General features: G+C 71.5%; 51 protein-coding genes and 2 pseudogenes (2 of these 53 running past the window's edge). 18 read left to right on the plus strand and 35 right to left on the minus strand.

Annotated elements, in window-relative coordinates; all coding sequences use genetic code 11:
* Positions 1-306: 306 nt before the first annotated feature.
* A pseudogene (locus ACIRA5_RS45190) lies at positions 307-976 on the plus strand (ABC transporter substrate-binding protein); the annotation flags it as partial.
* 71 nt (positions 977-1,047) lie between these two features.
* Here the strand turns inward: ACIRA5_RS45190 and ACIRA5_RS45195 are convergent.
* The gene (locus ACIRA5_RS45195) at positions 1,048-2,304 is read right to left on the minus strand and encodes a DUF5685 family protein (protein WP_403701921.1); all 1,257 of its coding nucleotides are present in this window, start codon (positions 2,302-2,304) and stop codon (positions 1,048-1,050) included.
* A 290-nt stretch (positions 2,305-2,594) separates the two neighbouring features.
* Between ACIRA5_RS45195 and ACIRA5_RS45200 the strand changes: the two genes are divergently transcribed.
* Positions 2,595-3,035, plus strand: a complete 441-nt coding sequence (locus ACIRA5_RS45200; protein WP_352051383.1) for a cell division protein SepF — start codon at positions 2,595-2,597, stop codon at positions 3,033-3,035.
* A 39-nt stretch (positions 3,036-3,074) separates the two neighbouring features.
* Here the strand turns inward: ACIRA5_RS45200 and ACIRA5_RS45205 are convergent, their stop codons facing one another.
* Together ACIRA5_RS45205 and ACIRA5_RS45210 are read right to left on the minus strand one after the other, a co-directional pair.
* A complete protein-coding gene (locus tag ACIRA5_RS45205; protein ID WP_403701924.1) occupies positions 3,075-4,265 on the minus strand; it encodes an acyl-CoA dehydrogenase family protein in 1,191 nt (396 codons plus the stop codon).
* Positions 4,266-4,585: 320 nt separating this feature from the next.
* Positions 4,586-6,193, minus strand: a complete 1,608-nt coding sequence (locus ACIRA5_RS45210) for an MFS transporter (RefSeq protein ID WP_403701927.1) — start codon at positions 6,191-6,193, stop codon at positions 4,586-4,588.
* Positions 6,194-6,452: 259 nt separating this feature from the next.
* Between ACIRA5_RS45210 and ACIRA5_RS45215 the strand changes: the two genes are divergently transcribed.
* Complete coding sequence (locus ACIRA5_RS45215) at positions 6,453-7,622, plus strand: glycosyltransferase family 39 protein (protein WP_403701930.1); 1,170 nt, start codon at positions 6,453-6,455, stop codon at positions 7,620-7,622.
* Between the two features lie 239 nt (positions 7,623-7,861).
* Complete coding sequence (locus ACIRA5_RS45220; RefSeq protein WP_403701933.1) at positions 7,862-8,902, plus strand: phosphatase PAP2 family protein; 1,041 nt, start codon at positions 7,862-7,864, stop codon at positions 8,900-8,902.
* 215 nt (positions 8,903-9,117) lie between these two features.
* Here the strand turns inward: ACIRA5_RS45220 and ACIRA5_RS45225 are convergent, their stop codons facing one another.
* Positions 9,118-9,333 carry an I78 family peptidase inhibitor gene (locus tag ACIRA5_RS45225; RefSeq protein ID WP_352051378.1) on the minus strand — a complete coding sequence of 72 codons (216 nt, stop codon included), beginning with the start codon at positions 9,331-9,333 and terminating at the stop codon, positions 9,118-9,120.
* Positions 9,334-9,748: 415 nt separating this feature from the next.
* Between ACIRA5_RS45225 and ctaD the strand changes: the two genes are divergently transcribed.
* On the plus strand, positions 9,749-11,443 hold the full coding sequence (gene ctaD, locus ACIRA5_RS45230; protein ID WP_403701936.1) for a cytochrome c oxidase subunit I: 1,695 nt from the start codon (positions 9,749-9,751) through the stop codon (positions 11,441-11,443).
* Here the strand turns inward: ctaD and ACIRA5_RS45235 are convergent.
* The 4 genes from ACIRA5_RS45235 to ACIRA5_RS45250 form a co-directional block, all read right to left on the minus strand.
* Positions 11,391-12,362 (minus strand): helix-turn-helix transcriptional regulator, encoded by a 972-nt coding sequence (locus ACIRA5_RS45235; protein ID WP_403701939.1) that lies wholly within the window; start codon positions 12,360-12,362, stop codon positions 11,391-11,393. The two genes, ctaD and ACIRA5_RS45235, sit on opposite strands and share 53 nt — an antisense overlap.
* Positions 12,363-12,429: 67 nt before the next feature.
* Complete coding sequence (locus ACIRA5_RS45240; RefSeq protein ID WP_403702046.1) at positions 12,430-13,296, minus strand: hypothetical protein; 867 nt, start codon at positions 13,294-13,296, stop codon at positions 12,430-12,432.
* A gap of 137 nt (positions 13,297-13,433) precedes the next feature.
* The gene (locus ACIRA5_RS45245; protein ID WP_403702048.1) at positions 13,434-14,696 is read right to left on the minus strand and encodes an ABC transporter substrate-binding protein; all 1,263 of its coding nucleotides are present in this window, start codon (positions 14,694-14,696) and stop codon (positions 13,434-13,436) included.
* A 48-nt stretch (positions 14,697-14,744) separates the two neighbouring features.
* Entirely contained in the window at positions 14,745-15,287 is a 543-nt protein-coding gene (locus ACIRA5_RS45250; protein ID WP_352051375.1) for a hypothetical protein, read from the minus strand.
* Positions 15,288-15,418: 131 nt separating this feature from the next.
* On the opposite strand from ACIRA5_RS45250, the gene ACIRA5_RS45255 reads away from it, so the two are divergent.
* From ACIRA5_RS45255 to ACIRA5_RS45265, 3 genes are read left to right on the plus strand one after another with little or no spacing between them, the layout of a single operon-like run.
* Positions 15,419-15,913, plus strand: a complete 495-nt coding sequence (locus ACIRA5_RS45255; protein WP_403701942.1) for a hypothetical protein — start codon at positions 15,419-15,421, stop codon at positions 15,911-15,913.
* Entirely contained in the window at positions 15,913-18,642 is a 2,730-nt protein-coding gene (locus tag ACIRA5_RS45260; RefSeq protein ID WP_403701945.1) for an ATP-binding cassette domain-containing protein, read from the plus strand. Before ACIRA5_RS45255 ends, ACIRA5_RS45260 begins: the two co-directional genes overlap by 1 nt.
* Entirely contained in the window at positions 18,639-19,295 is a 657-nt protein-coding gene (locus ACIRA5_RS45265; RefSeq protein ID WP_403701948.1) for an ATP-binding cassette domain-containing protein, read from the plus strand. The genes ACIRA5_RS45260 and ACIRA5_RS45265 overlap by 4 nt, the downstream gene beginning before the upstream one ends.
* On the opposite strand, the gene ACIRA5_RS45270 is transcribed toward ACIRA5_RS45265, so the two are convergent.
* Both ACIRA5_RS45270 and ACIRA5_RS45275 read right to left on the minus strand, forming a co-directional pair.
* A complete protein-coding gene (locus tag ACIRA5_RS45270) occupies positions 19,292-19,753 on the minus strand; it encodes a transglycosylase family protein (RefSeq protein ID WP_403701950.1) in 462 nt (153 codons plus the stop codon). The genes ACIRA5_RS45265 and ACIRA5_RS45270 overlap by 4 nt on opposite strands.
* 100 nt (positions 19,754-19,853) lie before the next feature.
* Complete coding sequence (locus ACIRA5_RS45275) at positions 19,854-20,582, minus strand: transglycosylase family protein (RefSeq protein WP_403701953.1); 729 nt, start codon at positions 20,580-20,582, stop codon at positions 19,854-19,856.
* A gap of 539 nt (positions 20,583-21,121) precedes the next feature.
* On the opposite strand from ACIRA5_RS45275, the gene ACIRA5_RS45280 reads away from it, so the two are divergent.
* Positions 21,122-21,895, plus strand: coding sequence for a hypothetical protein (locus ACIRA5_RS45280; RefSeq protein ID WP_099940613.1), 774 nt, complete (start codon positions 21,122-21,124; stop codon positions 21,893-21,895).
* Positions 21,896-22,061: 166 nt separating this feature from the next.
* Positions 22,062-22,469, plus strand: coding sequence for a hypothetical protein (locus ACIRA5_RS45285; RefSeq protein WP_403701957.1), 408 nt, complete (start codon positions 22,062-22,064; stop codon positions 22,467-22,469).
* 63 nt (positions 22,470-22,532) lie between these two features.
* Here ACIRA5_RS45285 and der read toward each other — a convergent pair whose 3' ends face one another.
* From der to ACIRA5_RS45315, 6 genes are all read right to left on the minus strand, one after another.
* A complete protein-coding gene (gene der, locus ACIRA5_RS45290) occupies positions 22,533-24,017 on the minus strand; it encodes a ribosome biogenesis GTPase Der (RefSeq protein WP_403701960.1) in 1,485 nt (494 codons plus the stop codon).
* Positions 24,018-24,095: 78 nt separating this feature from the next.
* On the minus strand, positions 24,096-24,809 hold the full coding sequence (locus ACIRA5_RS45295; protein ID WP_403701963.1) for a lysophospholipid acyltransferase family protein: 714 nt from the start codon (positions 24,807-24,809) through the stop codon (positions 24,096-24,098).
* Positions 24,767-25,462 (minus strand): (d)CMP kinase, encoded by a 696-nt coding sequence (gene cmk, locus ACIRA5_RS45300; protein WP_403701966.1) that lies wholly within the window; start codon positions 25,460-25,462, stop codon positions 24,767-24,769. Before cmk ends, ACIRA5_RS45295 begins: the two co-directional genes overlap by 43 nt.
* Before the next feature lie 339 nt (positions 25,463-25,801).
* The gene (locus ACIRA5_RS45305; protein ID WP_403701969.1) at positions 25,802-26,887 is read right to left on the minus strand and encodes a prephenate dehydrogenase; all 1,086 of its coding nucleotides are present in this window, start codon (positions 26,885-26,887) and stop codon (positions 25,802-25,804) included.
* Complete coding sequence (aroH, locus tag ACIRA5_RS45310) at positions 26,884-27,246, minus strand: chorismate mutase (protein WP_403701972.1); 363 nt, start codon at positions 27,244-27,246, stop codon at positions 26,884-26,886. Before aroH ends, ACIRA5_RS45305 begins: the two co-directional genes overlap by 4 nt.
* Before the next feature lie 155 nt (positions 27,247-27,401).
* Entirely contained in the window at positions 27,402-27,836 is a 435-nt protein-coding gene (locus tag ACIRA5_RS45315) for a YidB family protein (RefSeq protein WP_403701975.1), read from the minus strand.
* Positions 27,837-28,060: 224 nt separating this feature from the next.
* Here ACIRA5_RS45315 and ACIRA5_RS45320 point away from each other — a divergent pair, with 224 nt between their 5' ends.
* From ACIRA5_RS45320 to ACIRA5_RS45335, 4 genes and pseudogenes are all read left to right on the plus strand, one after another.
* Positions 28,061-28,729 carry a hypothetical protein gene (locus ACIRA5_RS45320; RefSeq protein ID WP_403702051.1) on the plus strand — a complete coding sequence of 223 codons (669 nt, stop codon included), beginning with the start codon at positions 28,061-28,063 and terminating at the stop codon, positions 28,727-28,729.
* A 50-nt stretch (positions 28,730-28,779) separates the two neighbouring features.
* The gene (locus ACIRA5_RS45325; RefSeq protein ID WP_403701979.1) at positions 28,780-29,364 is read left to right on the plus strand and encodes a DUF6529 family protein; all 585 of its coding nucleotides are present in this window, start codon (positions 28,780-28,782) and stop codon (positions 29,362-29,364) included.
* A complete protein-coding gene (locus ACIRA5_RS45330) occupies positions 29,361-29,798 on the plus strand; it encodes a Rieske (2Fe-2S) protein (RefSeq protein WP_403701981.1) in 438 nt (145 codons plus the stop codon). Before ACIRA5_RS45325 ends, ACIRA5_RS45330 begins: the two co-directional genes overlap by 4 nt.
* Before the next feature lie 19 nt (positions 29,799-29,817).
* Positions 29,818-30,603: pseudogene (locus ACIRA5_RS45335) on the plus strand (DNA polymerase beta superfamily protein); the annotation flags it as partial.
* On the opposite strand, the gene ACIRA5_RS45340 reads toward ACIRA5_RS45335, so the two are convergent.
* The 12 genes from ACIRA5_RS45340 to ACIRA5_RS45395 form a co-directional block, all read right to left on the minus strand.
* A complete protein-coding gene (locus ACIRA5_RS45340; protein WP_403702054.1) occupies positions 30,499-31,281 on the minus strand; it encodes a DNA polymerase beta superfamily protein in 783 nt (260 codons plus the stop codon). The pseudogene ACIRA5_RS45335 and the gene ACIRA5_RS45340 sit on opposite strands and share 105 nt — an antisense overlap.
* Before the next feature lie 28 nt (positions 31,282-31,309).
* Positions 31,310-32,335, minus strand: a complete 1,026-nt coding sequence (locus ACIRA5_RS45345) for an ADP-ribosylglycohydrolase family protein (RefSeq protein WP_352051360.1) — start codon at positions 32,333-32,335, stop codon at positions 31,310-31,312.
* Positions 32,332-33,075, minus strand: a complete 744-nt coding sequence (locus ACIRA5_RS45350) for an NUDIX hydrolase (RefSeq protein WP_403701984.1) — start codon at positions 33,073-33,075, stop codon at positions 32,332-32,334. The genes ACIRA5_RS45345 and ACIRA5_RS45350 overlap by 4 nt, the downstream gene beginning before the upstream one ends.
* A gap of 269 nt (positions 33,076-33,344) precedes the next feature.
* Complete coding sequence (locus tag ACIRA5_RS45355; RefSeq protein ID WP_403701987.1) at positions 33,345-34,517, minus strand: pseudouridine synthase; 1,173 nt, start codon at positions 34,515-34,517, stop codon at positions 33,345-33,347.
* The gene (scpB, locus tag ACIRA5_RS45360; protein WP_351699047.1) at positions 34,517-35,173 is read right to left on the minus strand and encodes an SMC-Scp complex subunit ScpB; all 657 of its coding nucleotides are present in this window, start codon (positions 35,171-35,173) and stop codon (positions 34,517-34,519) included. The genes ACIRA5_RS45355 and scpB overlap by 1 nt, the downstream gene beginning before the upstream one ends.
* On the minus strand, positions 35,170-36,351 hold the full coding sequence (locus ACIRA5_RS45365) for a segregation and condensation protein A (protein ID WP_403701990.1): 1,182 nt from the start codon (positions 36,349-36,351) through the stop codon (positions 35,170-35,172). Before ACIRA5_RS45365 ends, scpB begins: the two co-directional genes overlap by 4 nt.
* 18 nt (positions 36,352-36,369) lie before the next feature.
* The gene (locus ACIRA5_RS45370) at positions 36,370-36,939 is read right to left on the minus strand and encodes a hypothetical protein (RefSeq protein ID WP_075027826.1); all 570 of its coding nucleotides are present in this window, start codon (positions 36,937-36,939) and stop codon (positions 36,370-36,372) included.
* On the minus strand, positions 36,924-38,051 hold the full coding sequence (locus tag ACIRA5_RS45375; protein ID WP_075027827.1) for a ParA family protein: 1,128 nt from the start codon (positions 38,049-38,051) through the stop codon (positions 36,924-36,926). Before ACIRA5_RS45375 ends, ACIRA5_RS45370 begins: the two co-directional genes overlap by 16 nt.
* 423 nt (positions 38,052-38,474) lie before the next feature.
* A complete protein-coding gene (gene ald / locus ACIRA5_RS45380; protein WP_352051355.1) occupies positions 38,475-39,599 on the minus strand; it encodes an alanine dehydrogenase in 1,125 nt (374 codons plus the stop codon).
* Between the two features lie 165 nt (positions 39,600-39,764).
* Positions 39,765-41,873, minus strand: coding sequence for a tetratricopeptide repeat protein (locus tag ACIRA5_RS45385; protein ID WP_403701994.1), 2,109 nt, complete (start codon positions 41,871-41,873; stop codon positions 39,765-39,767).
* Between the two features lie 193 nt (positions 41,874-42,066).
* Positions 42,067-42,693 carry an NUDIX domain-containing protein gene (locus tag ACIRA5_RS45390; protein WP_403701997.1) on the minus strand — a complete coding sequence of 209 codons (627 nt, stop codon included), beginning with the start codon at positions 42,691-42,693 and terminating at the stop codon, positions 42,067-42,069.
* 86 nt (positions 42,694-42,779) lie between these two features.
* On the minus strand, positions 42,780-44,429 hold the full coding sequence (locus ACIRA5_RS45395) for a CTP synthase (protein ID WP_403701999.1): 1,650 nt from the start codon (positions 44,427-44,429) through the stop codon (positions 42,780-42,782).
* A 490-nt stretch (positions 44,430-44,919) separates the two neighbouring features.
* On the opposite strand from ACIRA5_RS45395, the gene ACIRA5_RS45400 reads away from it, so the two are divergent.
* From ACIRA5_RS45400 to ACIRA5_RS45410, 3 genes are all read left to right on the plus strand, one after another.
* The gene (locus ACIRA5_RS45400) at positions 44,920-46,728 is read left to right on the plus strand and encodes a glycoside hydrolase family 15 protein (protein WP_403702057.1); all 1,809 of its coding nucleotides are present in this window, start codon (positions 44,920-44,922) and stop codon (positions 46,726-46,728) included.
* A gap of 243 nt (positions 46,729-46,971) precedes the next feature.
* Positions 46,972-48,309 carry an FAD-binding protein gene (locus tag ACIRA5_RS45405; protein WP_403702002.1) on the plus strand — a complete coding sequence of 446 codons (1,338 nt, stop codon included), beginning with the start codon at positions 46,972-46,974 and terminating at the stop codon, positions 48,307-48,309.
* Between the two features lie 57 nt (positions 48,310-48,366).
* Positions 48,367-50,019: a PucR family transcriptional regulator gene (locus tag ACIRA5_RS45410; RefSeq protein WP_403702005.1), complete on the plus strand. Its 1,653-nt coding sequence runs from the start codon at positions 48,367-48,369 to the stop codon at positions 50,017-50,019.
* Positions 50,020-50,034: 15 nt separating this feature from the next.
* Here ACIRA5_RS45410 and ACIRA5_RS45415 read toward each other — a convergent pair whose 3' ends face one another.
* The 6 genes from ACIRA5_RS45415 to ACIRA5_RS45440 form a co-directional block, all read right to left on the minus strand.
* Complete coding sequence (locus tag ACIRA5_RS45415) at positions 50,035-51,171, minus strand: glycosyltransferase family 4 protein (protein WP_403702008.1); 1,137 nt, start codon at positions 51,169-51,171, stop codon at positions 50,035-50,037.
* Positions 51,172-51,454: 283 nt separating this feature from the next.
* Positions 51,455-52,198 (minus strand): hypothetical protein, encoded by a 744-nt coding sequence (locus ACIRA5_RS45420; RefSeq protein ID WP_403702010.1) that lies wholly within the window; start codon positions 52,196-52,198, stop codon positions 51,455-51,457.
* 159 nt (positions 52,199-52,357) lie between these two features.
* Complete coding sequence (gene recN, locus ACIRA5_RS45425; RefSeq protein WP_403702013.1) at positions 52,358-54,088, minus strand: DNA repair protein RecN; 1,731 nt, start codon at positions 54,086-54,088, stop codon at positions 52,358-52,360.
* 126 nt (positions 54,089-54,214) lie between these two features.
* Entirely contained in the window at positions 54,215-55,120 is a 906-nt protein-coding gene (locus tag ACIRA5_RS45430; protein WP_352051349.1) for an NAD kinase, read from the minus strand.
* The gene (locus ACIRA5_RS45435) at positions 55,117-55,932 is read right to left on the minus strand and encodes a TlyA family RNA methyltransferase (RefSeq protein ID WP_403702016.1); all 816 of its coding nucleotides are present in this window, start codon (positions 55,930-55,932) and stop codon (positions 55,117-55,119) included. Before ACIRA5_RS45435 ends, ACIRA5_RS45430 begins: the two co-directional genes overlap by 4 nt.
* Before the next feature lie 55 nt (positions 55,933-55,987).
* Complete coding sequence (locus ACIRA5_RS45440) at positions 55,988-56,302, minus strand: hypothetical protein (RefSeq protein ID WP_403702019.1); 315 nt, start codon at positions 56,300-56,302, stop codon at positions 55,988-55,990.
* Between the two features lie 42 nt (positions 56,303-56,344).
* Here ACIRA5_RS45440 and ACIRA5_RS45445 point away from each other — a divergent pair, with 42 nt between their 5' ends.
* On the plus strand, positions 56,345-56,682 hold the 5' portion of the coding sequence (locus ACIRA5_RS45445) for an SCP2 sterol-binding domain-containing protein (protein WP_352051346.1). It continues 10 nt past the right edge of the window; 338 of the gene's 348 nt are visible here — the first part of the coding sequence; its start codon is at positions 56,345-56,347; its stop codon lies beyond the right edge, outside the window.
* Positions 56,676-56,682: the final stretch of an ABC transporter ATP-binding protein gene (locus ACIRA5_RS45450; protein ID WP_403702022.1), read on the minus strand. It continues 947 nt past the right edge of the window; the window shows 7 of its 954 coding nt (coding positions 948-954); its start codon lies off the right edge, out of view; it ends in the stop codon at positions 56,676-56,678. The two genes, ACIRA5_RS45445 and ACIRA5_RS45450, sit on opposite strands and share 17 nt — an antisense overlap.

A 56,682-nucleotide genomic window follows, 5' to 3' on the forward strand; every position in this document is an offset into this window, starting at 1 on the left:
AGCAGTGGCTGGTCAAGCGCTCCCACATCGACTTCGGTCGCGTGTGGTCCTCTTCCTGTTGAGCTGACCCACTGCGCGCCCCGATCGCTTGATCCCTTGATCAATCCGATCACCTGATCCCCTGGCCGACCGGGCGCCCTTCGCGTTCTCCCTCCCTTTCGCCTTCACACGCGCACCCTCCCCTCGGGTTCTGCTCACTCTTGCTCTCAGGAGACCGCACACCATGCGTACGTCGATACGTACCCGTTATCGGCATTTTGCCCCCTTCGTCATCATCACCTCGGCGGCCCTGCTCCTCACGGCATGCGGACGCTGACGGGCCAGGACGTCGACTTCGCGGAGGCCGTGGCCAAGGCGCTCGGCATCGGACTCAAGACGGAACAGGCCGGCTTCGAGGCGATCCTGCCGGCCCTGGACAGCGGCAAATACGACTTCGGGGCCGGCAACTTCGGCGTCACCGACGAGCGGCGCAAGACGATCGACTTCGTCACCTACATCAACGACGGCCAGGGCTTCGCCACACGCTCCGACAGCAAGCCGGCCAAGATCACCGACCTCAAGCAGCTGTGCGGCCTGAACGTCGCGACCGGAGCGGGCACCACCTTCGAGGCGACGCTGGAGGAGAACAAGAAGGTCTGCACCGACGCCGGCAAGAAGGCGTACAAGGTGCAGACCTACAGCGAACAGGGCGCAATCTGGTCCTCACTCCAACAGGGCCGCAGCGACCTCGTGATGAGCACCATCAACGGCCTGCGCTACGCCGTCGCCCACCAACAGGGCGTCAAGTTCCTCAACGAGTACCACCGCCTGGACGTCGGCTTCGCTTTCAAGAAGGGCACGAAGCTGGCACCGGCCTTCCAGGCAGCGGTGAACAAGCTGATCGCGGACGGCACCTACGACAGGATCCTCAAGAAGTGGGGGACGACGGTTCGCGATAGTGAAGTCGCAGATGTCGCCGCCGGAACTGAGGAACTAGACCCCTTCCCGCCACGGACACGGCCGCCGGGCACACGCCCGGTCGCCGCGCGCCGCCGTATACGGGTTCTGTCACAGTCCGCAGTCGCAGCACGAGCAGCACTCGCAGATCTCACAGGCCTCGCAGCAGCTGCAGTCACAGTCGCAGTTGCCGAGGCAGCCCTCTCGCCTCCTTCGCGACCACGGCCCCTCGAACTCGTCGGCACAGCACACCTTGCAGGTGCAGCACACGCCGATCGCGGCCGCGCACCCGGCCCAGAAGCCTCGTCTGCCGGGCCCTGGCGGCGGGAAGGAGGGAGCGCCACCGAAGGGGTTGCCGCCACCACCATAAGGATTCTGCCCGTCGTACGGGCTCTGCGGGCTCTGCGGGTTGTACGGCCCACCGTGCTGCGGCGGCCCGAAAGCCCCCCGCACACCGTCCGCGTGGTCCTGGTACCCGCACCCGGAGGTCCCGAACGCGCGGTCCACCGACCGCCCCAGCTCGTGCACGAGCAGCAGATGCGCCAGCTTGCCGTCCGTACTGCGCTTTTCCGGGGAGACCCCGGACCCCCAGGCCACCTCGCGCAGCGCGAGCCGTATCCCGTACAGCGCGTCATCGGCGAGCCGGCGCGCCTCCACGAGCGAGGTGCCGGTGGCCGTGAGCGGGTTCCACGCTCCCGACGCGGCGTCAGTCTCCCGGTCCTCCACGGCGTCCAGCAGATGCGCGAGCCGCCCGAAGAGCCGGCCGGCCTCGGCGAGCGGCTCGGCGTTGTCCGGCCGCCCGGCCAGGACGGCCGTGTGCGCGAAGGCGGCGGCGGTCGCGGTCTCGGTGGGCTCGGTGACGGCTCGCAGCGGCGTCCCGGGACCGGCGAGCGCCTCGATGCCGACCTGCCGGTCGACGGCGTCGACGAGTACGGCGGTGTCGAAGCCCACGTCGGATCCGGTGCGGGCCCCGGCGCGCCCCCAGTTCGCGGCGACCCGGCGGGCCACGAGCGCCACCGGCCTGCGTGCCAACAGCCCGTCCCTGTCCGCCACGTGGTCGCGCACCTTGGCCGAGGCCAGCACCAGCGAGACGGCGGCGGCGAGGCGGGCTCCCTCACCCTGCGCGACGGACGCGGTCCGCATCCCGCGCAACGGGCACGGCCCCGCCGTACGCCGCCACCCGGTGGTGCGCTCGGCCTGAGCCTCCGTCAAAACCGATATCAGCAGCCCGTCGTAATTGGTGACAACCCGAGCGAACTGTCCGTGGTCTCCGCGCAACGCGAGACAGAGTCCGCACAGATGCGCCATCCACTGTGCTGTCAGCCCCTCACCGAGGCGGTGGCTGCAGGGCCTCACGATTCCGAACATGACACTCCCCCGTGCCTCGTGCGACGTTGAGCTGCGGCATCGTACCGACCCCTTCGTTCACCCGTACGCCCTACTCATCACCCGAACGCCGTCGAGAATCATATTTCACTCACAGTCAGCAGCCGTACACGGCAACACCCTTGGGGCACGCGGGCTCTCGACGAATTCGCTGTGCACCAGTACCGTCACGAAACCCCCGCGCGGCGTCTATCCACTTGGCGCGACATCCGCATCATGGACGACCATGGGGATGCGGAAAGCAAGAAAGACCGCTGTGAGAGGAGGCGTCCATGGGATCGGTGCGCAAGGCGAGTGCCTGGCTTGGCCTCGTCGACGACAACGATGACGAGCGTTACTACGACGACGACAACTACGCCGAAGGACAGGACTCCGGCGATGCCTGGGTCACGGACCCGCGCGTGAAGGTCGCGTCCGAGACGGCGGAAGAGACAGGCCGCCGGATCGGCACGGTCACCCCGGACAGTTTCCGGGACGCACGCGGCATCGGCGAACTCTTCCGGGACGGCGTCCCGGTCATCATCAACCTCACGGCCATGGAGCCCGCCGACGCCAAGCGCGTGGTGGACTTCGCGGCCGGCCTGACCTTCGGCCTGCGCGGCACCATCGAGCGGGTCGCCACCCGGGTCTTCCTGCTGACCCCTGCCAACACCGAGATCGTCAGCGGCGAGGCCCCGGGACGCCCGACGGACGGTTTCTTCAACCAGAGCTGAGGCAGGGCCGCTCACCGGCCCTGCTCTCCGGTGCTCGACTCACCGAAAGGCGTCGAGTCCGGTGAGCGCCTTGCCCAGCACGAGTTGATGCATCTCGACGGTGCCCTCGTAGGTGAGCACCGATTCGAGGTTGGTCGCGTGCCGCATCACGGGGTATTCGAGCGAGATCCCGTTGGCGCCGAGGATGGTACGGGCGGTCCGGCAGATCTCGATCGCCTCCCGTACGTTGTTGAGCTTGCCGAAGCTGATCTGCTCGGGACGGAGCCGTCCCGCGTCCATCCGCCGCCCCAGATGGTGGGCGAGCAGAATCCCCTTGTGCAGTTCCACCGCCATGTCGGCGAGCTTGGCCTGGGTGAGCTGGAAGCCGCCGATGGGCCGTCCGAACTGCTCGCGCGTCTTCGCGTACTCGACGGCGGCCTCGAAACTGGCCCGCGCGGCGCCCATCGAGCCCCACACGATCCCGTACCGCGCGTGCGACAGACAGCTGAGCGGGCCCTTGAGCCCGGTCACGTCCGGCAGTACGGCGTCGGCGGGCAGCCGTACGTCGTCGAGTACGAGCTCACTGGTCACGCTCGCCCGCAGGGACCACTTGTGCTTGATCTCGGGAGCGGAGAACCCGGGGGCGTCGGTGGGCACGACGAACCCCCGGATCCCGTCCTCGCTCTGCGCCCAGACGACCGCGACCCCGGCCACGGACCCGTTCGTGATCCACATCTTGCGCCCGTTGAGCACCCAGTCGCCGCCGTCGCGCTTCGCGTACGTCCGCATGGCGCCCGGGTCGGACCCGTGGTCGGGCTCGGTCAGCCCGAAGCACCCGATGACCTCACCTGCGGCCATGCCCGGCAGCCACCGCTGCTTCTGCTCCTCGCTCCCGAACCGATGAATGGCGTACATGGCGAGGGAGCCCTGTACGGAGACGAGGGACCGGATGCCCGAGTCGGCGGCCTCCAGTTCCAGACAGGCGAGCCCGTACTGCACGGCGGTCGCACCCGCGCATCCGTACCCCTCCAACGACATCCCGAGCGCCCCGATCCCGCCCAGTTCGCGCGCCAGTTCCCGGATCCCGGGCAGCTCGCCCTTCTCGTACCACTCGGCGACGTACGGCAGCACGCGGTCCGCGGCCCAGGTCCGTACGGTGTCCCGGATCGCCAGGTCCTCCGGGTCCAGAAGGTCGTCGAGGCCGAGGGGGTCGGTGGGGTCGAAGGGCGGGAGCTTCGGGGACGCGGACATGGGGGCAGCCTCCGGCACGCTAAAACTAGCACCGCTAGTTACGGTCTCGCCCCGACGGTACGACCCAGCGTCCCGCACGTCCAGTACCTCCCCCTCCCCCGCACCACCCGTTTCCACCACCCGTTTCCACCACCCGTTTCCACCACGCTGACAAGACGGGTCCCCCGCGGGGGTGAAGCGCCATCGGCGGCTTCCGGTTCGACCGGGGCGCTCGGTGGCCGTCGGGAAGGCGCAGCCGCCGACGGACGGGCAACCCCCACGGGAGAGCCGCACGTGTCGGCGTGCTGGAAACGGGTGGTGCGTGGGCGGGAGAAGGTCGGTTACACCGAGACGCGGGACTCCGCAGCCCCCCGGGGCGCCGGAATCTCCGCCGAGCCCGCCGCAGGCACCCCGCACTCCATGACCCGAGGCAACCGCAACGCCATCCCCGCCCCCAGCAACAACAACCCCGCACTGACGAGCAACGTCACATGCAGCCCGTGCACAAAGGAGTCCCGAGCCGCATGACGCAGGGCCGCCCCCCGCACCCCGCCGAGCCGCGCGGCGACGTCGTACGCCTCTCCCAACGAGTGCCCCGCCGCAGCGGAGTCCCCCGGCGAGACCCCCCGTACGGACGACAGTCCGGGCGCGTACGCCGCGTTCATCACGCTCCCCAGAAGCGCGATCCCGATCCCCGCCCCCAGCTGGTACGAGGTCTCGCCGATCGCCGCCGCCCCACCCGCCTGCGCCGGCGGCGCCTCGCTCAGCATCGACTCGTACGCCCCGAAGAGCGTCGTCTCCAGCCCGAACCCGAGCAGCACGAACCCGCACAGCAGCAGCCCGGTGTTGTCGTCCACTCCCATCGCGGTGAGCATGACCACGGCCACCGCCGTGACACAGAACCCGAAACAGACCATCGCGCGCGGCCCGAACCGCCGCAGCAGCCGCGCCCCCGCGAGCCCCGCGGCCATCGCCGCGAAGGTGAGCGGCAGCAGGCGCAGCCCGGTCTGCAGGGGCGAGAGCCCGAGGACCAGTTGCAGGTACTGCGCGGCGATCAGCTCGAGCCCGACCAGCGCGAGCATGGCGAGGACGATGCAGCACACGGACGTACTGAACGCGGGCCGCGAGAACATCCGCAGGTCCACCAGCGGATGCGTACGGCGTCGCTGACGCCGTACGAAGGCGAACATCAGCGCGCCGCCCACGAGCAGCGGCGCCAGCGTGAACGGACCGAACGGTGCTTCACCGCCGCCGAGCCGCTTGACTCCGAGCACGAGCCCGAAGAGCCCGGCGGCGGCCATCAGGGCCCCCACCACGTCCCAGGGACCGTCGCGGTCGCCGTAGGACTCGGGCAGCAGCAGCCGTCCGATCGGCAGGCTGATCAGCATCAGCGGGATGTTGACGAGGAAGACCGATCCCCACCAGAAGTGTTCGAGGAGGAACCCGCCGAGCAGCGGCCCGACCGCCGCGCCCACCGCGGCGACCGCGCTCCAGATGCCGATCGCGAGCGCCCGCTCCCGCCGGTCGGGAAAGACCTGGCGCAGGATCGACAGGGTCGCGGGCATGATCATCGCGCCGCCGACGCCGAGCAGGGCGCGCGCTCCGATGAGGACCTGGGCGCTGTCGGCGAGCGCGGCGATCCCGGAGGCGATGCCGAAGAGTCCGTATCCGAGGAGGAGCACACGTCTGCGGCCCACCCGGTCGCCCAGCGTGCCGAAGAGGATCAGCAGCGCGGCGCAGACGAGTGGGTAGACGTCGACGATCCAGAGCAGTTCTATCGCGCCGGGCTTGAGGTCCTCGGTGACGGCGGGCACCGCGACGTGCAGCACGGTGGCATCGAGGGCCACGAGGAGCAGGCTGACGCACAGCACCACGAGGACGACCCAGCGGTTGGCACCGGCCCCGGCCTCCCGACGGCGACGCGCGGCGGCCGTGGTCGTCCCGGACATGTACGTACCTCCCAGATGTTCCCTCGCGTTCGGCGATCCGCTGGGTGGGGACTCCCTGCGGCTGCGGTCCAGGAGGAGCGGGGTCCCGGACGCACGCATCAAAGGCGAGTGAGCGGCCAGCGTACGCGAGTTCCTGTCTCATACACGTGGCGGACCTCTCACGTTCTCCTTGCCGAGCATGTGGCGTACGCCACGCTCCCCCCGGTGCACCACGCCCCGGACGGCCGCCCGGTTCCGCCCGCCGTCGATAATCGAGCCCGTGACCGATCTTGAGACGCCCCTCGCGACGCCGCCCGGCGCGAGCGCGCCACGCCGGGCCGCGCCCGCCCTCCTCGGGTACGCCGCGGTACGGGCCCTGGGCGTCCTCACGCTCGCCCTGTGGAGCGCGGCGAACGGCAAGAGCGCCCACACACTGCTGACGGCCCGCTGGGATTCGCTCTGGTACACCCGCGTCGCCGATCTCGGTTACGGCTACGAGGTGCGGCTGCCAGGCGGTGACGTGCACTCGAACCTCGCGTTCTTCCCGCTGCTGCCCTGGCTGGAGCGGCTCGTCTCGGCGCTCACCCCTCTGTCGTACGCGGATGCCGGGCTGCTGGTCAGCACGTTGGCCTCGCTCGCCGCGGCCTGGGGCGTCTTCGCCGTCGCGGACCACGTGTACGGCCCCCGCGTGGGCGTCTGCGCGGTGCTGGTCTGGGCGGTGCTGCCCGTCGGCATCGTGCAGTCGATGGCGTACAGCGAGTCCCTGTTCACGGCGCTCGCCGCCTGGTCGCTCTACGCGGTGCTGACCGGCCGCTGGGTGACGGCCGGTCTGCTCGCCGCCTTCGCCGGCCTGACCCGCCCGGTGGGGGCCGCGGTGGTCGCGGCCCTGTGGGTGGCGGCCATCGCCTCGTTCGTGCGGGATCGGAGCGCGCACCCCGCGCCCGGCGCGCCCGTGCTCCGACGCGCCCTCGGCATGCTCCTCGCGCCGCTCGGCGCCGCCGGGTATGTGCTCTGGGTCGGCCACCACACAGGCAAGGGACCGCTCGGCTATCTCGACGTCCAGGCGGGCTGGCGCAACGGATTCGACGGCGGGTACGCGTTCGCCCGCTTCGTGGGCGACAAGTTCACGTCATTTCCGTCCGCTCTGGCCGGCGTCGGACTGATCGTCGGAGTCGCACTGATCGTCTGGCTGTACGTGACGTGTGTACGACAGGGCCAGCCGCCGGCGCTGCTGGTGTACGCGGGGATCGTCGTCGCGCTCGCCCTGTGCGCGTCGAGTTACTTCGGCTCGAAACCGCGCCTCCTGCTGCCCGCTTTCCCCCTCTTGCTCCCCCTCGCGCTGGCCCTCGCCCGACTGCGTACGTCCAGGTCAGCGCTGATCCTCGGTGGCGTGGCGCTCGCCTCCGCGCTCTACGGAGCGTTCTGGCTGAACGGCTCCGGTCCGCCATGATCCATCCGCTGACGCTCGGTGAGCGGCTGGAGAATTCCACCCCAGGATTCGGTGAACGAATTCAAAAGTGGCATAAAACAGAAGCCCGAGCCGATCAAAGGAATTGAAGGATCGGGGCGTCGATGATTAGAGAATCATTGGAATTAAGCATCACCCTGAGAGGAATCCCACATCACATCGTCATCACAAAGCGAGTGATTCGGCCTGGAACGCAGCTCACTCGCTGTAACGTCGATTGAGTGCGTACCGAACGAAACCTCACCCGTCTGGACCGGGTCTTCGCCCGGTTGGACCGTGAGCCGGAACGGCCGGCGAACATCGATGTGCCGAAGATGAGCAGGCACAGGGTTGTGCTCTTCGGAGCCACCCTGGCCTTCTACGTGGCCATCGTGTGGGCCGTTGCGATCACCTCGTGGCTGGTCCGGTTCGACTGGCAGGTCATGTTCTTCCGGCCCTATCAGCAGTGGCCGGAGATCCACGCGTTCCTCGACTACTACGTGGTGCTGGGCCAGCGCGGCCCCACCGCCGTAATGGTCGCCGCGTGGCTCGGCTGGCGCTCCTGGCGGCAGCACACCCTGCGCCCGATGCTCACGCTGGGCGCCTCACTGCTGCTGCTCAACATCACGGTCGGCGCCGCGAAGCTCGGCATGGGCCGCCTCGGCCCGCACTACGCCATCACGATCGGCTCGAACGAAATGGGTCTGGGCGGCGATATATTCCCTTCGGGCCACACCGCGAACGCCGTCGTGACCTGGGGAATCCTGGCCTATCTGGCCTCCACCCCGCGGGCGAGGCGCTGGCTGTCGGCGCTGTCCGCCGTGACCTCGCTCGGCGTCGGCCTCACCACCGTCTACCTCGGTACGCACTGGCTGAGCGATGTGCTGCTGGGCTGGGCCGCCGGTCTGCTGATCCTGCTGGCGCTGCCGTGGTGCGAGCCGCTGATCGCCCGCGCCGAGACCGGTCTGTTCACCCTGCGCGACGCCTGGCGCGCCCGCCGCGGCCGTGCGGTGCCCGCCCCGGCCGAGGCTCCGGTCGGCTCCCCGGTCGGTGCGCCCGTGCTGGTCAAGCAGTCGGTCCCGGTGGACGAGGAGGCTCCGGCGCGGGGTGCGGTGCCCACCGCCCGCCCGCCCCGGGCGCCGGTCTACCTGGCCCCCGGACCCCACACGGCCCGCTCGGAGCGCACCCCGGTCACCCCGGTCGGCAGCCGCCGTCCACCGCACGCGGACCGCGTGGCGCGCACCACCACGACGTCGTCCGCCCGGCCGCTGACAGGCGGCTGAGGCACAACTGACGGATCATGGAGAACAGCGGGGCCGGTACGCACAACCTCCCCGCACGGCGAAGGCCCCCGGCTCGTGAGCCGGGGGCCTTCGCGCGTTCCGTGGACTCTTCGGCCTCCCGGCCTGCCTGGACCCGCCTGCCTGGACCGGCCGGCCTGCCTGCCTGCCTGGACCGGCCTGTCCGGATCCGCCTCCGTGGATCGGCCTCCGTGGCCTCAGCCCTTCCAGCAGCGAGTCACCCGACCGTCGGTGACCTCGAAGTTCAGCCGCCCCGTGCGGTACTCCATGGTGATGATCGCGCCGGGCGGCAGCGAGCGCACCGTGGACCAGCCGTGCTCCCGGGCGCGGTGCTCGGCGCTCCTCGCCTCCAGGCCGACATAGGCCTCCGGACTGTCCTGGGGCTCTGCGGGCGGGCTGGGAATGGGTGCCATGACCGCCACGTTAGGCGGCCGACCGCGGCGGGGGAAGTCCGGGCCGCAGACCATGCGTCACCCGGGCCCCTCCGGTCACGCTTCTGTCACAGGATCACGACACTCGTTTCGGCCGAACTCCGTCACACGTACGAGGGGTTCCCTACGTGTCCCGCACACCTTCGAACGTAATTCGGGACTACCTTGACGCCGTCCCGAAATAACCCAACGGAAAGTGCGGAGTCCCCCGTCGAGATCCCGTGGGGGACGCCTTTCCATTCCGATTCCGGGGCATGTCGCGGAAGCTGACACCGCATAGGAAATGCACGGTTCCAGCACAGAACCCCCGCACACCCTCTGTCGGAGCGCGGAGCGATGCGAGCACCACGGCGTGAGCTTCAGGCAGGCCCACGGCGCGACGGCGAAGGGGCGAGCAATGGGCACGGAGACCGCGCAGGCGACGGCGCGACCCGTACACAGGAGGCAGCGACCGGGGCGGGTCGCCGTGGACTGGCTCACCACGACGGACCACAAGAAGATCGGCCACCTCTACCTGATCACGTCTTTCGCCTTCTTCCTCATCGGCGGTCTGATGGCGTTGGTGATGCGCGCCGAACTCGCCCGGCCCGGTCTGCAGATCGTGGACAACAACCAGTTCAACCAGCTGTTCACCCTGCACGGCACGATCATGCTGCTGCTGTTCGCCACCCCGACCTTCGCCGGGTTCGCCAACGAGATCATGCCGCTGCAGATCGGCTCCCCGGACGTCGCCTTCCCCCGCCTGAACATGCTGTCGTACTGGTTCTTCCTCTTCGGCGGCCTGATCGTCCTCGGCTCGCTCATGGTGCCCGACGGGCCCGCCTCCTTCGGCTGGTTCGCCTATGCCCCGCTCAACAGCCTGGAGCGCTCGCCGAACATCGGCGCCGACATGTGGATCATGGGCCTGGCGCTGACGGGGTTCGGCACGATCCTCGGCGCGGTGAACTTCATCACGACCATCGTCGGGATGCGGGCCCCCGGCATGACGATGTTCCGGCTGCCGATCTTCACCTGGAACATCCTCTTCACCTCGATCCTCGTCCTCTTCGCGTTCCCGGTGCTCGCGGCGGCGCTGCTGGTCCTGGAGGCGGACCGGCACTTCGGGTCGGTGGTGTTCGAGGCGGCCAACGGCGGCGCGCTGCTGTGGCAGCACCTGTTCTGGTTCTTCGGGCATCCCGAGGTCTACATCATCGCGTTGCCGTTCTTCGGGATCATCACGGAGATCCTGCCGGTCTTCAGCAGGAAGCCGGTCTTCGGCTATCTGACGCTGGTCGCCGCGACGATGGCCATCACCGGTCTGTCGATCGTGGTGTGGGCGCACCACATGTTCGCGACGGGCGCGGTGCTGCTGCCGTTCTTCTCCTTCATGTCGTTCTTGATCGCGGTGCCCACGGGGGTGAAGTTCTTCAACTGGAGCGGGACGATGATCAATGGTTCGCTCTCCTTCGAGACGCCCATGCTGTGGGCCATCGGTTTCCTGGTGTCGTTCCTGTTCGGCGGTCTGACCGGAGTGATCCTGGCCTCGCCGCCGATGGACTTCGAGGTCACCGACTCGTACTTCGTGGTCGCGCACTTCCACTACGTCGTCTTCGGCACCGTCGTCTTCGCGACGTTCGGCGGTTTCTACTTCTGGTGGCCCAAGTTCACCGGCAAGATGCTCGACGAACGGCTCGGCAAGATCCATTTCTGGACGCTCTTCGTCGGCTTCCACACGACGTTCCTGGTGCAGCACTGGCTGGGTGCCGAGGGGATGCCGCGCCGGTACGCGGACTATCTGGCCGCCGACGGCTTCACGGCGCTCAACACCGTCTCGACGATCGGCGCGTTCCTGCTGGGCATGTCGACGCTGCCGTTCCTCTACAACGTCTGGAAGACGTCCCGGTACGGCACGAAGGTCGAGATGGACGACCCCTGGGGCTTCGGCCGCTCTCTGGAGTGGGCGACCTCGTGTCCGCCGCCCCGGCACAACTTCCTCACGCTGCCCCGGATCCGCTCCGAGAGCCCGGCGTTCGACCTGCACCATCCCCAGTACGGGGCGATCACCCAGGGGAGCGCTCCAGCGCCCGGGACAGCCGGTCCCGGGCCGTCCTGATCGCGTCGGTGAGTCCGGCCGGCTCCAGGACCTCGAACTCGAAGCCCGTCAGCATCACGTGAATCACCATCACGTCGAGGCCTGCGGCGCCGGTGCGCAGGACGCAGCTGTCCTCCCCGGAGGCTTCCAGCGTCCCCGACGAGGGGGAGATCCGCTCGGCCGCCTCTTCCAGGGGCACGAAGAGCCGGACGACCGCCTGCGAGGCGTAGGCGCGTGTGGAGACCCCTTGGGAGACGTACGCCGCCAGATCCTCGGCCGGTGGCGTACGGGGGGTGAAGCGGGGTCCGTGCGGCGGCCTGGGGGTGATGCGGTCGACCCGGAAGGTGCGCCAGTCGTCGCGGTCGACGTCCCAGGCGACCAGGTACCAGCGGTGTTCGGTGCACACCAGGCGGTGCGGTTCGACGGTCCGGCGGGTCGGGGAGCCGCCGTGGTCGCGGTACTCGAAGCGCAGCCGCTCCCCGTCGCGGCAGGCGTTGGCGAGTTCCGTGAGCACGCCCGGGTCCACGGCGGAGGGCTGGGGGCCGCGCAGCATCGGCACGGTGAAGGCGTTGAGGGCGCTCACGCGGCGGCGCAGTCGGCTCGGCAGGACCTGTTCGAGCTTGGTGAGGGCGCGTACGGAGGTCTCGCCGATGCCCTCGATGCCCTGCCCGGCGGCCGTGCGCAGCCCGACCGCGACGGCCACCGCCTCGTCGTCGTCCAGTAGCAGCGGCGGCAGCTCGGCTCCCGCGCCGAGCTGGTAGCCGCCTCCCGTGCCCGGGCTGGCGTTGACGGGATAACCCAGCTCGCGCAGCCGGTCCACATCGCGGCGGATCGTGCGGGACGTCACGCCCAGACGGTCCGCCAGGTCGGCCCCGGACCATTCGCGGTGGGCCTGCAGCAGTGAGAGCAACCGCAGCAGCCGTGCCGATGTCTCCAACATGCCGTCGAGTCTGCCAGCGCTTGCGGACAACGATTGTCCGCAAGGTGCTCCCGGGTGCCGGGGGCGGTCAGCCGGCCGCGGTGACCGTCACGGACAGATCGTTGTCCCGCGTGTAGTAGGGCCCGGCCTCCACCGGGCCGTACAGGGTCTTCACCGGCACCCTCGGGTGGATGAGGAAGGGGCGCTTGTCGGCGATGGCGTCGAGCAGCCGCGCGATCCGTACCCGGGGCCCGCCCTCCCCCGCCGGGCGCAGCCACAGGTCCCAGACGCCGGGCCGCAGGGCGTCGTATGCCACCCTGAAGCCGAACTCCGCCTGCTCCACGGCCACTTCCGCGCGGATCAGCGGACCGGCCGCGTCCCGGTGGCCGGCCTCGGCATAGGCGTCCGGTGCGAGGGGAACGCCGTACACCCGGCCTCGTACGCCCAGTCCCCGCTCCCCCCGGTACAGCTCGACGGCCTCCGCGTGCGGGGCCCGCAGCCAGCTGCGCACGGAGAGGTTGCCGTGCCGGGATGGGGGTCCCCCCTGTTCGAGCGAAGCCGAGAACTTGGGGGAATACGGGATGCGGACGGCGACATGACCGAGGGAGCCGCTGGGGACCCTGGCGACGAGCGAGCGCAGGTCGTTGACACCCGGGGCCAGCCGTCGCGGCTCGCCTCCCGCGACCTGGGCGTAGGCGTCCCAGCGGCCCTCGGGCAGGGCGACGCCGCTGGGCAGCGCGGCGCGCAGCCGGCCGTCCCCGGTGGGGGTCAGCGGCAGGCTGACCTCCTCGTGGCCCTCGCGGCGGCGCAGCACCAGCAGCGCGGCGCCCGGCTCGCCGGTCTCGGTGACGTCGAAGGTCAGTCCGCCCGCGGAGTCGGTGATGCAGTCGGCGCACGGGGGCACGGCGGCGTCCGGGTCGGCGCGGTGCCGAGCGGTCCGCGGGACCGGCGTCATCATGCGAGCGCCCTTTCGTGCGGGGCGGCACCACCGGGTCCTCCGTCGGATCCGCCTCCTGTCGGGATAGACACCGGGCACGGGTGATTGGTTGCTTCTCATGTGCACATCAGGGCGCGCACGACAGTCGAGGCACGTCAGGGCTCGTACGACAGTTGCGGTACCTCGAAGCAGTCGCTGTTCATGTCGCCCTGGGAGACCCAGCCCCTGCCGTCCTCCCAGCGGGCCACCGAGACGCAGGTCCGGCGGGTCTTCGCAGGCGTGGGCAGGCGCTCGGAGGTGACGGGGATGAGCAGGCCGTCGGCGGTGTACGGGGCGCCGCGGTTCATGAAGCGGTCGACACACGCGCGTGTGACGCCCGTTTTCGCGCAGGACTTCGCGGCGTCCGTGAACCACATCGCGGCCGCCCAGCCCTCCAGCTGCCACTGGGAGTGCGCGGGCAGGCCCTTGGTGGCGTCCCGGAACGCGCGGACGGCGGCGTCGGAGGTGTCCTCGTAGTTCCGGCTGGATCCGGTCGCCCACAGGGCGTTGCGGCAGCGCGGGGCGTCCTTGTAGTCCTCGGGAACGGTGGAGGTCCAGTTCTGCACGTTGGTGACCTTGGCGATGACCTTGGCACCGACGTCGTCCATCGCCTTGCACAGCTGGGCGTTGCCGTGCGTGTCGAGGGCGTCGAAGACGAGGTCGGCTCCCTGGTCCTTCAGATCGGCCGCGGCGGCGCGGAAGTTGGGCAGCGCGAAGTCGACCTGTTCGGTGACCACCTGATAGCCCTCGGCCTTCAGACCCCGGGTGACGAGCCGGGCGTACGCGGCCGACGCGGACTGGTTGTAGGAGATCACGGCGGCCGTACGGGCGCCCTGGACGCGCTTGAAGTAGCGGTAGACCTCCGTGCCGCCGTACAGCTTCCCGCCCCAGCCCGGTGTTCCCTCGCGGGGCGCGAGGCTGCCGTAGATCCCGTAGAGGTGCGGATAGGTGTCGTAGGCCGCGCCGATGGGCTGTCCGCCGATGTCGGGCACCCCGGCGGCGGAAACGCGGGAGGCGCCCGCGTAGTCGAGGGCGGTGGTGGCGACGAGGGCGACGACCTTGTCCTCGTCGATGAGCCGGTGCACGCACTCGTTGTCGCCCACGCCGCTGCCGCCGTCGTCGCAGGTGCGTACCTCGACCGGGCGGCCGCCGATGCCCCCGCGCGCGTTGAGGCGGTCGAAGTAGGCCTTGGCCCCGTCGCGGGGGCCGGTGAAGGCGGAGCCTCCGACGGGGCTGGTCGCGCTGGTGACGATGCCGATACGCAGCGGGGCGGTGCTCTGCGGGGCGGGCGCGGTCCGGTGCTCGAAGTCGCTCTCGGGCAGGCGGCTGCCGCAGGCCGCCGTGCCCAGGACGAGTGCCGTGCCCAGCAGGAGCGGCAGGCCCGCGGCGAGGACTCCTTCGGGAACTCCCTCGGGGCGCACGGCGGGTCAGCAGCCGGACGGGGTCGCGGATCCGTCGCCGCTCAGCGCGACCAGGGCGCAGAGGGTGTTGTCGGAGACCTTCCAGGTGCCGTTCTCGTAGACGGCCGTCCCGGAGGCGTTCGGCAGGGCGGTCGCGCCCTTCAGGGTCAGCGCGTACGTCACCTCGGCCACGGCCGGCGCGGTGAACACGACCTTCTGGACCTGGGCGGCGACCTGCTGACCACGCTTGTCGCCGCTGAAGCCCTGGACGACCGTGGTCATCCTGTCGCCGTTCTCCAGGTAGTTCAGTTTGTCCTTGACGGGGACGGACGGGGAGAAGAACTTCTCCCAGTTCCGCCTGACCTGGTTCTCGGCCGCCGCCGGGTCGTCCGGCCCGGTCGGACTGGGCGACGCGCTGCTGGGCCGCTCCACGGTGGGGGTGGGCACAGGAGTCGAACTCCCGCCGCCGCTGCTGTCGCCGCACGCCGTGAGGGCCCCGGCGAGGACGAACGCGACCAGCGCCGCCACCCCCCGGCCGTTGTCCCGCCTGAGGTCGCTCCCGAGAACCATGCTGGCTCACCACCGGGTGTCGGTCCGGGCCGACCGCGCCCGGAGGTTTCAGGGTCAGCTTCCAGAAGGCATAGTGCAAGTCCATTGGCGGACTTGGAAGACAGACAGCCACACGACGTCTGGGAGCCAGGATGCGGACAACTCGACTGCGGACCGTGCACCCCGTCCTGTGGGCCGGGTGCGCCGCGCTGGCCGCCGGGGCGGTGCTGTGCGTCATCGGCTGGTACGGCGTCTCGGGCGAGCGGTACGCGGAACGGCAGTTGCCCTTCCTGGCGTCCTGCACGGTTCCCGGGGCCGCGCTGATCGTCGCGGGCGCGGTGCTGCTCACGCACGGCAGGAGCGCCCTGGCGGCGGCGCGCGTCGAGGAGTTGTACGGGCTGCTGGTGGCGGCCGAACCCGCCGACGCGGAGCGGTCCGGACAGGCCGCCGTCGCGCCGCTCGCGGTCAGCGGGGAGCTGCTGATGGTCCCCGGGGGCACGCTGTGGCACCGCGCGGACTGCCCGCTGGTCGCGGGGAAACCGGCCGCCGTGCCGGTGGACTCTCGGGTGCTGGCGAGCGGGGAGTTGGGGCCGTGCCCGATCTGTGAGCCGCTCGCGGCCGAGCGGTCGCCCGCGCCGGAGCGGTGATGAGCGGTTCCCTGACGTACGACCTCACGCTGGCCGGGCTCTCGGTCGGCGGCGCGGCGGCGCTCACCGGGATCGGGCTGGTCGTCACCCACCGGGCGACCGGGGTGCTGAACTTCGCGCACGGCGCGATCGCGATGGTGTGCGCGTATCTGCTGCGGCAGTTCACGGTGGTGTGGGGCTGGCCGCTCGCGCTCGGTGCCGCGGTGACGCTGTTGTTGGTGGCCCCCGCGATCGGCGTGGCCCTGGAACGGTTCGTCTTCCGCCCCCTGTCCGTCCTCGGCGGCGACCCGGCGCAGACGCTGGTCGCGTCTCTCGGCGTCTTCGTGCTGCTGGTCGGCGGGGCCGCGCTGGTGTGGGGCACCGGGGCGCGCGCGGACGCGCCGACGCTGGTGCCGGGGGACCCGTGGGGGCAGTTGGCGGTCGCCGTCGCGCTGGCGGCCGGGGTGGGGGGTGTGACGCGCTGGACGCGCTTCGGCACGGAGCTGCGGGCCGTGCTCGACGACCGCTCGCTCGCCGTGCTCGGCGGCATCGACGCGGACCGGGTGGCCGCCGCGGGCTGGGCGTTCGGCTCCTTCACGGCGGGCCTGACGGGCGTGCTCCTGGCGCCGTACGTACGACTCGATCCGTACGGCATGCCGTTGCTCGTCATGGAGGTGATGGCGGTGGCCGTCGCCGCCCGGATGCGCAGCCTGCCGGTGGCCGTCGTGGTGGCGCTGGGTCTCGGGGTCGCGCAGAGTCAGCTGACGCGGCTGCATCCGGCGGGCTGGGCGGAGCCGCTGCTCCAGGCGGTGGGCGCGAACCTGTTCGTGGTGGCCCTGTTGGTCGCGGCGCTCGTCCTGCCGGGGATCGGCGACCGGGACGCCCTGCCGCGTACGGCGACGGCCCGGGTGGCAACACCGCCGGGCGCGTGGATCGTCGCGGTCGTGCTGTTCCTGCTGCCGCTCGGCCTCGCGGGCTCGGACCTGCACACGTCGGTGCAGGTGCCCGCACTGGGTGTGGTGCTCCTGTCCCTGGTCGTGGTGACCGGCCGCGGCGGTCAGATCTCCCTCGGGCAGGCGGCGTACGCGGGTCTGGGCGCCCTCTTCACCGCGCTGCTGGCCGCCGGCCGCTTCCCTGGACTGCCCCGGCTGCCCGAACTGGCCGCGCTGGCGGTGGCGGTGGTGCTGGTCGCCCCGCTCGGGGTCCTGACCGGCTGGCCGGCGATCAGCCGCCACGGCCTGGCGCTGGCCCTGGCGACGTTCGCCGTGGGGGTGGGCGTCAGCCGTTTCGTCTTCGCCCAGCCCTACGCGACCTCGGGGCTGTCCCTGGACCGCCCGGCGGGCTTCGACGGCGACCGCGCGTACTACGTGCTCGAACTGGGGCTGCTGGCGGCCGCGCTGCTGGCGACGGGGGCGCTGCGCCGGGGCCGTACGGGCCGTGCCCTGGCGGCGATGCGCGACCACGCGTCGGGCGCCTCCGCGGCGGGTGTACGAGTCCCTGCGCTGAAGCTGACGGCCTTCGTGGCGGGCGCCGCCCTGGCCGCGCTGGGTGGGGGGATGCTCGGCATGGGTGTGCGCGCCTTCGACGCGACGGCGTACGACCCGGTGCGCGGGCTGCTCTGGTTCGCGGCGGTCGTGGTCCTCGGCGCCGACAGCGCTCTCGGCGCGCTGGCCGCGGCGGCGTTGCTGGTGGGGCTCGACGCGGGGGCGCGCGGCGGGGTCGCCGCGGCGCTGATCGGGGTCCTCGCCGTGTTCGTCGGCCGGTTCCCCGGTGGCCCGTACGAGGCCCTGCGCACGGCGACGTCCCGGCTCCGGCCGCGCCGCGGGGCGACGCCGACCCCGCTGGGGGCGCGGGTGCGGCGGCGCCTGCGGGCGGTGGAGACGGGGCCCGTCGCCGGACGGCCGGACGGCACCGAACCGGAACCCGCCGCCGCGCCACCGGGCGTCGGTGACCGTCCAGGACCCGACGGACCCACGAGGACGGCCCGAGGTCAGGGAGCCGCACCATCCGGGCGGGACACGACAGCACGCAGGCCGAGCGCCCCGCACACTGCGGCCGTGCCGATGCCCGGATCTCTGTTCGCCCGACGGATACGGGTCGCCTACGACGGGTTCACCGCGCTCGACGGGGTCGATCTCGAGGTCCGGCCCGGGTGGGTCACCGCTGTCGTGGGGCCCAACGGGGCCGGCAAGAGCACCCTGTTCCACTGCCTCGCCGGAACACTCCGGCCCTCGCACGGCAGGGTGCTGTTCGGCGAACGGGACATCACCCGGCTCGCCGCGCACGCCCGGACCCGGCTCGGCATCGCGCGGACCTTCCAGCAGCTGGCCGTCTTCCCCTCGTTGACGGTGGCCGAGAACGTCCAGGTGGGGGCGGAGCAGGGCCGGATCGCCGATCCCGCTGCGGCAAAACGGGCGTTGCGGCTGTTCGGGCTCGACGGGCCGGTCCGCGCGCTGCCCGCCGGGGGGCTGCCGACCGGGACGCTCAGACGCGTCGAGCTGGCGCGGGCCCTCGCGGGAAGTCCGCATGTGCTGCTGCTCGACGAGCCCGCCGCGGGCCTGGACACCGCCGAAGTGGCCGCGCTGGCCCGGGTACTGCGCGCGCTCGCCGCGGACGGCACGGCCCTGCTGGTCGTCGAGCACGACCTCGACCTGGTCGCCGACCTCGCCGACGTCGTCCATGTCATGACCGCCGGACGCGTCGTCACCTCCGGCCCCGCCGGCCACGTACTGGAGCGGGGGCGCGGATGAGCATCTCCCTGCGCCACGCGCGCGTGCGTTACGGCCCCCTGGAGGCCCTGCACGGCGTGACGCTGGTCGCGCCCGGCCCCGGCCTCACCGTGCTGCTCGGCCGCAACGGCTCGGGCCGTACGACCGCCCTGCGCGCCCTCGCGGGAACCGTGCCGCTGTCCGACGGCACGGTCGTCTGGGACGGGGTGGACGTGACCCGGCTGCCCGCCTTCGAACGGGCCCGGCGCGGGTTGTGCCTGGTCCCGGAGCGCCGGGCCGTCTTCGGCTCGCTCACGGTCCGCGAGCACCTGGAGCTGACCGCGCCCGACTTCGCTCCCGTCCTCGTCGCGTATCCGCAGTTGGAGCCCCTCCTTCCGCGCCGCGCCGGCACCCTCTCCGGGGGCGAGCAGCGCATGCTCGCCCTCTCCCGCGCCCTGCTGGCACCCGCGCGTGTGGTGCTCGTCGACGAGCCCGCGCAGGGCATGTCACCGGCGGTCGCGGCCCGCACGTACGAACTCCTCGGCAGCCTCGACGCGTGCGTGGTGGTCGCCGAGCAGCGGCTGCCGCCCGGTCTGCGCGAACGGACGGGTCGTACGACCTACGTCCATGAACTGAGCCGGGGCTCGGTCGCGTTCAGCGGAGAGGCGGCCGAAGCGCGCCGCCGGCAGGCCTAGAACGTCCGACCGGGGTTCACCACACGTGTGCGGTCCCGGAGTTTGTACCTCTTGGCACAGACGGGCCAGGCGTCCCACCCCTGGGCGTCCACCACCAGTTTGGCGATCTTGATCTGTTCCTCCCGCCGGGCCAGATCCGCGCGCGGGGCGTACGCCAGGCCCCCGAACGCCACCCAGGTGTGCTGCCCGAACTGCAGCCCTCCGTAGTAGTGGTTCCCGGTGTTCGCGTGCCAGCGCCCGCCGCTCTCGCACTCGGCGAGGCAGCCCCAGGGCCAGTGGTCCCGCGCACAGTTGTGCGACACCCGCCCCGCCCACGGGCCGGAGAACGGGGACGGGAACGGGGACGCGACGGCCGCCCTCGCGGGAACGAGGGCGGCCAGGGTGGCGGCGACCACGGTCGCGGCCACGTACCGCATGCGCTTGTTCAACAGGGGCGCCGACGTCGGCTCGAGGTGCATCGGGTCACGCTAGACAGCACACCGGGCACGTCCGCCACGCCGCGCCCGGGACCCCACCCGGTCGGAGGACCGGGGTGGGGCGGCGGGGTGGAGCCGGGGCTCAGAGGTCGAGCCGCTGGCCGGGCATGATCAGGTCGGGGTCACCGCCGATGACCGCCCGGTTGGCGGCGTAGATCTTCCGCCAGGTCGTTCCGTTCCGCTCCGCGATGCCGCTCAGGGTGTCGCCGCCGCGGACGGTGTAGTCACCGCGGGACGCCGCGCGGTTCGTGTGGCCGGATGCGCGCGCCGGGGCCTCGGACGCCTGTGCGGGGGCCGACTTGGTCGTCGGCTTGGTGGAAGCCGGCTTGGAGGCCGACTTCGATGTCGACTTGGGTGCGGCCTTGGGTGCGGCCTTGGGTGCCGACTTCGTGGTGGCCGACCCTCCGGACGACGCGGCACCCGAGGACGCGGGTGCGTTGCCGTACGCTCCGGCCCGCGCCGAACAGGTGGGCCAAGCGCCCCATCCCTGTGCGTTCTGGACCTTGGTGGCAACGGCTATCTGGGCGGCCTTGGAGGCCTTGTCGGCGGTCGACGCGTAGGCCGTACCGCCGTACGCCCGCCAGGTGCCGGCGGAGAACTGCAGTCCTCCGTAGTAGCCGTTGCCGGTGTTGATGTGCCAGTTTCCGCCGCTCTCGCACTTGGCGATGCGGTCCCACACTCCGCTGTCGGCCGCGGCGGCATTGCCGGTCGCGGCGAGCAGTCCGAGCGGGGCGAGCAGAGCCGCCCCGGTGAGGACCGCCGTCGTACGCGTCGTACGAACCTTACGAGTGTTATCGGCACATGCGGACATGTAGTTCCCTCTCGAAACACCCGGGATCCCCCAAGGCGGGGCGCGACTTCCTGCGCGTAGGACGCGGTCGTCGTGCTCCGCCCCGTCCGCCGGAGGTGGTGCTGCGAACCAGTCGTACGGTTCGGCCGGCGGACGTACCCGAGCGGTGCTCTGTGCACACGGCCGAGAAATCTATGGACACGGTCGCCCCGATATCAACCAACTCCATGTCATTCGAGGCCAGTTCACAGTTACCGCGAGTATCGGCGATTTTCGGCCACCCACTTCATAGGCTGATTTCAGGATTTGTCGACCAGCCGCTCAAGTGACCTGTGACCCACTTCACGGAACCAACTTCCTTGAACGCGCACGAAGTTGGCTCGGAGTAACAGATTCCGCACAAAGGATCACCCTGCGCGTCGGATGGTTCGATTCCGTTCGCTCCCGGGCGTGACTCCGGCCACAGATCGCCCGTTGTCATCTTCATGAGCCGGGACCCCCGGATTCATGGGCCGGGAGCCACCCGGCATCGCCACGCACCGCATCCCGAGGAGCCACCCGTGCCGCGCATGCTCGACGTCAGCGACGACGTACGCGCCGAGATCGGCGACGAAGAAGCCGACCGGCTGCTCGCCGGAGAGAACGCCCCGGGCAGTTACGACTGCACGTCCTGCCGCACCCCGGGCGACTCGGAACAGGAGCGCACCAGCACCGTCCTGTTCATCGGCGACGAGACCGCCGTCCTCGCCTTCGCCCACGCCACCTGTCTGCCCTCACAGGTCGTCCAGGTCACCGAGGAGCAACTCCAGGGCGCCGTCCGCTCGATCAACCCCGACGGTGTGCCCGCCCAGGCCGCGCCCGAGCAGGCCGTGCTCGGCGTCACCAGCGGACTCGTCCTGATCAGCGGCGAGTTGCACCCCGCGCTCGTCGTCGAGCCCACGGGGCCCATCGTGCGGCCCGGCTCGACGGACATCGGTGACGACTTCCTGCCGCTCCTCATCGAACAGGGGTTCATGCCGGTGACCGAGCTGAGCTCGGTGCCGCCGGTGCTGCACGGGTGGTCCGTACTGCTCGCCATGGGGCAGCTGCACGCCGTGCTCCAGCCGGGTACGGGGGGCGGGTCGCCCGTCGCCTGGTGGCAGGCGCACCAGGCGCTCCAGGTCGCGGAGAGCTGGCGGGCCGCCGCCAACAAGCATCAGCAGGTGCTGCTGTTCGCGGCGCCGGTCGGGTCGATCGGTCGGCAGCCGCGGGAGGATCTGCTGCGGGACGCGCTGGACAAGGCGGCGGCGAACGGGAAGTTGGTGGCTGCCGCGATGCCGCTCGCCGGAACGTGAGCGTTCCCCTGGGTTGAGCCGGGTGCGGGGGTGCGTGGTCGGCTGCGGGTCGTGTGTGGCTGGCCGCGCGGTTCCCCGCGCCTCTGAAGGGCCCCCGCCCCTGGCAGGGCGGGGGGAAGCAAAGGTGTGACCGCATCTGTTGGGCTGTGGGGTCGTTGGCACATACGTGCACACCTACGACGCCCCCCGCCGCCAGCCCTTCCATCCGATCCCGGCCGCGCGAGCGGCTCAGGATCCTCCGGGCGGCCCCTCGGCCACGCCGATCTATGACGCGCTCTACGCCGAGTGGGTCAGATCGTTCAGGGCCCTGCCCGGCGACCGCCACGGCGAGGACCAGCTCGGCTTCACGGCCTTCGGGATCCTGACACAGGGTTCCAGCGCGTACGGCGGATCCTCGTACCCCTCGTCGTACAGCTCCTACAGCGCGGGGGCGTACTCCGCGCGCAACGGCGGCTCCCTGCACGGTCACGGCGCGTCGACGACCGGCGTCTGGCAGCCGGTGGCACGTCAGAGCGGTACGGGACTGCACCCCATCCCGGCCGCGCTGCCGCCCGCGCCCCGCAGGGGGCTGTGAGCAGAAACGGTGGAACAGGTGAGGGGCGGCTCCCGTGGGAGCCGCCCCTCACCTGTCGCTACGTCACTTCTTCTTGGTGCCGCGCTTCTCACGCACTCGTACGGAGATGTGGATCGGCGTGCCCTCGAAGCCGAACTCCTCGCGCAGCCGGCGCTCGATGAAGCGCCGGTAGCCGTGCTCGATGAAGCCGGAGGAGAAGAGCACGAACCGCGGGGGCTTGGTGCCGGCCTGCGTACCGAAGAGGATGCGGGGCTGCTTGCCGCCGCGGACCGGGTGGGGGTGGGCGGCGACGAGCTCACCGAGGAAGGCGTTCAGACGGCCGGTCGGGACGCGGGTCTCCCAGCCGTCCAGGGCCGTCTCGATCGCGGGGACGAGCTTCTCCATGTGCCGGCCGGTGCGCGCCGAGACGTTCACCCGGGGCGCCCACGCCACCTGGAGGAGCTCGGTCTCGATCTCCCGCTCCAGGTAGTAGCGGCGCTCCTCGTCGAGGGTGTCCCACTTGTTGAAGGCGAGGACGATCGCGCGGCCCGCCTCGACGGCCATCGTCACGATGCGCTGGTCCTGTACGGAGATGGTCTCGGACGCGTCGATCAGGATGACCGCGACCTCGGCCTTCTCGACGGCGGCGGCCGTGCGCAGCGAGGCGTAGTAGTCCGCGCCCTGCTGGAGGTGGACGCGCTTGCGGATGCCCGCCGTGTCGACGAACTTCCAGGTGACCCCGCCGAGTTCGATCAGCTCGTCGACCGGGTCGCGGGTGGTGCCCGCGATCTCGTTGACGACCACGCGGTCCTCGTTGGCCACCTTGTTCAGGAGCGAGGACTTGCCCACGTTCGGGCGGCCGATGAGGGCGATGCGGCGGGGGCCGCCCACCGCGGCGCCGAAGGTCTGCGCCGGGGCCTCGGGCAGGGCCTCCAGTACGGCGTCCAGCATGTCGCCGGTGCCACGGCCGTGCAGCGCGGAGACGGGGTGCGGCTCACCGAGACCGAGGGACCAGAGGTACGAGGCGTCGGCCTCGCCGCTCGGGCCGTCGACCTTGTTGGCGCACAGCACGACGGGCTTGCCGGCCTTGCGCAGCAGGCGTACGACCGCCTCGTCGGTGTCGGTCGCGCCGACCTTGGCGTCGACGACGAAGACGACGGCGTCGGCCGCCTCGATCGCGTACTCGGCCTGCGCGGCCACGGACGCGTCGATACCGAGGACGTCCTGCTCCCAGCCGCCGGTGTCGACGAGCTTGAAGCGGCGGCCCGCCCACTCGGCCTCGTAGGTGACACGGTCGCGGGTGACGCCGGGCTTGTCCTCGACGACCGCTTCACGGCGGCCGATGATCCGGTTCACCAGGGTCGACTTGCCGACGTTCGGGCGGCCGACGACGGCGAGGACGGGCAGCGGGCCGTGGCCCGCCTCCTCGATCGCGCCCTCGACGTCCTCGATGTCGAAGCCCTCTTCCGCGGCGAGCTCCATGAACTCCGCGTACTCGGCATCGCCAAGCGCCCCGTGCTCGTGCTCGGCCGGGCCGGCCGAGCCGTCGGGCTGGATGTGGTCGTTCATGAAGTCCGTACCTCGTCGTTCATTCGTGGTGATCGGTGGACCGCCCGCATATCGGGTGATCCACTACTCAAGTGTCGCCTAGTGCCCGGTGGGGCGCCCGGCGTTTTCCGGGCGTCCGGTCAGACGCCTGGCGTGGTCCAGGTGGGCGCTCAGCTGCTTCTGGATGCGGACGGTCGCCTCGTCCAGCGCCTTGCGGGTCCGCCGTCCGCTGCCGTCGCCCGCCTCGAAGGGGTCTCCGAAGACGACGTCGACCCGACTGCGCAGCGGGGGCAGCGCCTTGGTCAACCGGCTGCTCTTCTCGGAACTTCCCAGGACCGCCACCGGGACGATCGGCGCGCCGGAGCGGACCGCGAAGTACGCGAGCCCGGCACGCAGCGAGGCGAAGTCGCCCTCGCCTCGGGTGCCCTCCGGGAAGATCCCGAGCACGCCACCGGACGACAGGACGCCGAGGGCGTCGGTGATGGCGGTGCGGTCGGTGGTCTCACGGTCCACCTTCACCTGGCCGATGGCGAGGAGGAAGGGGTCGAGCGGGCCGATGAACGCTTCCTTCTTGATCAGGAAGTGGGTGGGGCGGGGCGCCACGCCCATGACCATCGGGCCGTCGATGTTGTGCGAGTGGTTCACGGCCAGGATCGCCGGGCCGGTCGCGGGGACCTTCCAGGCGCCGAGCACGCGCGGCTTCCACAGCCCGTACATCAGGCCGACGCCGATACGGCGGCCTACCTCGGCGCCTCTCTCGGAGGGTGCGGTCACTTGGCGGCCCGCTTCTCCTCGACGAGGGTGACGACGCACTCGATGACCTGCTGGAGCGTGAGGTCGGAGGTGTCCACCTCGACCGCGTCGTCCGCCTTGGCGAGGGGGGAGGTCTTACGGCTGGAGTCGGCGGCGTCCCGCTTGAGCAGCGCCTCGCGGGTGCTGTTGACGTCCGCGCCCTTCAGCTCACCGCTGCGGCGGGAGGCACGCGCCTCCGGGGAAGCGGTGAGGAAGATCTTGAGATCGGCGTCCGGCAGCACGGTGGTGCCGATGTCGCGTCCCTCGACGACTATCCCCAGCCCGGCGGCGGCCGCGATCGAACGCTGCAGCTCGGTGATCCGGGCGCGCACCTCGGGTACCGCGCTGACGGCGCTGACCTTGGAGGTGACCTCCTGGGTGCGGATCGGGCCCGCGACGTCGGTCCCGTCGACCGTGATGGCCGGCGCGGACGGGTCGGTCCCGGAGATGATCTCCGGCTTCCCTGCCACGTCGGCGATCGCGGTCGGGTCCGTGATGTCGATGCCGTTGGTCACCATCCACCAGGTGATCGCCCGGTACTGCGCGCCCGTGTCCAGGTAGCTGAGGCCCAGCTTCGCGGCCACGGCCTTGGAGGTGCTCGACTTGCCCGTGCCGGAGGGGCCGTCGATGGCGACAATCACTGCCGGGGCGGGCCGGGCGGCGCCGTTTTCCACGGTGGGAACACCTTCCTGGTGCGGGGTGGAGGTCTGTGCGGGGCACGATCGCGCCCAGCACAAGGTTACTGTCTCCCCGGACCCCGCATTACTGGCCCTTCCCGGGCCCACCGCACGGGTAGGGCCGACGTCGCCCCGGGGCAGCCCGCCCCGGGCCGCAGGCGGCCCTACTGCCGCAGCGCCCAGCCCCGCACCGATCCTCAACGCCGCGCTCGCACTGCTCGGCGCCAGGGCGCCTCTCAGGCTTCGCACGGCTGCGCCGGCCTCCGGCCCGTCGGCGACAGCTGATGAGCCCATGCCACGGCCCGCCGTGCAGGCCGCCCCGGGCCGCAGGCGGCCCTACTGCCGCAGCGCCCAGCCCCGTTCCCGCAGTGCCGTGCTCAGTACCGGTGCCGCCTTCGGGTCCACCATCAGCTGGACGAGGCCGGCCTGCTGTCCGGTCGCGTGCTCGATGCGTACGTCCTCGATGTTGACCCCGGCGGCCCCCGCGTCGGCGAAGATGCGGGCCAGCTGGCCGGGCTGGTCGTCGATGAGGACGGCCACCGTCTCGTACGTCAGAGGCGCGGCACCGTGCTTGCCGGGGACGCGGACCTGGCCCGCGTTGCCGCGGCGCAGGACGTCCTCGATGCCGCCCGCGCCCTCGCGCCGCTTGGCCTCGTCGGAGGACTGCAGGGCCCGCAGGGCCTGGACGGTCTCGTCGAGGTCGGCGGAGACGTCCGCGAGGAGATCGGCGACCGGGCCCGGGTTCGCGGAGAGGATGTCGATCCACATCCGGGGGTCGGAGGCCGCGATCCGGGTCACGTCACGGATGCCCTGCCCGCACAGCCGTACCGCCGCCTCCTCCGCGTTCTCCAGACGTGCGGCGACCATGCTGGACACCAGGTGCGGCATGTGGGAGACGAGCGCGACCGCGCGGTCGTGGGCGTCGGCGTCCATGACGACCGGGACGGCACGGCAGTGCGACACCAGCTCGAGGGCGAGGTTCAGGACTTCGGTGTCCGTGTCCCGGGTGGGGGTGAGGACCCAGGGGCGGCCTTCGAAGAGGTCGCCCGTCGCGGCCAGCGGACCCGATTTCTCGCGGCCCGACATGGGGTGCGAACCGATGTACGCGGAGAGGTCGAGGCCGAGCGCCTCCAGCTCGCGGCGCGGTCCGCCCTTGACGCTCGCCACGTCGAGGTAGCCGCGCGCGACCCCCCGCCGCATGGCGTCCGCGAGTGTCGCCGCCACGTGCGCCGGCGGTGCCGCCACGATCGCGAGGTCCACGGGCCCGCCGGGCGCCTGGTCGGTGCCGGCGCCGAGCGCGGCCGCCGTACGGGCCTGCTCCGGGTCGTGGTCGGTGAGGTGGACGATGACGCCCCGCTGGGAGAGCGCGAGGGCCGCCGACGTACCGATCAGCCCGGTTCCGATGACGAGCGCGGTTCTCACTGGGCGATGTCCTTGCGCAGCGCGCCCGCGGCACCCAGGTAGACGTGCGCGATGTCGGCGCGGGGCTTGTCGGACTCGATGTGCGCGAGGACCCGTACGACCCGGGGCATCGCGCCTTCGATGTCCAGCTCCTGCGCGCAGATCAGCGGTACGTCGACGATGCCGAGCTTGCGGGCGGCGGCGGCCGGGAAGTCGCTGTGCAGATCGGGCGTCGCGGTGAACCAGATGCTGATGAGGTCGTCGGTGGTGAGACCGTTGCGCTCCAGGACGGCGGTGAGCAGCTCGCTGACCTGCTCGTCCATGTGGGCGGCCTCGTCCCGTTCCAGTTGGACGGCGCCCCGGACCGCTCGTACCGCCACGGTGTCACTCCTCGCTGAGCCGAGCTACGTACCTGTCGTATCTCGTCGTATGTCGTCGTGTCTCGCCTTGCCACACCAGCGTAGTCAGGCCGCAACGCGCGAGTGCGCGGCGCCCGCCTGACGAGACGGCCGCCGCGCACGGAAAGAAGCACGTCTCAGAGCGACTGCTGCTTGAGGAGGTCCTCCAGGGAGGCGCCCGGCTGCGGCAGCTCTCCGCTCGGAGTCAGTTTGTCGACCGCCTGGGGCAGGTGCTGGGCGATCTGGTCCGCGGCCTCCTGCCGGCTGACGCCGGCCTGTGCGGCGACCTCCTGGAGGGTGCTGTCGGGCAGGGCCTGGGCGATCTGCTCACCGCTGACGGGCTTGTTCTCGCCCGTGCCGATCCACGACTGGGCCTGGTCCATCAGGCCCGACTTGGTGAGCATGTCGAGCAGGCCGCCCAGAGGATTGCCGCCGGCCGCCTGGCCACCACCGCCGCCCAGGGTGCCGAGCAGCGCGCCGAGGATGTTGCCCGCGCCGGAACCGCCGGTACCGCCCTGGCCGCCTCCGCCGAGGAGACCGCCGAGCAGGCCGCCGAGATCGTTACCCGCCATGGTCACGCCTTTCGAGAGGTGCGTTTCGGGGAGTGTCTGGGGAATGTCCTTCGGGGGTGCGACCGGGCGCAGGCCACCGCCGGGCCCGGGCCTCCGCCAATGTGACCCGAATCGCCCTGTTCCGCCACTTGTAGTGAGAACACACCCGTGCGCCTCTGGACGCCGGGGCACGGGTCCGCTCTCATGGCAGGAGACCCGCCTCGGGGGAGGCCCGCATGGCCCGTATGAAGCGCCCAGGACCGCTGCTCACCCTTCTGGCGGGGCTCCTGCTCGCCGTGTTCATCCTGACGCTCAACGCGACGACGGGGACGACGAACGCGTCCTCCTCGTACCAGGAGGCCTCACCCAGCGCCACGCCGCAGACGAGCCCGCCACCCACCACTACGCCGCCGTCGTCGAGCCCCCCGTCCCCTTCGAAGAGCGCGCCGCCGAACGCCGACTACGCGGGCCGCACCGACGACAGCTCCTCCGCGGTCGCGGTCTCCCTGCGGGGTGGCAAGGCGATCGCGTACTTCTGCGACGGCCGGAGCAAGGAGTCGTGGCTGAAGGGCGACGTCAAGGACGACGGCACCATGCGGCTCACCGGCAAGAACGGCGCAGAGCTGAACGGCACGCTCAAGGACGGCAGGAGCATCCGCGGCACCGTCGACCTCGGCGGGCAGCGCTACGCGTTCACCGCCGACAAGGCGGTCAAGCCGTCCGGGCTCTACCGCGCGACCGCCCGCGTGCGCGGCGCCAAGCTCGACGGCGGCTGGATCGTGCTGCCCGGCGGCAAGCAGGTCGGCATCCTCGACCGGGACGGCAGGCCCGCGGCGGCGCCGACGATCGACCCCCGGACCGGCACGGTGACGGTCGACGGACAGACACTCACCGCCTCGCCCGTCACTCCATGACCCGTTACTCCAAGACCCGTTCGTGAACCCTTTCCTGATCGGGAGCCGATATGACCGTGGATCCGAACGCCGCCACCCAGGGCTTCCCCTCTCCCCCGCCCGCCCACCGCCGCCCGGGCGCGGCCCGCTATCTCGTCCCCGCCCTGGTCGCCGCGGCGGTCGCGGTCGGCCTCGGCGCCTACGGCAAGGGGCACCACCCGGCGGGGACCGCCTTCAACCTGGCGGGCTTCAGCAGCACGGGCGCGGTGAAGTCGTGGCTGGCGACGACGGCCTTCGGCTTCGCGCTGGTCCAGTCGGTCTCGGCATTCATGGTCTACGGGAAGCTACCCGGGCCGAGCTGGGCGCCGACGCTGCATCGCTGGTCGGGACGGGTCGCGTTCCTGGTGGCGGTGCCGGTCGCGGTGCACTGCCTGTACGCATTGGGCTATCAGACGTACGAACCGCGGGTGATGTGGCATTCGCTCCTGGGTTGCTTCTTCTTCGGTGCATTTAGTGCCAAAATGCTCTTGCTCCGCTCGGAGCGACTGCCCGGCTGGCTGCTGCCCCTGGTCGGAGGACTCGTCTTCGTCGTCCTCACGGCCATCTGGCTGACGTCGGCTCTCTGGTTCTTCCGCACGTTCGGAGTGACGACATGACGAACCCCCCGGCTCGGCGCACGGTTCTCGGAACGGGCGCGGCCTTCCTGCTCGCGGGGTGCAGCAAGTACGGCGACAGCAACAGTTCGTCGGCGGCCTCCCCCACCGCGACCCCCTCCCCGATCGCCTCCTCCAAGCCCTCGGCCGGCCGGGAACTCGCCGAGAAGAGCGACATCCCGGTCGGCGGCGGCAAGGTCTTCAAAGACCAGAAGGTCGTGGTCACCCAGCCGAAGAAGGGCGAGTTCAAGGCCTTCTCGGCGATCTGCACCCATCAGGGCTGCACGGTGAACAAGGTCGCCGACGGCACCATCGACTGCCCCTGCCACGGCAGCAAGTACCGCATCACCGACGCCTCGGTGGTCCACGGCCCGGCCACGCGTCCCCTGCCCGCGGAGAAGATCACGGTGAAGGGAAAATCGATCTTCCTGGCGTGAGCGGGCACGTACGCTCCAGGACATGCATTCCGAGACCCCGGTGTCCCTGGTGCGCGACCACACGATCTACTCCTGCGTGATGGGTTCGCGCGCCTTCGGGCTGGCCACGGACGGCAGCGACACGGACCGCCGGGGTGTGTTCCTCGCGCCGACCCCGCTCTTCTGGCGCTTCGAGAAGCCTCCGACCCACGTCGAGGGGCCGGCCGAGGAACAGTTCAGCTGGGAACTGGAGCGCTTCTGCGCCCTCGCGCTGCGCGCCAACCCGAACATCCTGGAGTGCCTGCACTCCCCTCTCGTCGAGTACGTCGACGAGACGGGTCGCGAACTCCTCGCCCTGCGCGAGGCGTTCCTCTCCCGCCAGGTGCACGACACGTTCGCCCGCTACGCGCTGGGTCAGCGCAAGAAACTGGACGCCGACGTCCGGCAGCACGGCGCCCCGCGCTGGAAGCACGCCATGCACCTCCTGCGCCTCCTCATGAGCTCCCGTGACCTGCTGCGCACCGGCGCGCTGACGATCGACGTCGGCTCGCAGCGCGAGACTCTGCTCGCGGTGAAGCGCGGCGAGGTCCCGTGGCCCAAGGCCGAGGCCTGGATGTCCCGGCTGGCGGCCGAGGCGGCCCAGGCGGCCGTCCACAGCCCCCTGCCCGCGGAACCGGACCAGGCCCGCGTCGAGGACTTCCTCCTGCGCACCCGCCGCGCCTCAGCCCTCCGCGCGGACTTCGAAGCCCCCCGGACCCTCCAGCCGGACCCGGACGACGAACGCGTGCAGGGCGTCGTACGCGGACGGAGCGTCCGGCAGCGCTGAGGCGTCCTGCGCCAGGTCCAGCACGCCGTGCAGTCGCTCCACGTCGGCCGCCACACGCGCGGGGTCGACGTCCGCGTCCCCGTGCTCCCGCTCCGCCTTCGCCGCGATCAGGTCGGCCAGATACACGGGAGCCTCCCCGACCTCCGCGACCAGCGTGCGCAGATCGGCCTGCACCTCGCCGCCGCGCATCAGATGAATGCCGGTGAGCAGCACCCGGAACGTGTAGAGCAGCGGCTTGAGTTCACCGGTCTTCTCGAAGAGCCGCCACTGGGTCGCCGCGAAACCCCGGTAGTGGTGGGCATGGTGGGAGGTGAGGACTCCGGGGGCGAGCGAGACCAGCTCGCGGTGCGCCTCCCCGGTGTGCACGACCAGGGGCGAGAGCAGCTGCTCCAGCACATAGCCGTTGCGCCGCAGCATCAGCCGTACGAACTTGCGCAGGTCGTGGGTGACGAGGTCCATCTCGACGCCGTCCCGGTCCCACATCCGCGACCGGGTCTCCTCCGGCTCGCGCAGGCCGACCAGTTCGGCCGTCGGCAACAGGTGCACACCCCGCAGGTCGACATCCGAGTCGCGGGACGGGAAGCCGTACAGATGCGCCCCGGAGACGGTGGCGAACAGCACCGGGTCGGGCTGCTCGGCCACCACACCCGCGAGGTCGATGTCCAGGACGTCGGCGATCATCGTCCAAGCATCCCAGAGCCGCCTCTCAGGCGTCCCAGAGCGCCCCCAGCGACATGAGGTCGCTCTGGTACTCGATGCGGTCGGCCCACTCCGTCGGCCAGGCGTCGGAGCCGTGGTGGGCGCCGGCGAACGCGCCCGTGAGACAGGCGATGGAGTCGGAGTCGCCGGAGGTGCAGGCCGCGCGGCGCAGCGCGGTGACGGGCTCGTCGACGAACTGCAGGAAGCAGAGCAGTCCGGTGGCGAGCGCCTCCTCGGCGATCCAGCCCGCGCCGGTGGCCAGGCACGGGTCGCTCTCGGGCGAGGCGGTGCGCACGGCGTCCTGAAGGCGGTCGAGGACCTCCAGGCACTCGTCCCACCCGCGTTCGATGAAGTGCTCCGGTGTGGGGTCCTGGCTCCGGGTCCACAGGTCGCCGAGCCAGCGGGAGAGGTAGCGGCCGCGGTTCTCCTGGGCGTACGCGCGCAGGAGGCCGATCAGTTCGGTCGGCTCGGCGCCACCGGCGAGGAGCCACACGGCGTGGGCGGTGAGGTCCGAGGCGGCGAGCGCGGTGGGATGGCCGTGGGTGAGCGCCGCCTGCAACTGCGCGGCGCCCGAACGCTGTTCCTCGCTCAGCCCCCGTACGAGCCCGACGGGCGCCACCCGCATGTTGGCCCCGCACCCCTTGGAGCCGATCTGGCTGGCCTCCTGCCAGGGCCGGCCCTCGGTCTTCAGGAGGTTGCAGGCCACGAGGCAGGTGCGGCCGGGCGCGCGATTGTTGTCGGGCGACTGGTACCAGTCCACGAACTCCTCGCGCACCGGCCGTTCCATCCGCAGCGGTGTGAGCAGGCCGCGGTCCATCGCCGTCCGCAGCCCCCGCCCCAGCGCCAGCGTCATCTGCGTGTCGTCCGTGACGATCGCGGGCCGCGGCAGCTTCATCTCCCGCCAGGGGCCGAACTTGGCCAGGATCGAGGGGACGTCGTTGAACTCGGTCGGGAAGCCCAGCGCGTCACCGAGGGCGAGACCGAGCAGGGATCCGGTGGCGGCGTGCTTCGCGAGCGTCGGGGTGGTGGTCATGAGGGCCGTCCTTCCGAAGGGGGGCGCAGCAGGGGTGGCAGCAGGGTGGTCGCGCCGCCCGCGCGGTAGAGCGCGGCGGGTTTGCCGCGGCCCCCGGTCAGGCGTGCGGCCCCCGGGACCGGTTCGACGAACCCGGGCGTGGCGAGGACCTTGCGCCGGAAGTTGGGCCGGTCGAGGACGGCGCCCCACACCGTCTCGTAGATCCGCTGCAGCTCACCGAGGGTGAACTCGGGCGGGCAGAAGGACGTGGCGAGACAGGTGTACTCGAGCTTGGCGCCGACGCGTTCGTGGGCGTCGGCGAGGATGCGGACGTGGTCGAAGGCGAGCGGGCCGGCCGAGCCGTACGGCAGCCAGCGGGCCTGTGCCGCGTCACCGCCGCCGTGCGGCTCGGGAGGGTCGGGGAGCAGCGCGGCGAACGCGACGGAGACGACCCGCATTCTCGGGTCGCGGTCGGGTTCGCTGTAGGTCCGCAGCTGTTCCAGGTGGAGGCGGGAGAGGTCCGGGATGCCGGTCTCCACGGCGAGTACACGCCGGGCGGCCGTCTCCGCGGATTCCTTCGGCAGCACGAAGCCGCCGGGCAGTGCCCAGCGGCCGGCGTACGGTTCCTGCCCCCGTTCGACGAGCAGCACCTCGAGTGCGCCCGCGCGGACGGTCAGGACGGCGAGGTCGACGGTGACGGCGAAGGGTTCGAAGGCGTACTTGTCGTAGCCCTCGGGAGCGAGGCCTCCCCTTGCGCGCAAGTCACCCGCCCCCGGTTCCGCACGAGCCGTGCCGGTCATGACCGGCACGAGTAATAGTCAGTACGACTATAAAAAGCCGAACCGCGCCCTACAAGACCTCGGGCGCGGTTCTCGGCACATCCGTGCTCTCGACACATCCATGCTCGCGGCACATCCGCGACAGAAGCCCTCAGCGGCCCCTGGAGCGCGTCGGAGCCCCGCCGTGCCCCCCGAGGGCGGTGAAGGCGGGCGGAGGGCACACAGCGCCCTCCAGGGCCGTCGGGCGAGGCCTAGAGATCGACCTCCTGCATGAGCATCCCGACCTCGGTGTTCGACAGGCGGCGCAGCCAGCCCGACTTCTGGTCGCCCAGGGTGATCGGACCGAAGGCCACGCGCACGAGCTTGTCGACCGGGAAGCCGGCCTCCGCGAGCATGCGGCGCACGATGTGCTTGCGGCCCTCGTGCAGGGTCACCTCGACGAGGTAGTTCTTGCCGGTCTGCTCGACGACGCGGAAGTGGTCCGCCTTGGCGTACCCGTCCTCCAGCTGGATGCCGTCCTTGAGCCGCTTGCCCAGGTCGCGCGGGATGGGACCCACGATGTGCGCGAGGTAGACCTTCTTCACGCCGTACTTGGGGTGGGTCAGCCGGTGCGCCAGCTCGCCGTGGTTGGTGAGCAGGATGACGCCCTCGGTCTCGGTGTCGAGCCGCCCGACGTGGAAGAGCCGCGTCTCGCGGTTCGTCACGTAGTCACCGAGGCACTGCCGGCCCTCCGTGTCCTCCATGGTCGAGACCACACCGGCCGGCTTGTTCAGCGAGAAGAACTGGTACGACTGCGTGGCAACGGTCAGACCGTCGACCCGGATCTCGTCCTTCTCGGGGTCGACGCGTAGCCCCTGCTCCAGGACGATCTGGCCGTTGACCTCGACCCGGGCCTGCTCGACGAGTTCCTCACAGGCACGCCGGGAGCCGTAGCCAGCACGCGCGAGCACCTTCTGCAGGCGCTCACCCTCCTCCTCGGCGCCCGGGAAGGTCTTGGGCAGCTTGACGTCAGGCTTGCCCGCATACCGGTCCCGGTTGCGTTCCTCGGCCCGCGTCTCGTACTCGCGGGAACGCGCGGGCTCCGTACGGCCGCCGCGCTGCTGGCCCTGCTTGGGGCCGCCCTTGGCGCCGCCGCGGGCCGCGTTGCCGCGCCCGGACTTCGGGCCTTCGTGGGACGCGGCGGGGCCTACGTCGTAGCGGCGCTCCTCGGGGCGGGGCTTACCGGCGCGCTTCGGCCTGTCGTCGCGCCCTCCCGCGCTCCTCGGCTGGGAGCCGCCCCCACCGGTGCCCCGGGGGTTGCCGCTCCCGCCGGTCCCGCGGGGGTTGCCGCCTCCGCCGGTCCCGCGGGGATTACCGCCTCCACCGCTACCGCGCGGGTTGCCGCGCCCGCTGTTCCTGCCACTGCCGCTGCCACTGCTTCGCATCAAAGTTCCGTCGTCGTCGTGTCGTCTGCATCTGCATCCGGTGCATCCGGATCGAACGACGGGACCCCTTCCAGCGTCTCGGCCTCGATCGCGTCCGCCTCGGGGAGGAAGGGCGCGAGCTCCGGGAGCTCGTCCAGACCGCGCAGGCCCATTCGCTCCAGGAAGTAGTTCGTCGTCACGTACAGGATCGCACCTGTTTCGGGTTCCGTGCCCGCCTCCTCGACCAGACCGCGCTGCAACAGGGTGCGCATCACACCGTCGCAGTTCACTCCGCGGACCGCCGAGACCCTGGATCGGCTGACCGGCTGGCGGTACGCGACGACCGCCAGGGTCTCAAGCGCCGCCTGGGTGAGCCGGGCCTGCTGCCCGTCGAGAACGAAGCGTTCGACGGCCGCCGCGTATTCGGGCCGGGTGTAGAAACGCCAGCCCCCCGCGATGAGCCGAAGCTCGAAACCGCGGCCCTGGACGGTGTACTCGTCGGCCAGCTCCCGCAGCGCGTCCTTGATCTGCCGTTTGGGCCGCTCCAGGATCTTCGCGAGGTGCTCCTCGGTCGCGGGCTCGTCCACGACCATGAGGACGGCCTCCAGGGCGGGCTTCAGATCGAGGTCGGCGACGGTACGCAGGCCCGCCGGGACGTCGGTGGTCTCCTGGTTCACGCCTTGTCCTCCTTGGCGCCGTCCTTGATCTTGTCGTCCTTGGTGCCGCCGTCCTTGGCCCGGTCGTCCTTGGCCGGCTCCGGCGGGCGGTCGAACTCGTCCGTCACCCTCGGCTGACCGTCGCCTTCGCCGCCCGTCCAGCGCACCATGAGCTCCCCGAGGGCCTCCTCCTGATCGAGGGCGACGGCCTTCTCCCGGTAGAGCTCCAGCAGGGCCAGGAACCGGGCCACGACGGTGAGGGTGTCCTCGGTGTCCTCGACGAGGGCGCGGAAACTGGCCTCCCCGAGCTCCCGCAGCCGCGCCACCACGATCCCGGCCTGCTCCTGCACGCTCACCAGCGGGGCGTGGATGTGGTCGACGTACACCTGCGGCTTGGGCTTGGGCTGCATCGCCTTCACGGCGAGCCTGGCGAATCCTTCCGCCCCGATGCTGATGACCACCTCGGGCAGCAGCTCGGCGTGGTGGGCTTCCAGCCCGACGGTACGCGGGTAACGGCGGCCCTCTTCCTCCAGCCGGGCGTTGAAGATGTCCGCGATCTGCTTGTAGGCGCGGTACTGGAGCAGCCGCGCGAACAGCAGGTCCCGGGCCTCCAGCAGCGCCAGATCCGCCTCGTCCTCGACCTCGGCGGCCGGGAGCAGCCGCGCGGCCTTCAGATCGAGCAGCGTCGCCGCGACGACCAGGAACTCGGTCGTCTGGTCGAGGTCCCAGTCGGGCCCCATCGCCCTGATGTGCGCCATGAACTCGTCGGTGACCTTGGACAGCGCCACTTCGGTGACATCGAGCTTGTGCTTCGAGATCAACTGGAGCAGCAGGTCGAACGGCCCCTCGAAGTTCGCGAGCCGCACCTTGAAGACCCCGTCACCGGCCTCGGCCTGTGCGGGAGGCTCGGCCGGAGGCTCAAGCGCCCTGTCCGCCGGGAGGTGCACCGCCGGAGGCTCGGGCGCCGTCTCCGCGGCGGCCTCGACGGGCTCCTCGACGGGCTTCTCGACCGACTCCTCGACGGGCTCCTCGACCGGCTCGGCTCGACCGTCGGTCGGCGGCCCCTCGGCCGACTCGACGCGCTCCTCGGGCCGCCCGTCCCGCTCCTCCGTCGGGACCGGCGTCGCGCCGGGGCCCCGCCCCAGGACACGGCGACGGCCGCCGGAGCCGGCGGGGACAGAGGTGTCGTTCGAGGTCATAGCCGTCGCAGGCTACCGCTACCGCCCGCGAAGCCGTCGTACGAGGATGCTCGCGTCCCCGCGGGATTCAAGATCGGCGAGTACGACGGCGACCGCCTCGCGGACGATCCGGCCGCGGTCGACCGCGAGCCCGTGCTCCCCGCGGAGCACCAGCCGGGCGTGCTCGAGGTCCATGAGCTCCTCGGCGGACACGTACACCGTGATCTTCTCGTCGTGCCGCTCCCGCCCGCTGGGCCGCCGGTTGGCGGCGCGGGAGCGCTTGCTGCCGCGGGCTGGCTGCCCGCCGGCGCCCTCCTGCGTCGCCTGGCGCCGCGCCGAGCGCTCCGGGGCCGTACCCCGGCTGCGGGACTCTCCCGCGTCCGCCTCGGCGTCCGCCGCCACGTGTTCGTCGCCCTCGCCGTCACCGCCCTGCACGGGCACCGACTGCGGCGCGTCCTCCGCGACGGCGGCCGGGTCGCTCTCACCGGCCGGAGCCGGTACCCGGGCCTCGCCGTTGGTCCGGCGGGTGGGGGTGGAGGACTGGAGCGCCATGCCCCCGGTGGTACGGAACAGTTCGTCGGCCCCCGGCAGACTCACTCGGCGTGACACCGGGCGAGCACCTCCCTGGCGAGCTGGCGATAGGCGGCGGCACCGACGGAGTTGGAGGCGTACGTGGTGATCGGCTCACCGGCGACGGTGGTCTCCGGGAAGCGGACGGTCCGGCCGATCACCGTGTGGTAGACGTGATCGTCGAACGCCTCGACCACGCGCGCGAGCACCTCACGGCTGTGCACCGTGCGGGAGTCGTACATAGTGGCGAGGATGCCGTCGAGCTCCAGCTCGGGATTGAGCCGCTCCTGGACCTTCTCGATGGTCTCGGTGAGCAGCGCGACACCGCGCAGGGCGAAGAACTCGCACTCGAGCGGCACGATCACCTTGTGGGCCGCCGTGAGGGCGTTGACGGTGAGCAGGCCGAGCGAGGGCTGACAGTCGATCACGATGTAGTCGTAGTCGGCCATCAGCGGCTTCAGCGCACGCTGGAGCGTGGACTCGCGCGCGACCTCGGACACCAACTGCACCTCGGCGGCGGACAGGTCGATGTTGCTGGGCAGCAGGTCCATGTTCGGGACCGCCGTCTTCAGGAGCACCTCGTCGGCCGCCATGCCCCGCTCCATGAGCAGGTTGTAGACGGTGAGGTCGAGCTCCATGGGGTTGACGCCGAGGCCCACGGAGAGCGCGCCCTGCGGGTCGAAGTCGACGAGCAGGACCCGGCGTCCGTACTCCGCGAGCGCGGCGCCCAGGTTGATGGTCGACGTCGTCTTGCCGACGCCGCCCTTCTGGTTGCACATCGCGATGATCGTCGCGGGGCCGTGGCTGGTCAGCGGACCCGGGATCGGGAAGTAGGGCAGCGGGCGTCCGGTCGGTCCGACGCGCTCACGGCGCTGACGGGCCGCGTCGGGCGCGAGCGTGGCCGCGTACTCCGGATCGGGCTCGTACTCGGCGTCGGGGTCGTAGAAGTGCCCCTCGGGCAGTTCGTCGTAGTCGGCGAAGTGGGTGTGGTTCCCGCCACTTCCGTTGCCGGCCATGGCGTTCACGTGATGGCCATCCATGCTCTGGTGTGCTGTCTGAGTCATCCGGGGACTCTTTTGCGCTGCGAAGGTTCGGACAGCGACGGAGCCGACAGCCTCGAGCCCCGTGGGGCCCTGGCCCCGCGCCGGCATTCCTGGTTGACCACCCCCGGGAGTAAATGTCGACTCATTCACAAGTCGTCTTACCTCCTTGGTGACCAGGAAACTTCTAGATAGGTCAGCGTGGCACCATGCCGACGGTTGGCGACTCTATGGCGTGTCACCGGTCCGCAGCAACACAATCCGCCGGACCCGACCCGATGTGTCGGCAACCGAACACCCCTCTGTCAAGGGCGTAAGGCCGTCGCACAGCAGGTTTCACGGGTGTGCGAATCGGTTAAACGGTTACGTTCGTGGCGAGTTGAACGAGTGTCGCAAAGTGACCCGACACACACCCGGCCGGACCTCGCTGGGCAAGGTCCGGCCGGGTGCGGGGCGTTGACGACCTGTGTTGACGTATCGCCTTTTGCTGATTGATGGGTCAGCCGGCCACTCGTCCGGTCACCCTTCGGTGTCTCAGCCGAGCAGGGACTCCAGCTCGAGGTGCTCCAGGCCGTGCGCCTCCGCGACCTCCCGGTACACGACCTTGCCGTCGTGCGTGTTGAGGCCCTTGGCCAGCGCGGGGTCGCGGCGCAGCGCCTCGGCCCAGCCGCGGTTGGCCAGTTCCACGATGTACGGCAGCGTGGCGTTGGTCAGCGCGTACGTGGAGGTGTTGGGCACGGCGCCGGGCATGTTGGCGACGCAGTAGAAGACCGAGTTGTGGACCGGGAAGGTCGGCTCGGCGTGCGTGGTCGGGCGGGAGTCCTCGAAGCAGCCGCCCTGGTCGATCGCGATGTCGACAAGAACACTTCCCGCCTTCATCCGGGAGACCAGCTCGTTGGTGACGAGCTTCGGGGCCTTGGCGCCGGGGATGAGGACCGCACCGATGACGAGGTCGGCCTCGAGGCAGGCCTTCTCGAGCTCGAAGGCGTTGGAGACGACGGTCTGGATCTTCGTGCCGAAGATCTTGTCCGCCTCCTTGAGCTTGTTGATGTCACGGTCGAGCAGGGTCACCTGGAAGCCCATGCCGATGGCGATCTGCGCGGCGTTCCAGCCGGAGACGCCGCCGCCGATGACGACCGCCTTGGCGGGCAGCACACCGGGGACACCGCCGGGCAGCACACCGCGGCCACCGTTGGCGGCCATCAGGTGGTAGGCGCCGACCTGGGGGGCGAGGCGGCCCGCGACCTCGGACATCGGGGCGAGCAGCGGCAGCGCGCGGCTCGGCAGCTCGACCGTCTCGTACGCGATCGCCGTGGTGCCGGACTCCAGGAGCGCGTCGGTGCACTCCTTGGACGCGGCCAGGTGCAGGTAGGTGAAGAGGGTCTGGTCCTTGCGGAGGCGGTGGTACTCCTCCGCGATGGGCTCCTTGACCTTCAGCAGCAGGTCGGCGGCGGCCCAGACCTCGTCGGCGGTCTCCAGGATCTGCGCACCGGCGGAAACGTACTCGTCGTCCGTGATCGAGGAGCCGACACCGGCGTTCCGCTCGACGACGACCTGGTGGCCGTTGCGCACCAGCTCATGCACACCGGCGGGGGTGATGGCCACCCGGAACTCGTTGTTCTTGACCTCGCGGGGGATGCCGACCTTCACGTCGATCACGGTCCTTGACTCAGAGGGTTCTGGGGCTATGCACGGCCGGGGCGATGCAAGCCAGGGCAATGCATGTCATACCCGGATGCACGGGGGCGCATCGGGAGACACCACGGAAGAACGCGGCGGAGCCAGTCTAATGAAGGGGTTCTCTCTGTCTAGCCTTTCAATGCATCAATCTTCGACGGATGTACTACGGATTTCGCAGGCGTTAGCGTCTTGTTCCGTGCCTTCTGTGCCGTCTGGGTCTTCCATGGCCGTCGCGCTCTCCGGGAGCTCATCACCCAGCATGCGCTCGGCCGCCTTGCGGTGCAGTCGCGCCGCGGCGGGGTCGCCGAGCCGGTCCAGGGTGTCGGCCAGCCGGAGCTGCAGCGCGGCCTGCAGCCGGTGGTCCTCGGCGCGGCGCGCCCACTCGACCGCCTCGTGGCAGGTGCGCAGCGACTCCTCGGGCCGTCCGGCGTACTCCTGGACGCGCGCCAGCTCGCTCAACGCCCGTGCCTGAGCGGGCACATCGCCGTTCCTGCGGTGTCCGGTGACGGCGGCGCGCCAGTTGCGCAGCGCCTCGCCGTAGCGGCCCGCGTAGGTGTGCGCGGTGGCGATACGGCCGTACAGCCGGGCGGCGTCCACCCGCTCGTCCCGCGCCAGGCGCTGGGCGAGCGCCCTGCCGTACCAGTCGGCGGCCCGGTCGTGGTCCCCGAGCTCCTGGTGGGCGCCGCCTACGGATTCCATCGCGCGGCCGGTCGCATACGGGTCGTTCGCCTCGCGTCCGGCGTCCAGGGCGGCCCGGTAGCGGGTCAGGGCGTCGGCCGTACGGCCGGTCTGCGCGTCCAGGTCGGCGAGGTTCAGCAGGGCCGCGGCCTGCTCGCGGGGCAGGCCCCGGCGCTCGGCGACGTCGAGGACGAGGCGGTGGATGCCGTACAGCTCGGGCGCCGCGGCCCGGGTGCCGAAGTGGGCGACCATCGCCCGCACCAGCGCGGCCATCAGCCGCCTGGCCAGGGTGTCCAGCTCCCCGTCCGCGACCGCGAGCCGGGCCGCGGCCAGCAGCGCGGGCTGGCGGACGCGCAGCCAGTCCTCGGCCGCCCTGGGGGTCGGGAAGCGCAGTTCGCGGGGCAGCGCGGCGAGCTTCTCGCGGGCGGGCGCGTTGTCGGTCTCGGTGATGGCGCGGCAGGACACCAGCAGCCGTACGGTCCGCTCCAGCATCCGGGCGCGGGCCAGCTGCAGTTCGGCCGGGCGGTCCTGGCTCTCGGCGAGGGAGCGCAGCAGCGGCAGCAGGCAGCCGGGCACCTCGTACTGCGGCAGCCGCGACTCGACGGGCCGTACGAGGCCGAAGCCGACGAAGTCGTCCAGCGCGGCCCGCGCGGTGTCCACCGAGCAGCCGGCCAGCGCGGACGCGGTGTGCGGGTCGATGAGGCCGGCCGGGGCGAGCGAGAGCAGACGCAGTATCCGCGCGGCGGTGGCGGACAGCGCGGTGTAGACGAGGTGGAAGACCCGGCCGAGCGGGGTGCTCTCGTCGCCCTCGGTGCGCAGTTGCTTGGCGAGGTCGGCGACGGCCGAGGTGGGGCGGGCGGCGAGCCAGCCGCCCGCGAGGCGCAGGGCGGCGGGCTGACCGGCGCACTCCTCGACCAGTCCCTCGGCCGCGAGCGGGTCGACGGTGATGCGCACCGAGCCGGTGAAGCGGTCGAGCAGTCCGAGCGCGGACTTGGTGTCCAGGCCGCCCAGGGTGCAGGGGCGGACGTCCGCGATGCCGGTCAGCGGCCCGCCGGAGACCGCGACGACCAGGCACTCGGGGGTGTCCGGGAGCAGCGCGTCGACCTGCTCGGCGTCGGCCGCGTCGTCGAGCAGCAGCAGGACGCGGCGGGTAGCGAGGGCCTCGCGCACCGCCTCGCTCAGGTCGTCGGCGGCTGCCCCCGCCGGCGCGGGCAGCTCCAGGGTCCTCAGCAGTTCCCGCGCGGTGCGCTCGGTGGGCACGGGGGTGCCGTCGGGTTCGGTGAGCCGGGCGCGCAGCACCCCGTCCGGGTAACTCCCCGCAACCTGCCGTACGAGCTCCTCGGCGAGCGCGGTGCGGCCCGATCCGGGCTTGCCGGCGATGAGCAGCACGCGCGCTCGGGGTGCCTTGCGGCCCGCGAGAGTGTCCAGGCCCGCGCGCTCGATGTCGACCCTGAGTTCCTTCAACTCTCGTGTGCGGCCGAGGAACTGACCCTCCGTAGGAGCGGACCCGGCAGCCGGGCGCCGCCCCTCCGACGACACTTTCGTGCCGTCTGTGTCCACCGCCTGATCCGCCACGGGCCACGCTCCCGTCCCACTGCGCGCGCAAGCCCGCCGGGACTCCGGTTCGGGCGTTTCCAGAGCCTAGTTCACGCTCTGCGACGATCCGGGCGGAGCACGGCGGGGACGTCCCCCGATCGGATCAGCCGATCGTAGGACTGATGCTGTCCGGTCGGGGATCCGGTCGTGGGAGAGGAGCGTCCGCGGTGCGTCAGGACTCGAACGGGCGGGCCGGCCAGGGCGCCTCGGCCGGGCGCAGCGCGTCGAGTCCGTCGCCGCCGCGGGCGGCGACCAGGGAGAGGACGCCCACGACGAGACAGTTGTTGTGCAGTTCGCCGGCGAGCACCCCGCGCACGAGGTCGCCGACGGGGACCCGGGCCAGCTCCATGTCGGCCTCTTCGTCCTCGACCTCGAAGCGCTCCCCCTCGGCCTCGGAGAGATCGCGGGCGAGGAAGATCCGCACGGCCTCGGAGCAGCCGCCCGGGGTGGTGTAGACGTCGGTCAGCACCCGCCAGTCCTCGGCCTTGACGTGCGCCTCCTCGTACAGCTCGCGCTGCGCGGCGTGCAGCGGGTTCTCACCGGGCACGTCGAGGAGTCCGGCCGGGATCTCCCACAGCTTGTGGCGCACGGGGTGCCGGTACTGGTGCAGCACCACCGCGCGGTCCTGGTGGTCGAGGGCGAGGACGGCCACGGAGCCGGGGTGGACCTGGTAGTCACGGCGGGCGACCGATCCGTCCGGCATGACCACGTCGTCGGTGCGGACGGACGTCTTGTTGCCGACGAAGGGAGTCGCGGTGGCCCTGACTTCCCACTCCTCGGGGGAGTCCTTGATCGTCATGTCGCCCTGTTCCTCCTACGCACCGAACGAAAACCGGGGCACGTGTCCCAAAAGACGCGTACCCCGGCCACCGTACAGCCCTTGTGTTACTTGCCCGTCTTGCGCGCGACGGCGGCCTTGACCAGACCCGCGAAGAGCGGGTGCGGGCGGGTCGGGCGGGAGCGCAGCTCGGGGTGCGCCTGGGTCGCGACCAGGTAGGGGTGCACCTCGCGCGGGTACTCGACGTACTCCACGAGCTTGCCGTCCGGGGAGGTGCCGGAGAACTGCAGACCGGCCTTCTTCTCCAGCTCGCCGCGGTAGGCGTTGTTCACCTCGTAGCGGTGGCGGTGACGCTCCTCGACGTACTCCTTGCCGTCGTACACCTCGCGCGCGATGGAGCCCTCGGCGAGCTTGGCCGGATACATGCCCAGGCGCATCGTTCCGCCCATGTCGCCCTCGCCCGCCACGATGTCGAGCTGCTCGGCCATCGTGGAGATGACCGGGTGGGCGGTGGCGGAGTCGAACTCGGTGGAGTTGGCGTCCGGGATGCCGGCCAGGTTGCGCGCGGCCTCGATCACGATGCACTGCAGGCCGAGACAGAGGCCGAGCAGCGGGATCTTGTTCTCGCGGGCGTATTGGATCGCGCCGACCTTGCCCGACACGCCACGGTCGCCGAAGCCGCCGGGGATGCAGATCGCGTCGACGTCGCCGAGCTGCTTCGCGGCGCCCGCCGGGGTCTTGCAGTCGTCCGAGGTGACCCACTTGATCTTCACGCGGGCCTTGTTGGCGAAGCCGCCGGCGCGCAGCGCCTCGGTGACCGAGAGGTAGGCGTCGGGCAGGTCGATGTACTTGCCGACGAGCGCGAGGTTGATCTCGTGGAGCGGGTTGTGGACGCGGTCGAGCAGGTCGTCCCAGGTCGTCCAGTCCACGTCGCGGAAGGGCAGGTCCAGCTTGCGCACGACGTAGGCGTCCAGGCCCTCGGTGTGCAGCACCTTCGGGATGTCGTAGATCGACTTGGCGTCGATGGCCGCGACCACGGCTGCCTCGTCGACGTCGCACATCAGCGAGATCTTGCGCTTGATGGCGGTGGGCACCTCACGGTCGGCGCGCAGCACGATCGCGTCCGGCTGGATACCGATGTTCCTGAGGGCCGCGACCGAGTGCTGGGTCGGCTTGGTCTTCAGCTCGCCGGAGGGGCCGATGTACGGCAGCAGCGAGATGTGGACCACGAACACGTTGTCCCGGCCGACCTCGTGCCGGACCTGGCGGACGGTCTCCAGGAAGGGCAGCGACTCGATGTCACCGACCGTGCCGCCGACCTCGGTGATGACGACGTCGACGTCGTCGGTCGCCATCCGCCGGATGCGGTGCTTGATCTCGTTGGTGATGTGCGGGATGACCTGCACGGTGTCGCCCAGGTACTCGCCGCGCCGCTCCTTGGCGATGACCGTCGAGTACACCTGCCCTGTAGTGACATTGGCGGAGCCGTCCAAGTCAACGTCGAGGAAGCGCTCGTAGTGTCCGATGTCCAGGTCGGTCTCGGCGCCGTCGTTGGTGACGAACACCTCGCCGTGCTGGAACGGGTTCATGGTGCCCGGGTCGACGTTCAGGTAGGGGTCGAGCTTCTGCATGGTGACCCGCAGGCCCCGCGCCTTGAGCAGCGCACCCAGGCTGGAGGCGGTCAGGCCCTTACCGAGGGAGGAGGCGACACCCCCGGTGACGAAGATGTGCTTGGTCGTCGTGGATTTGGGCGGCATGGCCAAGAGGGGGCTCCCGTGGTCGCGGTCTGGGGTGCGTACCGGCGTGGTGTCCGAAGATTTCCGGAGGTGCCGTCGCTGCGGTTCGGGGGTTTCTTGCCCACCGGTCCACGGGCTACCAGGGTATCAGCGACCCGAGGAGGCTGCTTCCGGCCACGCTGCGCACACACATCGGCACAGACCACACACAGCACTCACTCGATCGGACCAGTCGGGTTGCCGGGAGCGGCACGCGGACCACCCACGTGCGTCGTATCCTGCTCGGACACTCGCTGCCGAGTCCGGCCGGCACACGGCACCATCCCCGCCCGTATCCCGGAACCACGAGAGCTCGTCAGTTCGTTTCGCAACGACAATCGCACCGATAATTGACGTTCCGCAGCGACGCTTTACCAACGTTCTAACGTTCATTCTTCTAACGTTTTAACGTTCCTGTTCCCTGACCGCAGAGCGACCGCCCCTCGGGGGCGACGTGGCCGTTCGACTGGAGATGCACGTGGCCGGGCGCATCGAGGACTACGCACTCATCGGAGACATGCAGACCGCAGCACTGGTCTGCCGGGACGGCACAGTGGACTGGCTGTGCCTGCCCCGCTTCGACTCTCATGCCATCTTCGCGGGACTGCTCGGCACGGAGGAACACGGATTCTGGCGGCTCGGGCCCGCCCACGCGGCCGACGCCGAACCGCCGACGGCGGCGCGCCGCTCGTACCGCGGCGACTCGCTGATCCTCGAATCCGAGTGGGACACCCCACGCGGCACGGTCCGAGTGACCGATTTCATGCCGCCGCGTGACGGCGCGCCCCAACTGATCCGGATCGTGGAAGGCGTCACGGGCCGGGTCCCGATGCGCTCCGCGCTGCGGATGCGTTTCTCGTACGGCCGTGTCGTGCCCTGGGTGCACAAGCACGAGGGACGCACGGTCGCCGTTGCCGGACCCGACTCGGTGTGGTTCGACACCGTCTGCGAGACCTACGGCAAGGCGCTGACCACGTACGCGGACTTCACCGTGGCACCCGGTGACCGGATCGCGTTCACCATCTCGTGGGAACCCTCGCACAAGAAGCCCCCCGCGCTGCCCGAGCCGGAGCAGGCCCTGGAGGCCACCGAGGACTTCTGGCGCGACTGGGTCGACCAGTGCACGTACCACGGCCCCTACCGCGAGGCCGTCGTCCGCTCCCTGATCACCCTCAAGGCCCTGACGTACGCCCCCACGGGCGGCATCGTCGCCGCGCCCACCACCTCCCTCCCGGAGGAGATCGGCGGCGTACGCAACTGGGACTACCGCTACACCTGGCTGCGCGACGCGGCGATCACCCTCTCCTCCCTCCTGCGCACCGGCTACCGCGAGGAGGCCCGCGCCTGGCGCGAATGGCTGCTGCGCGCCGTGGCCGGCGACCCGGAGAACCTGCAGATCATGTACGGCATCGCGGGCGAGCGGGAGCTGGGCGAGGCGGAGCTCGACTGGCTGCCCGGATACGAGAACTCGGGCCCCGTGCGGGTGGGCAACGGCGCCGCGCACCAGCTCCAGCTGGACGTCTACGGCGAGGTCACCGAGGCCCTGCACCTGGCCCACATGACGGGCCTGTCCCGCAACGACTACGCCTCGCTCCTCCAGCTGAAACTGATCCGCTACCTGGAGGACCACTGGGACCAGCCGGACGAGGGCATCTGGGAGGTCCGCGGCCCGCGCCGCCACTTCGTGCACTCCAAGGTGATGGCCTGGGTCGCCGTCGACCGCACGATCAAGCTCATCGAGTCCGGTGACGCGGACGGCCCGCTGGAGAAGTGGCGCGAACTGCGCGACGACATCCACCGGGACGTGTGCGAGAAGGGCTACGACAAGGAGCGCAACACCTTCACGCAGTCGTACGGCTCCAAGGAGCTGGACGCCTCGCTGCTCCTCATCCCGCAGATGGGCTTCCTCCCCCCGGACGACAAGCGCGTGATCGGCACCATCGAGGCGATCCAGCGCGAGCTGTCCACCCCGGACGGCTTCATCCTGCGCTACCCGACCACCGGCGAGGACGCGGGCGTGGACGGCCTCGAGGGCGACGAGGGGGCCTTCCTCGCCTGCTCCTTCTGGATGGCGGACGACCTGGCGATGATCGGCCGCGTCGACGAGGCCCGCAAGCTCTTCGAAAGGCTCCTGGCCCTCCGCAACGACCTGGGCCTCCTGGCCGAGGAATGGGACCCCCGCCTCCAGCGCCAGGTGGGCAACTTCCCCCAGGCCTTCAGCCACGTGCCCCTGATCGACACGGCTCTCAGGCTGACGGCAAGCGGGGCATACGGCGGCTGACAACGACCGCGACAGCGGCCCGCGCTCCCCTTTCGGGGGGAGTGGCGGGCCACTGCCTTTCTACAGCGACACGGGCCGCTGCCTCGCTCAGGGACACGGGCCGCTGCCTTCTTCAGGGGGCGCCGACAACCGCCCTCAAGGGGCGCGGGGACCTGCGCGACCGGTCCCCACCGGCCCGCAGCCTCACACAAGCCCCTAGGCTGAAAGCAGTCCCGTCCCCTCCTGAAAAAGGGGGCACCTGCGATGTCCCCCTTCTCGAAAGCCCACACCCGCCTCGCCGCCCTGCGCGCAGCCCTGACCGGCGACGCCTTCAGGCCGGAAGACCCCGGCTACGACAACGCCCGCAAGGTCTTCAACGCCCGCATCGACCGCCACCCCGCAGTGATCGCCCAGTGCGCGACCACGGCGGACGTGGTCCAGTGCGTCCGCTTCGCGCGGGACCTGGACCTCCACATCGCGATCCGGGCCGGCGGCCACAGCCCGGCCGGGATGTCGCTCAACGACAACGGCCTGGTCATCGACCTGCGCCGGATGCACGCGGTGACCGTAGACCCCGGCTCCCGGACGGTACGGGTCGAGGGCGGCGCCCTCATGAGCCACCTCGACCAGGCCACCCGGCCCCACGGCCTGGCCACCACCGGCGCCCGGAACTCGACCACGGGCGTCGCCGGCTTCGCCCTCGGCGGCGGCACCGGCTGGCTCGACCGCGCCTTCGGCCTCGCCGTCGACAACCTGCTCGGCGTCGAACTGGTCACGTGCGACGGCTCGCAGATCCAGGCCACCGATCACGAGAACCCGGAACTCTTCTGGGCCCTGCACGGCGGTGGCGGCAACTTCGGCGTCGCCACCGCACTGACCCTCAGACCGCACCCGCTGCCGGATTTCTCGATCGCCCTGCTGACATACCGCCCGCAGTCCTGTCCGGACGTGGTCCGCATCTACCGCGAGATCATCGAGGCCGCCCCACCGGAGACCGGCGGCGGCATCATCCGCACCCAGCTGGTGGACGCACTCCTGACGTACCCGGGCCCCGAACAGGACCTCCGCAAGCTCGCCCGGCCGCTGCTGGCGCTGCCGCACGAGGCCGTGATCCTCACGCCCCTCCCCTACGCCGCCTTCCAGCGCATCCTGGACAGCCCGCCCGGCCTGAGGAACCACTGTTCCGCGGAGTCCCTGACCGGTCTGCCCGACGAGGCCGTGGACGTCTTCTGCGAGCTGGGGAACGCCATGCCCGTGCCCACGGACACCCGGTACTCGCTGTTCCCGCAGGGCGGCGCGATCGCCTCAGGCCCGGACCGCTTCCCGGTGCCGTTCCGGGACGCCCGGTGGACCGTGCACCCCTTCGGGATGTGGGAGGGCCCCGCAGACGACAGGCGCTGCGTCCAGTGGGTCGAGGACGTGCGTGCCGCCTTCCGGCCGTGGAGCACCGGCGCGGTCTGCCTCAACCTCGTCGGCGACGAGGGAGCCGACCGCGTGGTGGCCGGCCTCGGCGCCGGGAACATCCGCCGGCTGGCCGCGGTGAAAGCCGCGTACGACCCGGACAACGTCTTCCGCTTCAACCACAACATCCCGCCCCGGTAGTGAGCGGCCCGGCCTCGGACATGCCTCCGGGAGGCCTCCCCGGGTACCGTCCGCTGCATGGACAGCCGTTTGGACAGCCACTTGGACAGTCGATACGACACCCAGGGCGCCGGAATCACCGTGCAGCGGGCGCTGGAGCTGCCCGGGCTGCGCAGCGGGCTGCCGGAGATCCTCGCGGGCGCCGACCGGCTGGGCCGCACCGTGCGCTGGGTGCACGCCGGCGAGGTCCCGAACATCGCCTCGCTCCTCAAGGGCGGCGAACTGCTCCTGACCACGGGCTACGGCCTCGGCACCCGCCCCGCCGACCAGCGCGCGTTCGTCCGCACGCTCGCGGAGCGCGGTATCGCGGCGCTCGTCGTGGAGCTCGGCCCGCGCTTCACCCGGCTGCCCTCGGCCCTCGTGGAGACGGCCCGCTCCGCCGGTCTCCCGCTGGTCCAGCTGCACCGCGAGGTGCCCTTCGTGGCGGTCACGGAGGAGATCCACACCGAGATCGTCAACGGCCACTACGCGCTGCTGCAGCGGGCCGAGGAAGTGCACCGGCGCTGTACCGAGGCCCTGCTCGGCGGCGGGGGCATACCTCAGGTCCTCGGCATCCTCGCGGACTTCAGCGGCAACCCCGTCTTCCTCGAGACCCCGGACGGACAGCTCCTGTACGCCGCGGGGGCCGGCTCCGCCGGCGCCGATCCGCTCCAGGTGTGGGAGGGGCTGCGCGGCCAGCACAAGGAGGAGCCGCCCGCCGGGACGACCCTCGTGGACGTGCCGGGCGGCGGCCCCGGCACCGGCTCGGTACGCGCCCGGCTGGTCCTCCTGCCCGTCAGCGCCCCGGTCGCCCCCGTGCACCGGATCGCGGCGGAGCGGGCCGCGGGCATCCTGGCCGTCGTCCTCATGCAGGCCCGCCAGGAGGAGGAGCTCGCGGCACGCGGACGCGGCGACTTCCTCACCGACCTCGCGGAGGGCCGTATCGCCGCCGAGGACGCCCCCGCACAGGCCCGCGTGCTCGGCTTCAAGCCCGGCAACAGCCCGCTCCTGCCGGTCGTGATGCGGCTCGCCGACGGCCCCTCCCCCGGCGGCGGCTGGGCCGTCCTGGCGCGCGCGGTCGCGGAGGAGCTGGCCTCGGTGGGCGTGCCGGTCCTTTTGGGCGTACGCCCGGTGGAGGGCCGCGTCCCCCTGCTGCTGGGCCTGCGTTCGGAGTCCGAGCGGGCGGCGGTCGCGGACCGGGTCGCGGCGGCCCTCAGGGCGGGCGTGGAGCGCGCGGGCATGCAGCGGCCGGGCGCGCAGCCGCCCGTGGTGGTGGTCGGGGTCGCGGGCGGCTGGGCGGCGGCCTCGGCGGGCCTGCGGCACGCGGCGGAGACGGCGACGGCCGCGCAGGGCCTGACGGACCGCCCCTGGTACGACGCCCGCCGCCTCGACACCGACCTGCTCCTGTGGCGGCTGCGCGACCATCCGGACCTGGCGGCCTTCGTGGACCGCGCCATCGGCCCCCTCCGCGACCACGACCTCCGCTCCAAGCCGCCGCTGCTGCCCACCCTGGAGACGTACCTGGCGCACGCGGGCCGCAAGGCGGAGACAGCCCGCGAGCTGCACCTGAACCGGCAGACCCTCTACAACCGCCTCGCCCGGATCGGGGAGTTGCTGGGCACGGACCTGGACGACCCGCAGACGGTACTGGCGTTGAGCCTGGCACTGCGAGCGCGACGGCACGTGCCCTGAGCCACCGGACGGCTCCTAGGCAAGAGGCCTGGTCTGGGTCAACTCGTCGTAGACGCTGAGCACTTGGGCGACGGTCTCGTCCTCGGTCGGCCAGGTCGTGGCCTGCCGCACCCCCCGCTCCTTGAGCAACTCCCGGCGATCGTCGTCCCCGAGCAGTCGTACGACGGCCGCGGCGAGCGCGTCGGCGTCCGCGCACGGGACGAGTTCGGCCGCGTCGCCGACCAGTTCGGGGATGCCTCCGACGGCCGTCGCGACGAGCGGCACACGCGCGTGCAAGGCCTCCTGGGCGAGCACGGAACGGGACTCCCGACCGCTCGGCAGCACCGCGAGATCGGAGGCCAGAAGCAGCTCGGAGACGTCGTCGCGCCGCCCGACGAGCCGCACCGGCAGCTCCTCGTCCTCGATCCGCCGCTGGAGGGCCGCCCGCAGCGGCCCCTCCCCGGCGATCACCAGGAGCGGCACGGGGTCAAGCGAGCGCCACGCGCGCGAGGCGTCCAGCAGCGTGTCGTATCCGCGGTGCCGGTCGAGGGAACCGACGGCCATGAGCAACGGGCGGTCGATGGCGCCGAGTTCGGCCCGCGCCTTGTGGCGGAGCCGGTCGGGGTCCCCGTACTCGACGGCCTTGCGCGGCGTCGGGAACGCGACGGCCGCGAGCCGGGCGTCCCGCGCCCCGCGCCTGCGGGCGCGGTCCACGAGGTCGGACGAGGAACCCAGCACCACCGCCGCGGCTCTGGCGACCCGCCGCTCCAGCAGCCGCAGCAGATGCGCCCGCGCGCCCTCCGCGTGCGAACGGGTGTGCCAGGTGACGACGAGCGGGATGCGCCGCCCGCTGAGCGCGAGCGCGGCCCGCAGCGCGGCGTGCAGCCCGTGCGCGTGCACGAGATCGGCGTCCGCGCAGGCCACCCGCAGCGCGGCCACGGCGGCCGGATCGCTGCTGCGCGGCACGGGAACGTGCTGGGCGCCGACGCCACTGAACCCGTACGCGAGGTCGGCCTCGGCGGGTGCGCACACGGTGACCCGCACCCCCCGGGCGACGAGCCCCGAGGCCAGCGACCGCACATGCACGCTGCTGCCCGCGCTTGCGCCGCCGAGCACCTGCACGGTGCGCAGCGGCGACTGACCGTGCGGTGAGTGGCTGCTCACGTGGCTCACGTGGCCGGGGCTCCTGGTTCGGCGTCGGACGGGCACGGAGAACGTACAGAGGGAAAGGCAGAGGGGGGTGTACCGCACGTCGTGCTCCGCGTACTACGCCAAGGATGCCAGGCCGTACGGGTGTTCCGGGACCGCCATCGGAGCAAGCCTTGCGGCGCAGCGCCCAACTCGACGACAGCTGTCACCCACAAGAGTGACAAGTCGCGTGTCTTCGCGACGGGTTGTCCTGCGCGTCGGATGGTCCTTCGCGTCGGATTGTCCTGCGCGACGAGTGGTCCGCCCCTCACCCCAGCGGTCGCGCGACCGCCTCGCTGACCTTGTCCCCGTACACGGTCGCGGCCACCAGCGCCGCGGCGTGGACGAGGAGCCCGGCCCGCCCGGTGCCCGCGACGATCGCGCTGCCCAGCGCGGCGCCGAGCGCGTGGGCCCCGGTGTCGCCGATCATCGCGCGCTCGCCGAGGTCGTCGGGGAACACGGCCGCCGCCGCACCCATCGCCGCGGCCGACAGGCGCCCGGCGGGCCCGCCCCGCAGCAGCCCCGGGGCCCCCAGCGCGAGCACCGCACCGGCGGCCCGCCCCGGCCGGACGTCCACGAGGTTGACGAAGTGCGCGCTCCCGGCGATCACGACCCCCGCGAGCAGCTTGTCCACCGGCCGCTCCTTGAGCAGCGCCCCCGCCACCAGCCCCGCGGCCGAGATCCCGAACAGCTTGACCGCCCCGCTGGTCACCTCCCCGTCCTTCAGCGCCCCCAGATGCGCCCGGAACCCCCGGCGGGGGTCCCCCGCCCCGGCCACGTCGTCGTACGCGCCGCACACCCCGGCGGCCAGGACCGCGGCCCCGGCGCCCCGGTGGACGCGCGCGGCCGCGAGCGCCGCTCCGAGGGCGGTGGCGGGGCCGGCGTACACCTCGACGGTGCGCCCGGCGTAGTTCGTGCGCTGCCAGCGCTCCGGGCCGCCCGGGGTCTTGGTGCGCAGGCCTGCGATGGTGGCTCGGGTGACGGCGACGGCGGTACCGAAGCTGGTGATCACGCGACAACTCCAGGGGCCCGCGGAGCGGGCTGGTTCGGGGCCGCGGAGCGGCCGAAGGGGCGGGAAAGCTGCCGCGGAGCGGCGAGGGGAAGACCGCGGAGCGGTCAGGGCGCCCGTCGCGGAGCGACGCAAAAAGCCGGCCCCCGCGCGCAGAGGGAACTATCCGTCGCCCCGAGCCGTGGCCAACAACTCCTCCGCATGCGCCCGGGCCGTCTCCGAGTCCTCCTGCCCCGCCAGCATCCGGGACAGCTCCCGAATCCGCTCCTCCCCCTCGAGCACCTTCACCCCGGAGCGCGTCACCGACCCGTCGTTGGTCTTCTCGACCAGCAGCTGCCGGTCGGCGAACGCGGCGACCTGCGGCAGATGAGTCACCACGACGACCTGCGCGCTCTTGGCGAGCTTGGCCAGCCGCCGCCCGATCTCGACCGCGGCCTTGCCACCCACACCGGCGTCGACCTCGTCGAAGAGATACGTCGGCACCGGGTCGGTCCCCGCGAAGACGACCTCCACCGCGAGCATCACGCGTGAGAGCTCACCACCGGAGGCCCCCTTGGCGATGGGCCGCGGCGGCGCCCCGGGATGCGGGGCGAGCAGCAGCTCGACCTCGTCCACGCCCGCGGGCCCGTACGCGACGGTGCGCCCGCCGAGCTCCACGCCCTCGGGGTCGTCGGTCTGCCGGATCTCGAACGACACGCGCGCGTGCGGCATGGCGAGCGAGGCCAGCTCGGCGGTCACGGCGGCGGCGAACCGTTCGGCGGCCTCGGTGCGGGCGTCCGTCAGCGCCTGGGCAAGCCCGCCCAGTTCGGCCCGCAGCGCGTCCCGCTCGCCGGTCAGCTCGTCGATCCGCTCGTCGTCGCCGTCGAGTTCGAGGAGCCGCGCGGCGCCCTGCTCGGCCCACGCGAGTACGGCGTCGATGTCCTCGCCGTACTTCCGGGTCAGCTGGGTGAGCGCGGCGCGGCGCTCCTCCACGGCCGCGAGCCGCAAGGGATCGGCGTCAAGGTCGTCGGCGTACCCGGCCAGCTCCCCCGCCACGTCACGCAGCAGGATGTTGATCTCGCCGATCCGCCCGGACAGCCCGGCGAGCGCGGCGTCGTGCGACCGTACGGCCTCCAGGGCCCGGTGCGCGCCCGCGACGAGCGTCGCCGCGTCGATGCCCTCGGGGTCCTCGGGATTGCCCGCGAGAGCGGCGTGGGCGGCCGTGGCGGCCGACGCGAGCGCCTCCGCGTGCCCGAGCCGCTCCGCCTCCGCCGACAGTTCCGCGTCCTCGCCCGCGCGCGGCTCGACCGCCGCGATCTCCTCGAGTCCGAAGCGCAGCAGGTCGGCTTCCTGGGCCCGCTCACGCGCGCGTGTGGTGATCTCGTCCAGTTCGGCGGAGATGGCCCGCAGTCGCCGGTAGGCCCCCGTGTACTTGGCGAGCGGCACGGCGACCGCGTCCCCGGCGTACCGGTCGAGCGCCTGCCGCTGCCGGGACAGTTTGAGCAGCCCCTGCTGGTCGGTCTGCCCGTGCACGGCCACCAGCTCGTCGGCCAGCTCGGCGAGCACACCCACCGGGACGGAACGGCCGCCCAGGTGCGCCCGTGAGCGCCCCTCGGCCGAAACAGTACGGCTGATCAGCAGCGCGCCGTCGTCGAGCTCGGCGCCCGCCTCCTCGGCCCGTACGATCGCCGTACCGCCCGTGGGTACGGTGATCCGCCCCTCCACGACGGCGTTCTTGGCGCCGATCCGTACGAGGGCGGGGTCCGCGCGCCCGCCGAGCAGCAGCCCGAGGCTGGTGACCACCATCGTCTTGCCCGCACCGGTCTCACCGGTCACGGCGGTGAAGCCTGGCGACAGCTCGACGACCGCGTCGTCGATGACTCCGAGCGACCGTATCCGCATCTCCTCCAACACGGACACGACCTTACGAGGTCCAGCCGCGGATGTGCGACGGCCCCCGCCCCGCAGCCGCGAACCCGCAGGTGACAAGCACCTACAAACGATGCCTTGTCACCCACGGGAGTGGACCGGACGGGAGCGTCAGTGCGGCGCCCCGCGCCAGCCGGAGACCGGCAACGCGAACTTGGCCACCAGCCGGTCGGTGAACGAGGCGTGGTGCAGTCGAGCCAGCCGCACCGGCACGGCCCCCCGCCGTACCTCCACCCGCGCCCCCGGCGGCAGCTCCACCGTCCGCCGCCCGTCGCACCACAGCACTCCGGGCGGAATGTGCGGCAGCACCTCCACCGCGAGCACCGAGTTCGGCGAGGTCACCATCGGCTTGGCGAACAGCGCGTGCGCGCTGATCGGCACCATGAGCAGCGCCTCGACCTCGGGCCAGACGACCGGCCCGCCGGCGGAGAAGGCGTACGCCGTGGACCCGGTCGGGGTCGCGCAGACGATGCCGTCGCAGCCGAAGCCGGTGACCGGCCGCCCGTCGATCTCCAGGATGACCTCGAGGAGCTTCTCGGCGGAGACCTTCTGCACGGCGGCCTCGTTGAGCGCCCAGTCGGTGTGCACGATGTCGCCGTTCTGGTGGACGACGACGTCGACGGTCATGCGCTCCTCGACCTCGTACGCCTTGGTCACCACCCGGTCGACGACCTTGTCGAGGTCGTCACGCTCGGCCTCCGCCAGGAAGCCGACGCTGCCGAGGTTGACGCCGAGCATCGGCACGCCGGAGGCGCGGGCGAACTCGGCGCCGCGCAGCAGTGTGCCGTCACCGCCGAGCACGATCAGCAGTTCGCATCCGTCGAGGCACTGCGGAGTGGCTTCCTTCACCAGCTCCACCTCGGGCGGCAGCGGCAGATCGGCCGCCTCCGCCGCCAGCACGCGCACCCCGATCCCGGAGCGCAGCAACCCCTGCACCACGAGTTCGGCGCTGCGGATCGCGGCCGGCCGCCCGGTGTGGGCGAGCAGGAAAACAGTACGAGCTCGGGTCTGTGTCAACGCGGCCCCTCCGCCACTGCACGGTCAACGTCGGCCGGGTCGAGTTCGGGTGCCCCGTCACGCAGCCACAGAAAGTACTCGACATTGCCCGAGGGTCCGGGCAGCGGACTCGCGGTCACGCCCTTCACCCCGAGCCCCAGCTCCGCGGCCCGCCGGGCCACTCCGCGCACCGCCTCGGCGCGCAGTTCAGGACTGCGTACGACTCCACCACTCCCCAGCCGTTCCTTCCCCACCTCGAACTGCGGCTTGACCATCATCACCAGATCGGCGTCGGGCGCCGCGCACCGCACGAGGGCGGGCAGCACCAGGCCGAGCGGGATGAAGGACAGATCCCCGACTACAAGATCCACGGGTTCCCCATCGATCGCCTCCAACGTCAACTCGCGTACGTTCGTACGGTCCTTGACGGTGACGCGTTCATCGCTCTGCAGAGACCAGGCGAGTTGACCGTAGCCGACGTCGACGGCGACGACATGGGAGACGCCCGCGCGCAGCAGTACGTCGGTGAAGCCTCCGGTGGACGCTCCGGCGTCCAGCGCCCGCCGCCCCTCGACCTTCAGTCCCTGGGGTACGAAGGCCGCCAGGGCGCCCGCGAGCTTGTGGCCGCCGCGCGAGACGTAGTCGGGGTCGCTGTCGTCCTGGGTGACCACGATCGCGGCCGCGGTCTCCACCTGGGTGGCGGATTTGGTCGCGAGGGTCTTGCCGACGCTCACCCGGCCGGCGGCGATCAGCTGGCCGGCGTGCTCGCGTGAGCGGGCGAGCTTCCGGCGGACCAGCTCGGCGTCGAGGCGGCGGCGTGCCACTCCTGCCACGTTGGGTTCAGCTCCTGCGGTCGTACGGCCATGGATAGGGGTGACCCGAAGGGTCTCATTGGGGGGCGGTGGTCGGGTGACGGGTGGGAGCCGAAGGTCCCGGGCGGGTGTCGAGCGCGGTCAGCGCGTCGCGCAGCCCCCGGTGTACATCCTCGTACACCTCGACATGTCCGTCCGTGGCGAGGTGGTCGGCGTCGCCCAGCCGGTCGAGCTGGGCGTCGACCTCGGCGTTCCCGGTGAGGGTGCGGTCCACGTCCAGCGGGGCCGGGGCGGCGGGGTCGTACTCGAGTTCGGGTTCGACCTCGACCGGAACCTCCGGCTCCGGCATCGGGCCCTGCGGAGTCCCGACCTCCGGCACTGACTCGTTCATGCCCCGACGCTACCCCGAAGCCCTGCGGTACCGTCGACCGCGATGGCCACGATTGAGGAGTGCCGCAGCGCACTCGACAAGCTCTCGGACAACATGGCGGGCGCGGACGGGAACGTACGCGAGGCGGCGGCCCTGGACCGCTCGCTCAGCTGCCGTATCACCGACCTCGACATCACCTTCGTCGGTCGCCTCAAGGACGGCCGGATCGAGGTGCTCGACACCCTCCAGGGCCCACCCGTCGAGAAGGCCCAGATCAGACTCGCCATGTCAGGCGACGATCTGGTCGCCATGGTCGGCGGGCAGCTGAACTTCGCGAAGGCCTGGGGCTCGGGCCGGGTGCGGCTGGAGGCGGCCCTGCTCGACCTGTTCCGCCTCAGGAA

It is taken from the genome of Streptomyces sp. NPDC096311 (assembly GCF_044763085.1).
Classification (GTDB): domain Bacteria; phylum Actinomycetota; class Actinomycetes; order Streptomycetales; family Streptomycetaceae; genus Streptomyces.

Excerpts from the sequence above, each read along its gene's own strand:
- ACIRA5_RS45345 (WP_352051360.1), bottom strand. The coding sequence starts at position 32,335 with ATGACCACCACCCCGACGCTCGCGAAGCACGCCGCCACCGGATCCCTG.
- ACIRA5_RS45225 (WP_352051378.1), bottom strand. The coding sequence starts at position 9,333 with ATGGCACCCATTCCCAGCCCGCCCGCAGAGCCCCAGGACAGTCCGGAG.
- ACIRA5_RS45235 (WP_403701939.1), bottom strand. The coding sequence starts at position 12,362 with ATGTTGGAGACATCGGCACGGCTGCTGCGGTTGCTCTCACTGCTGCAG.
- ACIRA5_RS45375 (WP_075027827.1), bottom strand. The coding sequence starts at position 38,051 with ATGCCGGCGCGGGGCCAGGGCCCCACGGGGCTCGAGGCTGTCGGCTCC.
- ACIRA5_RS45325 (WP_403701979.1), top strand. The coding sequence starts at position 28,780 with ATGACCGTGGATCCGAACGCCGCCACCCAGGGCTTCCCCTCTCCCCCG.
- ACIRA5_RS45320 (WP_403702051.1), top strand. The coding sequence starts at position 28,061 with ATGAAGCGCCCAGGACCGCTGCTCACCCTTCTGGCGGGGCTCCTGCTC.
- ACIRA5_RS45365 (WP_403701990.1), bottom strand. The coding sequence starts at position 36,351 with ATGACCTCGAACGACACCTCTGTCCCCGCCGGCTCCGGCGGCCGTCGC.
- ACIRA5_RS45255 (WP_403701942.1), top strand. The coding sequence starts at position 15,419 with ATGCGGACAACTCGACTGCGGACCGTGCACCCCGTCCTGTGGGCCGGG.
- ACIRA5_RS45400 (WP_403702057.1), top strand. The coding sequence starts at position 44,920 with ATGCACGTGGCCGGGCGCATCGAGGACTACGCACTCATCGGAGACATG.
- ACIRA5_RS45260 (WP_403701945.1), top strand. The coding sequence starts at position 15,913 with ATGAGCGGTTCCCTGACGTACGACCTCACGCTGGCCGGGCTCTCGGTC.
- ACIRA5_RS45315 (WP_403701975.1), bottom strand. The coding sequence starts at position 27,836 with ATGGCGGGTAACGATCTCGGCGGCCTGCTCGGCGGTCTCCTCGGCGGA.
- ACIRA5_RS45330 (WP_403701981.1), top strand. The coding sequence starts at position 29,361 with ATGACGAACCCCCCGGCTCGGCGCACGGTTCTCGGAACGGGCGCGGCC.
- der (WP_403701960.1), bottom strand. The coding sequence starts at position 24,017 with ATGAACGACCACATCCAGCCCGACGGCTCGGCCGGCCCGGCCGAGCAC.
- ACIRA5_RS45410 (WP_403702005.1), top strand. The coding sequence starts at position 48,367 with ATGGACAGCCGTTTGGACAGCCACTTGGACAGTCGATACGACACCCAG.
- ACIRA5_RS45200 (WP_352051383.1), top strand. The coding sequence starts at position 2,595 with ATGGGATCGGTGCGCAAGGCGAGTGCCTGGCTTGGCCTCGTCGACGAC.
- ACIRA5_RS45355 (WP_403701987.1), bottom strand. The coding sequence starts at position 34,517 with ATGCGAAGCAGTGGCAGCGGCAGTGGCAGGAACAGCGGGCGCGGCAAC.
- ACIRA5_RS45250 (WP_352051375.1), bottom strand. The coding sequence starts at position 15,287 with ATGGTTCTCGGGAGCGACCTCAGGCGGGACAACGGCCGGGGGGTGGCG.
- ctaD (WP_403701936.1), top strand. The coding sequence starts at position 9,749 with ATGGGCACGGAGACCGCGCAGGCGACGGCGCGACCCGTACACAGGAGG.
- ACIRA5_RS45195 (WP_403701921.1), bottom strand. The coding sequence starts at position 2,304 with ATGTTCGGAATCGTGAGGCCCTGCAGCCACCGCCTCGGTGAGGGGCTG.
- ACIRA5_RS45240 (WP_403702046.1), bottom strand. The coding sequence starts at position 13,296 with ATGACGCCGGTCCCGCGGACCGCTCGGCACCGCGCCGACCCGGACGCC.
- ACIRA5_RS45210 (WP_403701927.1), bottom strand. The coding sequence starts at position 6,193 with ATGTCCGGGACGACCACGGCCGCCGCGCGTCGCCGTCGGGAGGCCGGG.
- ACIRA5_RS45440 (WP_403702019.1), bottom strand. The coding sequence starts at position 56,302 with ATGAACGAGTCAGTGCCGGAGGTCGGGACTCCGCAGGGCCCGATGCCG.
- ACIRA5_RS45205 (WP_403701924.1), bottom strand. The coding sequence starts at position 4,265 with ATGTCCGCGTCCCCGAAGCTCCCGCCCTTCGACCCCACCGACCCCCTC.
- ACIRA5_RS45265 (WP_403701948.1), top strand. The coding sequence starts at position 18,639 with ATGAGCATCTCCCTGCGCCACGCGCGCGTGCGTTACGGCCCCCTGGAG.
- ACIRA5_RS45390 (WP_403701997.1), bottom strand. The coding sequence starts at position 42,693 with ATGACGATCAAGGACTCCCCCGAGGAGTGGGAAGTCAGGGCCACCGCG.
- ACIRA5_RS45270 (WP_403701950.1), bottom strand. The coding sequence starts at position 19,753 with ATGCACCTCGAGCCGACGTCGGCGCCCCTGTTGAACAAGCGCATGCGG.
- ACIRA5_RS45405 (WP_403702002.1), top strand. The coding sequence starts at position 46,972 with ATGTCCCCCTTCTCGAAAGCCCACACCCGCCTCGCCGCCCTGCGCGCA.
- ACIRA5_RS45275 (WP_403701953.1), bottom strand. The coding sequence starts at position 20,582 with ATGTCCGCATGTGCCGATAACACTCGTAAGGTTCGTACGACGCGTACG.
- ACIRA5_RS45395 (WP_403701999.1), bottom strand. The coding sequence starts at position 44,429 with ATGCCGCCCAAATCCACGACGACCAAGCACATCTTCGTCACCGGGGGT.